This window comes from Rhabdochromatium marinum, from assembly GCF_016583795.1.
Lineage (GTDB): Bacteria > Pseudomonadota > Gammaproteobacteria > Chromatiales > Chromatiaceae > Rhabdochromatium > Rhabdochromatium marinum.
This window is the reverse complement of sequence record NZ_NRRS01000014.1, coordinates 57,672-115,342: the sequence shown is the minus strand read 5'-3', so window position 1 is coordinate 115,342 and position 57,671 is coordinate 57,672. Positions and strand designations below refer to the sequence as shown.

Below are 57,671 nucleotides of genomic sequence, written 5' to 3'. Positions count from 1 at the left end.
CCTGTCCGAGGTATTCCTCCTCAATCACCTCACGTGCCAGCCTTTGGACATCGCGAGGTGCCACGAAGGGCGCGTGCAATGGTTGCAATTCGCCTTGGTCGTTGAGCCGATAGCCATCGAGCAGCTGATCATCCCAATCGAGAATTTCCACCGCGATCAGTCCCTCGCGGGCAAATAACAGCTCAATGCTGGTTTTGATCAACAGGTGATTGACCAGATGCATGGAATCGATGGCAAAGCGGTGGGCGCGCACCTTCAGGCAGGCATAGGCGCGCGTGGGGTCGCTTTGTTCCAAGCAGGTGGTAAATTGCGCGATCACCTCGGATTCGTTGTCCTGATTATCGACGGGAATGGCGCTGACCCGGTTCAGCAGTGGGCCGCGTGCGGCGGTGGCGAGAATGTCGAGCTGATAGCGCAGATCGGCCTGAAACTGCGCTTCAGCGGCGGCGATATCCTGCTGGAAGGTTTCGCGTTGCGCCACAATCTGCGCCTCGCGTTCCTCATCCAGCTGCAACTGGGCAACATGCAGTTGCACGGCATTGCCCAGGGTGAAGATCGCCAGCAACATGGCGATCAACCCCATGATCAGGCGGAAACTCAGGGTGCGCGGCAGGCGCAGGTGCACAAGCGGAAGCCTCATGCCCAGTCCCTGTTACCAAGCGGAGCGCTGGCGAATCTGTTGCAGTTCAGCCTCCAGGGTGGTCAGCGCAGGGGAGACGGCAAGTGCACCGCTGAGGATCTCATGCACCTTGGTGTAAAACTTCTTCGACACCTTGGGGTAAGCGAGGCCGGTGACCTGCGAGGGTCGCGCCACACTGTGCTCCAGCACCTGCTGAAACACCGCCATGTACCCGCGTTCTTCTATCAACACCGGATCCGTATAGAGCGCCTTGAGGGTGGGTGGAAAAGAACGCTCAAGGGCATGGCGGCGCTGGGATGGCGCATCAGTGAGGAACAGCAACAGCGCCACCGCCGCCTCCGGGTGCTCTGAGTAGCGCGACACCGCCAAGCTCATATCACCCAGGGTGGCCGCATGTTGCCCTTCGGCACCTCCTTTGGGCAGAGGCGCTAGGCCGACTCGCCCGCGCACCGGTGAATCGGCTTCTTCCAGATGCGCCCAGTATTCCATCCAGTTGCGCATGAAAATCGCCTCGCCAGCGCGAAAGCGTTGTATGGAGTCCATCTCCGTCTCGTCAAGTACCTCGGGGGGGGAGATGGTGCCGATCCAGGCCCGCGCCCGGTGTAGTGCCTGGCGCGCCTGGGGGTTGTTGATGGTGATCTGACCCTGGCGATCAACAATGGTGCCACCGCCGTGGGAGGCGATCCATTCCAGCGCATTGCAGGTCAGCCCCTCATAGGCGCGTCCCTGCCAAACGAAACCGGCTAGGCGTGGATTTTGTTCACGTTCCAAAATGGCCTCAGCGGTTGCTTCTAGCTCCGCCCAGGTTTTGGGCACCGCAAACCCATAGCGATCCAGCAAATCCTGGCGATAGTAGAGTATCCCGGTATCGGCAAACAGCGGCAGGGCAATCAGCCGCCCCTGAGTGTCGGTGAGGTTGTCAAGGATGGGCTGAAAATACGTCGCGAGCCTTTGCTCATCGACATAGGGGCGCAAATCCAGCAGATGCTTGCCCAGCGCGCCAGGCCAGATGGTGTCGATCAACAACAGATCGAACTCATTGCTGTGGGCGTTGAGCACCTGGCGGTAGAGGCCGAGCAGATTGTCGGCCAGATAACCGACCTCATAGGGCGCCACCCGCTGACCCTTGTCCGCCGCCCACAGCTCGGCACTGCGCTGAAATTCCTTGCAGCCCCACAGCGAGCAGCTAAACTCGATGTCTTCGGCCGGAAGCGGCCCGGACAGCAGTCCCATCAGCAGCAATATCCAGCGTGACAGAGCGGGTAGGCTGGTCGCCATTCGACTCAAACACTCGACCATCTCCTCCCCCCCCCATGCGGCCAATGATTCGACGAATCATAGCTATTGTGATCCGCTGGTTGACGATTTTCAATTCCAAAGCGGGTAGCCGGTCAGTGCGCGGATCATCCCAGTCCAAACAACTTGTCTGACCCCGCGTCGGGCGACAACAGCGGTTGTGAACTCAGTGATCGGCGTTTTGGGGGATTAGCGGGTTGCAAGCGTCCCGAGGATGACACCACGCGCGCGCAAATCAGCCAGCAGGCTGGCGCCGAAGATGATGACCTGCGACGGTTGCTGGTGACCCAGTTCGCTGGCGATACGGGTGAGCGCCTCCCGGCCGCTGAGGCTGGGTTCCTGCTGTAATAGTGTTAGCAGGCGGCTGGTGACGGCGTTGATCTCCATGAAGCGTACCTGCGCAATTGGGCTCTCGACTGGGTGTTCGGCTAGGTCACGATAAACGAGCAGGTGCGTTGGCTGTTGCGGGGCTTTCTGGGGCTGATGGTCGGGGTCAATGTGGTGCACCGGGAAGCGATAGCTGAGCGGCCAGGCAACCGGGGAGATCAGGGGATGTTGTTCCAACAGGTCACCGTCCGGTTGCAAATCGGCGGGCGGCGGCTCGACATCGGTGATTTGCAGCGCCATTTCGATCCACTCGTAGTGAGCCAGTTCAAGCAAAAAGGGTGGATCGTCCGAGTGGTTGCGACGGTGCTGACTCAGAAAATCGAGAAATTCGCGCGGCAGCTGGGGAAACAGTGGCGACAAGGCACGATGGCGGCGCAGAAAGTCCCGCACCAGATCGCGCCAGTGCTCAGGCGCAAGCAAGCGACGCAGCACTGGGAAATTGCCCGCCAGCAGCGAAGAGAGATTGTTGAAGACCAGATCACGATAAATGGCCATGCGCCGCTCTTCAATGTCTGGCGGCGCCGCTGCCTGAGCCGGGTCGCGCAGATGCGCGGTGAAGGCCCGTTGTTGCTGCTGGAATCCTGGTGCGCTGGACATGATTCAGTTCAGTTGTCAGTGATGGGCGGCCAGTGATCAGGTATCTGTCATGCCATTGCCAAGGCTGGCGGCGTGGCCGACTGTGGCTCATGCCGGACGTGGTGATCGTGTTGAATCTGTCTTACTCGATCCACCTCCAACAGCAGTTCGGCCAATGGGGGGATGTTGAAGTCACGTTCGAGCAGCGTCGGGAAGACGCCGAAGGACTGATAAGCGGCATCGAGTAGAGTCCAAACCGGGTCGATAACCTCGGCGCCATGGGTATCAATGCGCAGATCCTCGGCTGCAACATGATGCCCGGCGATGTGACCGTAGCGAATGCGCTCGCCAGGCAGGCTGTGCAGAAAGGCGAGCGGATCGTAGCTGTGGTTGATGGAATTGACGTAGATATTGTTGACGTCGAGCAGCAGGTCACAATCGGCCTCCGTCAGCACGGCGCGGATGAAGTCACTCTCGGACATCTCCGGTCCGGGAGCGGCGTAGTAGGAGGCATTTTCCAGGGCAATGCGGCGTTCGAGCCTGTCCTGCACCTCACGCACGCGTGCGGCAACATAGTGGACGGCTTCCTCGGTGAAGGGGATGGGCAGCAGGTCGTAGAGTTGGCCATCGTCGGCACAGTAGCTGAGGTGCTCGGTATAGTGCGCGATGTCGTGCTGATCAAGAAAACCTTTAAGCTGGTGCAAAAAATTGCCATCTAGCGGTGCTGGACCACCGATCGACAGCGACAAACCATGGCAGACGAATGGAACCTGCTCGGTCAGTGCGCGCAGCCGATGACCTTTGGACCCGCCGACGCCAATCCAGTTCTCGGGCGCAATCTCGTAGAAATCAACCCGCCCCAGCGGTGGTGACTCGACCAGGGCGCTCAAGAAAGAGCGCCGCAGGCCGAGCCCGGCGCCAGCGATGGACTCATGCCAGGGTGTCAGCATTGACCTGGTTCAGCCGCTTAGCTGCTCCCGCCACAGGAGCCTTCGCCACCCTTGTCGTCATCGTCCTTGCTGCCGCACTTGCCCTCTTCGTCCTTACTGCCACATTTGCCTTCGGTGTCGGCCTCGGCGAGCTGCATGTAGCCGGTGCCGAGATCCTGAGCGACGAACGGATTGCCCGCTGCGGCCTGGGTGAGACCGACAGAACCGGCGAGTGCGAGACCAACCAGAGCGGTAGCGGAGTCTTTGGTCATGTTCATGGCGTTTTGTCTCCTGATCTGAAAGCAGAAAATATTGGATGATGCGATAAGTCAGCCGCCGGGCGTAATCCGGCTTTTCCGACCTTCAAGGTCAGGTATGGCATCGAAAGCGCGCGATTCAATGACAAATCGCAATATTTTCTGGCGCAAGCATTCAACGGATAAAAATGCTATTAAACCCCGTCCAGAACGGGATGCGTAATGTTCATGGTGCGCTGCATACTCGCTGGGCATTCTGTAGATCAGCCCGTTCTTCCATACTCATCCAGCGTTGTATTGGTGCTCACACTCGAACGCCGCACATGTGGCCATCTGTGACTTCCCCAGCGCTAACACCAAGCACACCCTCACCGTCTTACGCCATCTGCGTGAGTAGGAGCCGATGCGTGAGCTCATCCTGACCTGAGATGGCGCTTCGTATCATTGCTCCATCGCCGTGCGCGATCTTGCCGAGGAACTCGCCATCACCATGCGGCCATTGCCGGGCGACAGCCCGGACTTCATGCCCGTCGAAGCCCTGTGGCACTGGCTACGCGAGGAGTTCACCTATCATCCCTGTTACGCCACCGCCGAGGAGTTGATCACACGATTGGCGTGTTTCATCTGCGGGATTAATGCCATGCCAATGGCGGTTACTGACCGCCTCTGGACGAAAACAACAGTCGATCCAGAGGAGGAAAAATTACGCATCCCGTGTCTCGCTTTAGTAGACACGCTAAAAGATCAGGCGTTTTTGATTGCCGGTGCCAGCTTCGCGTAAATTTGGGATGCTTTTTAGAAAGCGATCACGCAGCAGTTTTTCTGTGAGTCCCAGTTGATAGAGCGCTTGTCCCACTTCGTTGGGTCGGTAGCCACCGTCGGGGTGCGGCTCGCAGCGCGTGCGGATTTGGTCGAGTATTGTGTTTAGCGTTGATGATGCAGCTGTGGTCTCTGCGGGTTCCGGCGTAGCGGAGCTGCTCAAGCTCGCGTTGACGGCTGGCAACAGTAGCGTAGGCAACACCGTCTGAGCGGGTAGTGCCTCATTGCGGGCATAGGCAACCCATACCCGAGCACCACGCGCATGCACGGCTTCTGCGGCTCGGATCAGCCATTCATCGCGCGACACGATTAGGATTAGATCTGGTGCGGTGCGATGCTGTTCCAGGTTTGCACCCAGTTCCAGAATCAATGCCAGATCGGCGGCGTCAGGTGTTTTCGGCACGCATAAAATCTGCACGCATGGTTCGGGAAGCGTTTCGGTCAGCGCCGTCTGCCAGCGTGGCATGGCTTGGCCATGATTGTTGCTGGCCAGAACTACGCGTGAAACCTCCAGTCCCCAATCCAGGCGAATGCTTGCCAGTAAATCCTCGGCAATCACGGGCGATTGGTTATCCCCGTCGATGTAGAGGGCAACCGAGCAGACCGGCTGGATTGGAGGTGGGGGGGCGCACGCAGGCATGCCATCTGAAGCGGGTAACTTCAATGCGTGATCGTCAAGTTCAGTCATAACAGAGCTTTTCTGTAGGTGTCAGTCTTCAAGGTGCTCGTTCCAACGCTCGCCAGAGTGGCTTTATAGTAGAAGCTATTGGGGCAGGATTGCCACCGTCCGGATGGACGGATCAGGTCATTGACTACCCGGACCCGCTATACTCAAGCCAGCCACCCAGCCTGAGAGTAAACAACAGAATCGGTCATGAATTCCCCGTCCAACGAACAACCCCTGCAAGGCTTTATCGCTGAGTGTGAGCGCGAAGCCTTGCATCGGACGCGCTTCATTCAGCCCTATGGTGTGCTGCTGGCCGGTGAGGCTGGTGATGCGCGCATCCGCCATCTCAGTGCCAATGCAGCGGATTGGTTGGATGGGTTGGACAAGTCGCCAGACGCGCTGCTGGGGCAGGCATTGCCGGTGGCCATCCCGGCATTCATCCAAGCCATTGGCGAGGGGCCCGATGCCGAACATTGGATGTATCCGGGGGCTGACAAGCAACTCTTGTCGGGTGTTTGCTCCGGGCCTCAGGGGCTGCTCAATGGCTGGTTGTCGCGTAGCGAACACCATTGGCTGCTGGAACTGGAGCGCGCGTTGCCGGAGAATCAGCGCCTCAACGCTTATCGGCCGATTCCCCATCGCCTGTTCCGCATGCCGGGCAGCGAATCCGAATGGACGCATTACTGCCAGTTTCTTGCCGATACGGTGCGCGAGGTGACTGGCTTTGAACGGGTGATGATTTACCGCTTTCGTGATGATGAAAGCGGCGAGGTCATCACCGAGAGCCTGATTGATGATGTGGAACCCTATCTTGGTCTGCGCTTCCCGGCCTCGGACATTCCGCAGATCGCGCGCGAGCTGTATCTGGCCAATTCGCATCGGCAGATTCCAGATCGCACCGCCGAGCCGGTGCCTATTTTCAGTCAGGATGAGCGGCTGCTGCTGGATCTGACGCTGTCTGATTTGCGCGCGGTTTCTCCGGTGCATCTTGAATATCTGAAGAACATGGGTGTCACCGCTTCGCTGTCTTATTCAATTGTGGTCGGAGAGCGGCTGTGGGGGCTGATGGCCTGTCATCATCGCCAGCCGCGCGAGCTACCGCTCCCCATTCGCGAACGATGTGTGGCGATGTGCCAGGCGTTCTCCATGGCGATCTCGGGCTATTACAGCACCCAGCGCTTGCTGGAACTCTCCGAGAGTGAGCAGGAAATTACCCAGCTCCATGCCGCCCTGCGCGAGGCCGATGCCGCTCCCGCGTATGGCGATTTCACTCAACCCACGGCCTTGGGTGATCGGCTGTTGCGGTTGGTCAATGCCAGCGGCGCGGCGCTGGTGGACGGAGAGGCACTGATTTGCTTCGGTCAGACGCCCCCGGAAGAGGCGATACGTGCGCAGGTCCATTGGTTAATCACCGAGGGGCGCGAACGGGTGTTTGTGACGGATCATCTGCCGGAGCTGTTTCCGCCGGCGGCACATCACAAAGCCAGTTGCAGTGGCCTGCTGGCGGTGTTGCTGAGCCGCTTTGATGTCAGTGGCGAGCGGGTGTTTCTGTGGTGGCGCCCGGAGCAGCCGCAAAGCGTCACCTGGGCCGGGGATCCACGCAAGAGCGCGCTCAGCGATCAGGGGCACAGCATGCTCTCGCCGCGTTCCTCCTTTGAGCACTGGGTGGAAACCAGCAGTGGGCATTCCGAGCCTTGGTCAAATCGCGATCTGCTGCGGGCGAGTAAGTTTCGCAGCCTGCTGCTGCGCGACATCAACGCCGATCTGCTGTCACTGTGACGCGTGCCTTTGCTTACCGCAATTATTGGAGTCTCTTGCCCATGTCAAGCATCCCGGCGGAAAATCGTCGCGTCAGCCCGCGCAATCAGATTGATTGCCTGATCCAACTGGAGTCTTTGGGAACTCCGGATTCCAGTTCCGCAGCTTCCAATCCCCACAACGGTATTGTGCAGGATGCCAGCGAGAGCGGAGCGCGCATCTGGGCCGACCAACCCTATGCGTGCGATGAAACGCTGCGGATTCACTTTGGCTGCGATAAGGTTGGTCTGCGCGAGGAACGCCACTGCACGGCCACTGTGGTCTGGGCAGCGGCCGAGCCAGTCGAGGGGCGTTGGCAAATTGGTATTCGCTTTCACCCCAGCGAGGCCGCGCACGCCATTGCTCAGGCTCTGGCTCATGGCTGTCCCTGGTGCGAAAAGCTGTGCCCGGACATTGCGGCGTCTGGGGCGGTGTGATCGCCTCGGGGAAAGGACATGTGCCAGAACCTGTGGTGGTAGTCGTTGCTGTGGCGGCGATGGCCTGAATGGCCCTGACTCAGCGTCCTGGTGCGCCAGATCCAGGTCTTGCGCCTTCGCCTGGCCCGCGACCGGCCGGTGGTGCCAAAAATTCCTCCAGCGACAGGGCGCTGTTACCATCGGTATCCAGGCTGGCAAACTGATGCAGCGACGCGCCCTCGGGACCTTGGATGGCGGCCAGTGTCTCGGCACTCAGACCGGTGGCATCGCCAACGGCGAGCGCATAGAGTCTGGCAGCGACATCGACGCCGGTTTCGGGAGCGCCGTTGATGAATTCGTCCTCCGTGACCACGCCGTTCGCGTCAGCATCCAGCCTAGCGAAGGCCTCAGCCTGCCGCGTGGCCCGCTCGGCCTCTTCATAGGTTTGCAGTTCGCTCAGGCTTAGTTGCCCGTCACCATTGGTATCAGCCATATCAAAGGTGTTGGTACGATGGAGGTCCATTTCATCGCGGGTCACATGCCCATCGCCATCCAGGTCGGCTTCAGGCGGAAACTGACCACCACCCGGAGGGCCACCGGGCATCGCCAGTGCCAGGCCGCCGCACAGCGTCAAGGGGCCAACACAAGTAACGAGTGTTAACTTTTTCATGAGATTCGCTTCCATGGTTTTTCAAGAATGGACCAAGTTGCGGGGAATCCCGACAACGACTTTAGTATGGCTGCGAATCGTGGAAGCATTGTGAAGGAATTTGCAAGCTTCTGTGCAGTCGAACCCCACGGCATTTTGCTTGCGCAGCTGCGCGCTCTAAAGTCTTGCGGCGCAGGACTTTGAGACACGAATTTACGCACGGCCCTTAAAGTTTGAGCGGTCCGGCCGTTACGCTGACCATGAGCAGCGTTTATCAGGCCCCCTTGGCAGGCTGCTAGCGGGTCGGTGCTGAGGCGATGTTTTTAGGATATAGGCCAACAGTGCGCCTGGATTTGCGGCCTTTGCAATGGCCCGGACCCAGAAACGCATCAATCTACAGGAGCAAGAACCATGGCACAGGTCATTAACACCAATTTAGAATCGCTCAGGGCTCAGCGGAATTTGATGAGAACCCAGAACGCTTTGAGCACGACGACTGAGCGTCTCTCGACGGGCTTGCGCATCAATGCCGCAAAGGATGATGCTGCGGGTCTGGCGATTAGTGAGCGCATGACCTCGCAGATACGTGGTTCCAACCAGGCTGTTCGTAACTCCAACGATGCTGTCTCTTATGTGCAAACCGCCGAGTCTTCACTGGGGACCATGATCGGTAACTTGCAGCGGATGCGTGAGCTGGCGGTGCAATCCGCCAATGGCAGCAATACGAGGGGGGATCGCCAAGCGCTAAACAACGAAGTGCGCGCCTTGGCGGCTGAAATTAAACGGGTGTCTTTTGAAACTGAGTTCAATGGCATGGCCATCCTCAGTGGTGGCTCTACGAAGAACATGGTCTTTCAGGTTGGTGGTAATCAAGGACAGGTGCTCGAGGTTGGCCCGGTGGATGCGCGCCAGCAGACATTGGGGACCATAGAGGCTTGGCCGGAACCAGGAGATACCACTCGGTTGACGAAGACGCAGATGGAGGACTTGCAGTCAGTAGGGCAGATTACATTGCAAGGTAGTGGCCCCCTTGCTAGCGTAACTATAACTTCGCCAAGCGGAGGCGGGACTAGCCCCAGCCTTGAAGATGCCGTTTCTGATCTGAACAAAGAGATCCAAAAACTGGCGAATAGTGGCACTCCAGAAGGTAATGCTGTCTCGAAACTTGGTTTGAAAGCTTCATTGCGCACTGATGACCAAGGGCGAACCGGTATTGTCGTCAATGCTATGTATGACCCGGATGATCCACAAAATCCTCTATTTCAGGTAAGCGGTGGAAACTATACTCCGGCTTTTGCTCCGGCAACAGGAGCTTTTCCTGCTGCTCCAGGGGAAGCAGCTAATACGGATGACGCCATAACCATCCAAGAAATCAATGTCCGAACTCTTGAGGACGCAAGCAAGGCCATCGCAGTCATCGACGGCGCACTGGATCGAGTCAACTCAATGCGCTCGGAAATGGGTGCTGCCCAGAGCCGTATTGAGGCGAATATTAATAGCCAGTCTATGGTTTCGCAGACTCAGTCGGCGTCCCGCAGCCGCATCAGGGATGCCGATTATGCGGCAGAGACGGCGGAATTGACCCGCGTACAGATTTTGCAGCAATCCGGCATATCGGTTCTTACACAGGCGAACCAGGCACCACAGCAAACCTTGCAGTTGCTGGGAGGTCAGTAAGCCCATCGCTCGCTCAGGTTTCGTAACCTACACTCAGGCCACCAAGCGGCTTGCGCGAACGCTGACCTGAGGCGAAGCCTGACAACTCAAACCCGGATTCCTGCGCGGTTTTATCCACCGCTGCCAGGGTCCGGGTTTTTTCGTTTATGGGGGCTTTGGGGTAGGGAAGAAGTGGCGCCCTCGACAGGATTCGAACCTGTGACCTGCCGCTTAGGAGGCGGCTGCTCTATCCTGCTGAGCTACGAGGGCTGATGGAACGGGGTAGGGCATACGTTGAAAATGGCCCTGAGCTTGAGCACTGGAATGCTAACAAAGACCGGGGCTGGCGTCTTGCGCAAAATGGCTGGTGTCAGCTCTGGGGCATCATCGCTGCGGGCGGTGTAGGCTGGTTTGCACTCACTTCGATCTGGGGCAGGCCTTGCAGCCTTTGCCTGTTTGGTATTTTTTGCAGCACTTGTCCTTGTCCTTGTCCTTGTCCTTGCCCTTCTTGTTTTTGCCTTTTTCTTTGCTTTTGCTCATAGCTTCAAGCCCCCCTGTGGGTTCTTGGATGGCTTGCGTTGCCTTGTTTTGGGGCCGGTCAGCATTTCCTCGGCGTGCGCGCGGGTAGTGGCGGTGATGTCGGTGCCGCCGAGCATGCGGGCAATTTCGTCAATGCGCTCTTTGGGGGTGAGGGTGTGAATGTCGGTGAAGGTTTGGCCGTCCTGAGTGTGCTTGCGAACCCGCAGTTGCTGGTGGGCTTGGGCCGCGACCTGCGGCAAATGGGTTACGCATAGCACTTGGCGCTCCTCACCGAGCTGGCGCAACTGGCGCCCGACAATCTCCGCCACACCGCCGCCGATGCCGACATCCACCTCGTCGAAGACCAGCACCGGGATGCTGATACAGTTGGCGGTGGCGACCTGGATTGCAAGGCTGATGCGCGAGAGTTCGCCGCCGGAGGCGACCTTGGCGAGCGGCTGCATGGGCTGACCGGGGTTGGCGCTGACCAGAAAGCGAATTAGATCCAGCCCGTGGGCGGCAGCAGCGGTGATGTCCTGATCTTGGCATTCGATGGCGAAGGTTCCGCCCTGCATGCCGAGTTCCTGCATGGAAGCGCTGACGGTGGCGGCGAGGCGCTCGGCGGCGCGCTGGCGTGAGGCGCTGAGCTCCTGTGCGGCGACCCGGTAGGCGTCGCGCGCCTGATTGCGTTCGGCAGCCAGGGCGTCGAGATCAGCGTCAGCCTGTTCGAGCGCCTCCTGTTCGCGTTGTAACGCTTGGTGGTGTTTGGGGAGTTGCTCCGGTGGGATGCGATACTTGCGTGCCAGGTCATGGATGCGGCTGAGGCGGGCGTCGATGTCTTGCAGACGTGCCGGATCTAGCTCCAGTGCATCCAGATACTGGCGCAGGCTGGAGGCGGCTTCTTCGATTTGCACGGCGGCGCTGTCGATGAGTTCCACGCTGGGGGCCAGGCGATCGTCAATGGCGCTGAGATCGCTCAGGTCGCGACTGGCGCGGCTGAGCTGGTCATGCAGGGCCTGATCATTGTCGTAGATGAGTTGCAGAATCCGGGCGCTGTTGTCCTGGAGTCGGCTCTGATTGGCCAGGCGACGCTGGTCGATGTCGAGCTGTTCGAGTTCGTCGGCGCCGAGTGCCAGGTCGTCGAGCTCGGCGAGCTGAAAGTGCAACAAGTCCAGGCGCGCGCTGCGTTGCTCGCAGGCCTCAGTGAGCTGCTGCCAGCGGGTGTCGCAGTCGCGATAGTGGCGAAAGGCGCTGGCGACGGCGTCGCGCAGCGGGGCGTGGTCGGCATAGCCATCGAGCAATTCACGCTGGGCTGTGGCACGTAGCAGGGATTGATGGGCGTGCTGCCCGTGGATATCGACTAGCTGTTCCCCCAGCGCCTTGAGCTGGCTGCTGCTGAGGCTGCGGCCGTTGACGAAGGCGCGCGAGCGCCCCTTGGTCTGGAGCACGCGGCGGATGACGCAGTCGCCGTCGTCATCCAGCGCCTGTTCGCTCAGCCAGGCGCGTGCCTGGGGGCAATGGCTGAGATCAAAGCTGGCATTGACCTCGGCCTTGTCGCGACCGGTGCGAATCATGCTTGCATCGGCGCGTTCACCCAGCGCCAGGCCGAGGGCATCAATCAGAATGGATTTGCCGGCGCCGGTTTCGCCGGTCAGAGCGGTCATGCCGGGGCCAAGTTCCAGCTCCAGACGGCTGACAATGACGAGATCCTGCACCAGAATCCGGGTTAACACCTTAAAACATCCTGTGTTTGTCCGCCCCAGCCGAGCTTTGCGCGCAGGAGCTTGAAGTGGTCATGGCCGCGCGGGTGCAGCAGGCGCACTTGCATGGCGCTGCGGCGGATCTGCACGGCGCGGATGTCGGCCAGTGAAAAGGCCACTTGGCCGTCGCAGGTCAGGCGCGCAGTCTCGGCATGCTGGTGGCACAGGCGGATTTCAATGGCGCTGGCGCCGCGCACCACCAGCGGGCGATTGCTGAGGGTGTGAGGGCAGATGGGCACCAACAGCAAGCTATCGAGTCCGGGTTGCAGCAGCGGGCCACCACCGGACAGCGCATAGGCGGTGGAGCCGGTCGGGGTGGCGATAATTAGCCCGTCCGAGCGCTGGATATTGACGAATTGGCCGTCGATGTAGGTTTCCAGCTCAATCATGCGCACCGTATCCCATTTGGCGATCACCGCTTCGTTCAGCGCCCGACCGCTCCAGGCAGGCTGATCGGTTTCAGCCAGGGCGTTGGCGGCCAATGGGGGGCTGGTGGCATCCAGCAGTCGGGTTTCGAGCAGGCTGCGGTATTCGGATTCGAAGTGTCCGTCGAGGATGGCATTAAGGTGCGTATCGATGCAGTCCGGCGACAGATCGACTAGAAATCCCAGGCGTCCGAGATTGATGCCGACGATGGGCGTACCACTGGGGGCAATCTCGCGCGCGGCATGCAGCAGGGTGCCGTCGCCGCCCAGCACAATGATGACATCCGCTTGCGCAGCAAGTTGGGCGTAGCTGTCGGCGGCCGGTTGAACGGCACCGGTGCTGGCATCGGCACCGAGCAGCGCGGCGGTGGCCGGTTCCAGGATGGCGTCGTGGCCGCGCTGCTCAAGATGCGCGAGCAGTCGGTGCAGGGCGTCCGGAACCCGTGGGTCCGGATCCTGTTTGCCAATGATGCCGACGGTCTGAAAAGCCCTCATGGGGTGGTGATGCCTTCAGTGGTGGTTGCTGGCTTGGGTGGCCGGGTCAGGGGCGATTATAGCGGTGCAATAGCCCCAGAGGCTGAAAACGGTATTTTTATCTTGCTGCCCTTTGCAAGCTCGATACGCGTGACGCATTCGGTCGGGTGCTTGACAGTGAGCGCGCAAGTCCCTAAATTGGCACTCCGTTAGCACTCTAGGCTAGTGAGTGCTAAGCATCGCCCCCTGAGCCTTTTCGATTGAATTTCGTGCAACAGGTAAGTGCTACAGGCGGCGGACTGGCGACGATGGGTGCTTGTTCGGTCTCTGAGGAAACAAGGGGTTGTCATGGCTGGGACGCGAGGCAGCAGCGAAGCAAAGGTTAGCGAACGCGCCTCACATTTTCTCAAAACGCTGATTGAACATTATATCCGCGACGGGCAACCGGTGGGGTCGCGTACCCTGGCCAAAGAGACCGGACTCGATCTCAGTCCGGCGACGGTGCGCAATGTGATGGCGGATCTTGAGGATATGGGGCTGGTGTCCTCGCCGCATACCTCGGCGGGACGGGTGCCGACGCTGCTCGGTTATCGACTGTTTGTCGATAGCCTGTTGACCGTCAAGCCGCTGAATGAAATCGATGTGGCAGCGCTGCGCGCGGAGTTCGAGCCCCTGGATGACACCTCGGCGTTGGTCGATACCGCCTCGCGTTTGCTCTCGGGTGTGACGCGCTTGGCCGGAGTGGTGATGCTGCCCCGTCATGAGCGGGATGTGTTTCGCCAGATCGAGCTGCTGCCGCTGTCGGGCAAGAAGGTGCTGGCGATTCTGGTCACCGGCGAAGGAGAGGTGCATAACCGCATCCTCTATACCGAGCGACCCTTTAGCCCGTCGGATTTGGTGCGCGCCTCCAATTATCTGACCGAGCTCTTCACCGGTCAGGACATGGGCAATGTGCGCAAGCGGCTGCTGGATGATCTGCACAGCACCCATCAGCAGATGGATGCACTGATGGCCCAGGCACTGGAAATAGCGCAGCGGGTGATGGAGTCAGCCGAGCACAAGGATCAGCTGCTGGTGTCGGGGCAGACCAATCTGATGCAGTTCGACGAGCTGGCCAGCATGGAGCGGCTCAAGGCACTGTTCGAGGCTTTTACCGAGAAACGCGAGATTCTGTATCTGCTTGATCGCTGCATGCAGGCCGATGGGGTGCAGATTTTCTTCGGTGGCGAGTCCGGCTATGCGGTGCTGGATGATTGCAGCCTGGTGACGACGCCCTATCGGGTAGAGGGTGAGGTGCTTGGCGTGTTGGGGGTGATCGGTCCGACCCGTATGGATTACCAGCGGGTGATACCGATTGTCGATGTGACAGCGCGGCTGTTGGCCGCCGCGCTGAGACAGAATAACTGATTAAGATGTGGTTGACGCGTCTGCGGCGGCTTCTGGCACAGGGGCGCGGCGATGCGTGCACAGCCGTGGAGGTTCAGGATATGACGAAGGATCAATCGGGACAGGAACAGTCGCAGGAGCGCCCCGAGGAATTCGAGGCTCAGGCGGGTGAGGCGGCGGCTGTGGCGCCTGAGTCGGCCGCTGAAACTGTGGAAACCGGCGGTGAGGCCCCTGAAGCATCGCTGTGGCCGGAGGATCCGGCTGACTTGATCGCGATGATTGAGGAAGAGCGCGCCCGCAGCGAGGCGGCGCGTGAGCAACTGCTGCGCGCGCGCGCTGAGGTGGAGAACATCAGCCGCCGCAAGGCGCGGGAACTTGAGAACGCGCACAAGTTTGCCTTGGAGAATTTCGTGCGTGAGCTGTTACAGGTGCGCGACAGCCTGGAACTCGGCCAGACCGCCGCCAGCGAGCCGGATGCGGATCTGGTGAAGCTGCGTGAGGGCACGGACCTGACACTCAAACTGCTCAGCGATGTGATGGGCAAGTTTGGGGTCGAGACCGTGGATCCCCTGCATCAGGCGTTCAATCCGGAATTTCATCAGGCCATGTCCATGCAGCCGCGCACCGATGTTGAGCCCAACACCGTGGTCACCGTGATACAGCGTGGCTACACCCTGAACGGTCGCTTGGTGCGCCCGGCGCTGGTGATGGTGTCGCAGGCCGTTGAGCAGGGCTAGCCTTGAGCGCCTGCGCCAGCCGCGCGGGGCACAGCTAAGGCTTGAATTTTGCAAGGTTTTGCCCCACCTGCCAGAACATCGCGCGCAGCTGACTCTGGAGGCTGGAGAGCCCCAGATCCGCTTCGCATCGACAATGTATTGAAGTCTTTTTAGAAAAGTTAGAAATCGGAGAAGTCACCATGGGAAAGATCATCGGTATCGATCTCGGCACCACGAATTCCTGTGTCGCCGTCATGGAAGGCGACAAGGCGAAGGTGATCGAGAACGCCGAGGGCGATCGCACCACACCGAGTATCGTCGCCTTTTCAAGCGACGCGGAGGTGCTGGTTGGGCAGTCGGCCAAGCGCCAAGCGGTTACCAACCCCAAAAATACCCTCTTTGCGATTAAGCGTCTGATCGGACGACGCTTCGAGGATCATATCGTGTCCAAGGACAAGAATATGGTGCCCTATCAGATCGTAAAGGCCGACAATGGCGATGCCTGGGTTGAGGTCAACGGCAAGAAGATGGCTCCGCCGGAAGTCTCGGCCAAGGTGCTGCAGAAGATGAAAAGCACCGCTGAGGATTACCTTGGCGAGTCAGTCTCAGAGGCGGTGATCACGGTCCCGGCTTACTTTAACGACTCGCAGCGTCAGGCCACCAAGGACGCCGGTCGCATCGCCGGGCTGGATGTCAAGCGCATCATCAACGAGCCCACCGCTGCCGCCCTGGCCTATGGCATGGACAAGCAGCGCGGCGACCAAAAAGTCGTCGTTTATGACCTGGGTGGTGGTACCTTCGACGTGTCCATCATCGAGATCGCCGAGATCGAGGGCGAGCATCAGTTCGAGGTGCTCTCGACCAATGGCGATACCTTCCTCGGCGGTGAGGATTTCGACCTGCGCATCATTGACTTCCTGGCCAGCGAGTTCAAGAAAGAGCAGGGTGTGGATCTGCACAATGATCCGCTGGCGCTGCAACGCCTGAAGGAAGCAGCCGAGAAAGCCAAGATTGAACTCAGCTCCAGTCAGCAGACCGACATCAATTTGCCCTATATCACTGCCGATCAGAACGGCCCCAAGCATCTGAACGTCAAGCTGACCCGCGCCAAGCTGGAGTCGCTGGTTGAGGATCTGGTCGATCGCACCATCGGTCCTTGCCGTACCGCGCTCAAGGACGCTGGCGTAACCGCCAGCGATATTGATGAAGTCATCCTGGTCGGCGGTCAGACCCGCATGCCTAAGGTGCAGAGCAAGGTGCAGGAGTTCTTCGGCAAGGCGCCGCGCAAGGATGTGAACCCGGACGAGGCGGTGGCCATCGGCGCAGCCATTCAGGGTGGCGTGCTGGGCGGTGATGTCAAAGACGTGCTGCTGCTTGATGTTACCCCGCTGTCGCTGGGTATCGAGACCCTCGGTGGCGTCATGACCAAGCTGATCGAGAAGAACACCACCATCCCGACTTCGGCTGAGCAGGTGTTCTCCACCGCTGATGACAACCAGACGGCGGTTACCGTGCATGTGCTGCAGGGCGAGCGTCAGCGCGCAGCCGATAACAAGTCGCTGGGCCGTTTCGATCTATCTGACATTCCGCCGGCACCGCGTGGTGTACCGCAGATCGAGGTCAAGTTCGACATTGATGCCAACGGCATTTTGAATGTTTCCGCCAAGGACAAGGCCACCGGCAAGGAACAGTCGATCGTTATTAAGGCCTCCTCCGGTCTGTCGGATGATGAAATTGATCGTATGGTCAAGGATGCTGAGGCGCATGCCGAGGATGACCGTCGCTTCCAGGAACTGGTCGGCGTGCGTAATCAGGCGGACAGCATGATTCATGCGACCCGTAAGTCCATGGAGCAGATTGGCGAGGATAAGCTCGAATCCGGTGAGAAGGAGCGCATTGACGCGGCCATCAAGGATCTCGAAGAGGCCATGAAGAGCGAGGACAAGGATCGCATCGAGTCGCTGACCAAGGCGCTCGGCGAGGCCTCGGCCAAGCTGGCTGAGCGGCTGTATGCCAATCAGCCGGGTGGGGCTGAGGCGGGTGGAGACGCCGCCGGTGGCGAGGCGACCGCCGATGATGTGGTCGATGCCGAGTTTGAAGAGGTCAAGGACGACAAAAAGTAACCGATCCGCGCGGGTATTTTCCCCGCGAGGGGGCGTTGCGGATTGCAGGCGCGATGCCGTGGCGGCAACGCCTTTGCGGAGGCGGGCACAGGTCCAGACCAGCCCGCCTTTTTCACTTGTGCGACGCTGTCAACCGGCGCCGCGCATGCCATTCATTTACCGTAGTCACTGAACTTTCACCATGGCCAAACGCGACTACTACGAGATTTTAAGCCTGAGCCGCAATGCGAGCGAGCAGGACATCAAAAAGGCGTTCCGACGCCTGGCGATGAAGTATCACCCGGATCGCAATCCGGATGATACCGAGGCGCTTGCCAAGTTCAAGGAAGCCAAAGAGGCCCATGATGTATTAACGGATCCGCGCAAGCGTTCAGCTTACGATCAGTTCGGACATGCCGGCGTCAGCGGTGCTCAGGGTGGTTTTGGCGGCGCGGGGCCGGGTGACTTCGGTGCGGGCAACTTCTCGGATATTTTCGGTGAGGTGTTCGGCGACATCTTCGGTGGCGGTCGCGGCGGTGGGCGACGTGCGCATCGTGGCACCGACTTGCGCTATGACCTGAGCCTCACACTGGAGGAGGCCGTTGCGGGCAAGGATGTCAAGATCCGCATTCCCACCTCGGTGGAGTGTCACCACTGTGGCGGCAGTGGTGCCAAGCCCGGCACCCAGCCCAAGACCTGCCCGACCTGTCAGGGGCTGGGGCAGGTGCGCATGCAGCAGGGCTTTTTCTCCATCCAGCAGGCCTGTCCCCAATGTCGTGGTACCGGGCACATTATCGAAGAAGCGTGCAGTCAGTGTCGCGGGAGCGGGCGGCTGCGCGAAGAGAAAACCCTGTCGGTTAAGGTGCCGGCCGGGGTTGATACCGGAGACCGCATCCGTCTCGCTGGTGAGGGTGAAGTCGGCGAGCAGGGAGGGACTCCCGGGGATCTCTATGTGCAGGTGCAGGTGCAGGAGCACCCTATCTTCAAGCGCGATGACAATAATCTGTTCTGCGAAGTGCCGATCAGCTTTACTACCGCTGCCTTGGGTGGTGAGTTCCAAGTGCCCACGCTGAACGGCAAGGTCATGCTCAAGGTGCCGCAGGGCACCCAGAGTGGCAAGATGTTTCGCATGCGTGGCAAGGGTATCAAGCCGGTCCGGGGTGGTCCGGTCGGGGATCTGATCTGCCGGGTGATGGTGGAAACCCCGATCAATCTGACCGATCGGCAGAAGGAGTTGCTGCAGGAACTGGAAGCCAGTTTCACCGCAGGTGGTGATCGCCACAGTCCGCATTCCACCTCATGGCTGGATCGGGCCAAGAGCTTTTTCGAAAAAATGGGGCTCTAGCCGCTGCTGAGCGATCAGCGATGATCCGCTGCTGTCTCGCAGTTGCTGGCCGACGGCCGACGGAAAGGTTTAGTATGGCGGCATGCCCCCTGACGTTTGCCTGGGTTTTTTCGGGCCGGCGGGGCGGCGATTCGAGATAGTTCGCGGTCGTAATCCAGTCGCTATCGCGGCTTCGCACCGCCCCCTTGAGGAGAGATTACTAGAATGTCGGAGTCAAAAATCTACGAGGTCCCGGCGGAGATTGCCGCACGCACCCATATCGGGCATGACCAATACCAGAGCCTCTATCAGCGTTCGGTCGATGATCCGCAAGGCTTCTGGGCCGAGCAGGCGGATCGCTTCGTTACCTGGTTCAAAAAATGGGACAAGGTGATGGATTATAGCTATGGCCCGGACGAGGTGTTTATCCGCTGGTTTGATGGCGGCACCTTGAATGTGGCCTATAACTGCCTGGATCGTCATCTGGATACCCGGGGCGATCAAGTCGCCATTGTTTGGGAAGGGGATGATCCCGGCGTTGATCGCGCCCTGACCTATCGCGAGCTGCATGCGGAGGTGTGCAAGCTTGGCAATGTGCTGAAATCCCGGGGGGTGAAGAAGGGTGACCGGGTCTGCATCTATATGCCCATGGTGCCGGAAGCGGCGGTGGCGATGCTGGCCTGCGCGCGCATCGGCGCTGTGCATTCGGTGGTCTTCGGTGGTTTCTCGCCCGATTCGCTGCGTGATCGGATTCTCGACTCCGATTGCCGGGTGCTGATCACGGCGGATGAGAGTCTGCGTGGTGGGCGTCAGGTGCCGTTGAAGAAGAACGCGGACAAGGCGCTGGAGGAATGTCCAGATGTCAGCACCTGTCTGGTGGTACAGCGTACTGGCGGCGATGTCGCCTGGAGCGAGGGGCGCGATCTCTGGTATCACCAGGCGATGGCCGAGGCTTCGGTGGACTGTGCAGCTGAGCCCATGGAGGCCGAGGATCCACTGTTTATCCTCTACACCTCCGGCTCCACCGGCAAGCCCAAGGGTGTGCTGCACACCACTGGCGGCTATCTGGTGTTTGCCGCCATGACCCATCTCTACGCCTTCGACTACCAGGAGGGTGAGATGTACTGGTGCACCGCCGATGTCGGCTGGGTCACCGGGCATACCTACATCGTCTATGGACCGCTCGCCAATGGTGCTAAGACGCTGATGTTCGAAGGGGTGCCGAATTACCCCGACAACTCGCGCTTCTGGCAGGTGGTGGACAAGCATCAGGTCAATATTTTCTACACCGCCCCCACCGCCATTCGTGCCTTGATGCGCGCCGGGACCGATCCGGTCAAATCTACCTCACGCACCTCACTGCGCATTCTTGGCACTGTGGGCGAGCCGATCAATCCCGAGGCCTGGGAGTGGTACTACCAGGTGGTAGGCGACAGCCGCTGCCCGGTGGTGGATACCTGGTGGCAGACCGAAACCGGCGGGCATCTGATCACCCCGTTGCCGGGTGCGACGCCGCTGAAACCCGGTTCCGCCACGCGGCCCTTCTTTGGCGTGGTGCCAGCGCTGGTCGATGCCGCTGAGGGCACCATGATTGAAGGCGCCGGTGAGGGGGCTCTGGTCATTACCCGACCCTGGCCAGGGCAGATGCGCAGCGTCTATGGCGATCATCAGCGGTTCATTGACACCTATTTCAAACAGTATCCCGGCTATTACTTCTCTGGTGATGGCGCACGGCGCGATGCCGATGGCTATTACTGGATTACGGGCCGCATTGATGATGTGCTCAATGTGTCAGGCCATCGTTTGGGCACCGCCGAGATTGAATCCGCGCTGGTGTTGCATGACGCCGTAGCTGAAGCAGCGGTGGTCGGTTATCCGCATGACATCAAAGGCCAAGGCATCTATGCCTATGTGACGCCCATGAGTGGTGTGCAACCCAGTGACGAACTCAAACAGGAATTGATCAAGCTGGTGCGGACTGAAATTGGCCCCATTGCTACAGTGGATATTATTCAATGGGCACCGGGTTTGCCCAAGACCCGTTCGGGTAAAATCATGCGGCGCATTTTGCGCAAAATTGCTGCCAATGAGATCGCCGCGCTGGGTGATACCTCGACCCTGGCCGATCCGACTGTGGTGGATGATTTGATCGATCATCGCGCTAATAATTAAATGGTCGTTTGGTCTCCTCAGCGACTTGGCAGTGGCTGTTCAGTCGTTGCCAGGTCGTTTCGTATGACGATAACGGATTAAAATCGAACTTGAATCAACACGCCGCCCCCAGGGCGGCGTTTCTGTTTTTGCTTAGAGGACGCTATCTTTGTATTCTTCTCAACGTGTCGGCGTATTTGTGGACGCTGAAAATGTACGTTACAACGGCGGTTATCAGATGCGCTATGACGTATTGCGCCGTTTTGCCGGGCGTGGCAATGGTCCCTTGCAGCGCCTGAATACCTATCTGGCCTTCGACAGTGAACGCGCGCGCGAAGATTATGACTATGCCAAGAAATCGCGTGCTTATCAGCAAATGGTGCGGGATTACGGCTGGAAAATCACCGTTAAGCATGTGCGCCGCTATACTGATGAGAATGGCATTGTGTCCACCAAGGCCAATGCCGATCTGGATATGGCTGTGGATGCCATGTTGCAGGCTGGCAAGCTGGAGCAGGTGATTCTGGTCACGGGTGACGGGGATTTTCTGCAAGTAGTCTCGGCCTTGCAGAACGCCGGTTGTCGGGTGGAACTGATTGGCTTTAAAAACGTGTCACGCCAATTGCAGCGGCAGGTCGATGCCTTTTGGTCCGGCTATCTGATCCCGGATCTGTTGCCAGTCAACTATGAGCCCCGCAATGATTGGGGCAAGCCCGGCTCCTGCGTGCGCGGGGTCTGCACCAAATGGTTCCCAGACAAAGGTTATGGCTTTTTGCGCTTCATGGATCACATTTCCCCCAATTTATGGGTGACTGACCCGCGCGAACCGGACTCGCCTTATACCAGTGTTTTCTGCCATGCCAACGAGGTGGCTGAGGATGTGGGGGAGGAAATGCTGCTGAACCGTGAGACGATTTTTGAGTTTTATCTGAATGAAAGCGACCAGAAGGACAACGGACTGGTGGCCAATAACGTGCGTCTGGCCTTTGGCGTCAACCGTTAGGCCTGCTTTGTTCTTGACTGTGGTCTCATTTTGGGGTGCGGCCGAGGCAGGTTTGCGTTTGGATCCTCAGTATGGCGAATTTCTCATGATCGGTTAGACTAATAGGGAGCAGGATGCAGTGATCGGCGCTGGCCAGCCGATTCGCGCCTGGAGCACTTAAACAGTAAGAGCACCCGATGCCGCCTAAATCGTCGGAAATTAATCTCTCAGGTCTTGCGCGCCGACTGATTCGCGATGAACTGCTGACGGAGGAATCGGCGCGCAAGGTGCAGGAAGAGGCGCAGCGCCGCCGTGAGCCCTTCGTGCAGTGTTTGGTCAAGCAAAAGCTGCTGGACAGCCGCAGCATCGCGCTGGTCGCATCGCAAGAGTTTGGTGTTCCGCTGCTTGATCTGAACGCGATGGATCTTGCCTCGCTGCCGCTGTCCCTGGTCGACGAACGGCTGATTACCAAGCATCGGGCCCTGCCCCTGTTTCGCCGTGGCAGCCGATTGTTTCTGGCCATCTCTGATCCCACTAATGATCAGGCATTGGATGAGATCCGCTTCAATACCGGGCTGGCCACCGACTCAGTGTTGGTGGAAGAAGACAAACTCGCCACCGCGCTCATTAAGGCCCTGGAGGGAACCTCCTCCACGGGTGGGGTTGATGTGACGGATGCTGATCTGGAAAACATTGATGTCCAGAACCCGGATAGCGAAAGTCACGATGAAAGCGATGCCAATGTTGATGATGCGCCTATTGTGCGCTATGTGAACAAGGTTCTGATTGACGCGATTTCGAGTGGCACCTCAGATATCCATTTTGAACCCTACGAGAAGAGTTTTCGGGTGCGCTTCCGCCAGGATGGCATGTTGCGCGAAGTGGCCAATCCGCCGCTGAACATCGCCGGGCGGCTGGTGTCGCGGCTCAAGGTCATGTCGCGGATGAATATTGCCGAGCGGCGTGTTCCCCAGGATGGACGCATTAAGCTCAAGTTGTCACGGTCGCGCGATATTGATTTTCGTGTCAATACCCTGCCGACGCTCTATGGCGAGAAGGTGGTGCTGCGGATTCTGGATTCCTCCGCAGCCACGGTTGGCATCGAAAGTCTTGGTATGGATGAAAAACAACGCAAAGACTTTCTCGATGGCATCTCCAAGCCGTATGGCATGATCCTGGTCACCGGCCCAACGGGTTCAGGGAAAACAGTCACCCTGTATACAGCACTCAATATCCTCAACCAGCCGGACATCAATATCTCTACAGTCGAGGATCCGGTTGAGATTCAGGTCGCCGGCATTAATCAGGTCAATCTCAACCCCAAGGGCGGCCTGACCTTTGCCGAAGCGTTGCGTGCCTTCCTGCGCCAGGATCCGGATATCGTCATGGTGGGCGAGATTCGCGACCTGGAAACCGCCGAAATTGCGGTTAAGGCGGCCCAAACCGGCCATTTGGTGCTCTCCACCCTGCATACCAATGACGCCCCCCAGTCGTTGACCCGTCTGGCTAACATGGGGGTGCCGCCGTTTAACATCGCTTCTTCGGTGCTGTTGATTCTGGCGCAGCGACTCGCGCGCAAGCTCTGTCCGGTGTGTCGCCAAGCCGAGCAGATTCCGGCCGAGGCCCTGCTTGAGGAAGGCTTCACTCAGGAAGAAGTAGATGAAGGGATCACAATTTATCGTCCGGTTGGTTGTGATCAATGCAACAATGGTTACAAGGGGCGGGTGGGAATTTTCCAAATCATCAAGGTCTCCGAGGAAATGGGTCGGCTGATCATGGAAGGTGGCAACTCCATTCAACTCGCCAAACAGGCGCATCAGGAAGGCTATGCGGATTTGCGCCTCTCGGGTCTGCGCAAAGTCAAGGCCGGCGTGACCAGCCTTGAAGAACTCAACCGGGTTACCAAGGATTAATCACCATGGCCGTTGCCGCCGTAAAAAAATCGCCAAAAGTAGAAAAAAGCTACAATTTTGCCTGGGAAGGGGTCGACAAGCGGGGCACCAAGATTAAGGGGGAGACGCGCGGTGCCAATATGGCGCTGATCCGCGCCGATTTGCGCCGCCAAGGGGTGAATCCCACCAAGGTGCGCAAAAAGGCTGAACCCCTGCTAGGAAGTGGCAAGAAGAAAATTACGGCCGCGGATATCTCGGTTTTCAGCCGCCAACTCGCGACCATGATGGCCGCTGGTGTGCCATTGGTACAGTCTTTTGAAATCGTTGGTCGTGGCCACGAAAATGCCTCAATGCAGGAGCTGATCCTGACCATTAAGGGCGATATTGAAAGTGGTACCACCATGGCCTCCGCCTTGGCCAAACATCCGAAGTATTTCGACGATCTGGTGTGCAACCTGGTTGCTGCTGGCGAGCAGGCCGGTGTGCTCGATGATCTGCTCGATAAAATTGCCACCTATAAAGAGAAGACCGAATCTATCAAGGGTAAGATCAAAAAGGCACTCTTTTATCCTGCCTCCGTTATCATTGTCGCTGTGGTAGTGACAACAGTCATTATGCTGTTCGTGATCCCCGCCTTTAAGGATTTGTTTACGAGTTTTGGTGCCGATCTGCCGGCTTTCACCCTGTTGGTGATTGGAATTTCTGATTTCATGCGCCAATGGTGGTGGGCAGTGGGCATGGGGGTGGGACTATTTGGCTTCGCCGTGGGTAAACTGCATGAAAAATCGCGCAAATTTCGCGAATTAATTGACCGCGCCTCACTCAAAATAGCGATCATCGGCCCGATTCTCAATAAGGCCGCCATTGCGCGCTTTGCTCGCACGCTCTCGACCATGTTTGCCGCTGGCGTGCCGTTGGTCGAAGCGCTAAGTTCCGTCTCCGGCGCCACAGGAAACATCGTGTATTCCGATGCAGTGCTCAAGATGCGTGAAGAGGTGGCCACCGGACAGAGCCTGCAATTGGCCATGCGTCAGCGCAATCTTTTTCCACACATGGTGATTCAAATGACTGCCATCGGTGAGGAATCCGGCTCGTTGGATGCCATGCTGGGCAAGGTGGCAGACTTCTATGAGGAAGAAGTCGATAACGCCGTGGATGCGCTGAGCAGTCTGCTCGAACCCCTGATCATGGTAGTCATCGGTGGCTTGGTAGGCAGTCTGATTATTGCCATGTATTTGCCAATCTTCAAGCTAGCGGCGGTTGTTTAAGTCCGTGGTGGTCACCTGTCATCCAATGGCGGTTGCATGAGCGAACTGATGCGCCTATTAGCCGAAAGTCCCTGGCTGCTTTACACGGTGACCGGACTCTTCGGCCTTCTAATCGGCAGTTTTCTCAATGTCGTTATCCTGCGTTTGCCGCGCATCATGGAACTTGAGTGGCGCCGCGATTGCGCGGAACTGCAGGCTTCGGCCGCTTCGATGGCCGATGATCAGCCGCAACGCGCGGCTCAGGCCCCCGCACCAAGTGCCGATGACGACCAACCTTTAAGTCTGTCCCGTCCAGCCTCGCATTGTCCGGCTTGCGGGCATGCGATTCGCGCCTGGGAAAATATTCCCGTGCTGAGTTATCTGCTGCTGCGCGGGCGCTGCTCCGCCTGTCACGCACCCATTGCTCTGCGTTACCCGCTGATTGAAAGCCTCACTGCAGTGCTGAGTCTGATGGTGGTGTGGCAGTTTGGTTTTAGCATGCAGGCTGCTGCCGCACTAGTCTTTACCTGGTCAATGATCGCGCTGGCTGTGATTGATTTTGACACTCAATTGCTGCCCGACTCGATTACGCTGCCGGTGCTCTGGCTGGGGCTGCTGCTCAGTCTTTTCGGCGTGTTTGTCGAGGCTGAGACAGCGATCATTGGCGCGCTTGCCGGCTATCTCAGCTTGTGGTCGGTGTTTCAGGTCTTTCGTCTGCTCACGGGGCGCGAGGGCATGGGACGGGGGGATTTCAAGCTGCTGGCTCTGTTTGGCGCTTGGATGGGCTGGCAGGCGCTGCCGCAGATCATTCTGCTTTCAGCGCTGCCCGGCGCTTTGGTAGGAATCGCACTTATTGCTCTGGGCCGCCAACAACAGCGTACTCCCATGCCCTTCGGCCCCTTTCTGGCCATTGCCGGTTGGATCAGTCTGCTGTGGGGAGCGACAATCACCGACGCCTACCTGCGCTGGAGCGGTCTCGGTTAAATGTCGGGCATGCGTGTGGCGCTGACCGGCGGCATCGGCAGTGGCAAGTCAACCGTAGCCGAACAGTTCGCGCGGCTCGGGGCTCCTGTCATTGACGCCGATGTGATTTCCCATCGCTTAACAGCTGCCAATGGAGCGGCGATGCCGGCCATTGTTGCCGCCTTTGGCGCTGCGGCGCGCAATGTCGAGGGTGCTCTGGATCGTGCCTGGATGCGTGCGCGGGTGTTTGGTGATAGTGCCGCCCGTCGACAGCTGGAAGCGATTTTGCACCCGCTGATTCGCGCCGAAATGCTGGCGCGCAGCAATCAGGCTGAAGGTCCCTACAGTCTGCTGGTCATTCCGCTGCTGTTTGAGACTGGTCAGCAGGCGCTGGTTGATCGGGTGCTGGTGGTGGATGTGCCGGAGTCTCAGCAGATCGCGCGCGTACGCGCGCGCGATGGGCTCAGCGATGACGCCATTGGTGCCGTGTTGGCCAGTCAGGTGGATCGCGCGCGCCGGCTCCAGGGAGCCGATGATGTGATCGATAATTCAGGCGCGCCCGAGCAGCTCGCAGCACGGGTGGCGGAACTGGATCAGCGCTATCGCCAGTACAGTCAGGGCGCCGACGCGCTTTGAATCTCAGCTATACAGCAGGGCTTGGCGTCGCCTCAGCCATGGCATCGAGAAAAAATTGCGGAGCGGCCAGTGCCGCTTGATGCACAGCCGCGTTGTAGTAACGGGTGGTGAAACGGGCAGCTTCAGCGTCTTCCCGACGCCAAGCGTCCAGAGAGCGGTCCTTGGCGGCCATGGTGGCGCTCCACCAGCCAGAAGGATAAATGCTCTGGGGGAAAAACAGCGTGCGCCGGTCGGCGAAGCCGGCACTGGCAAGATCGGCGTACATGCTGCGGATGATGTCCATGTGATAGAGCGGCGATTCGCTTTGCTGTACCAGCAGTCCACCGGGAGCCAGGGCGTTCAAGCAGTCGCGGTAGAAGTCGGCGGTGAACAGGCCTTCGGCCGGGCCGACCGGGTCGGTGCTGTCGATAATGATCACATCCAGATGGTTGTTGGCTGCCTGGCGAATCCAGGCGATGCCGTCCTCGAACAGCAGCTGGGCGCGCGGGTCCTGATTGCTGGCCGTCAGCTCCGGAAAGAATTGTTCGGCGACCCGGGTGACGCGCTCGTCAATGTCGATCTGAGTGGCGGTTTCGACTTCCTGATGTTTCAGCACTTCGCGTAGGGTGCCGCAGTCACCGCCGCCGATGATGGCCACCCGGCGCGGTGCCGGATGGGTAAAGAGCACCGGGTGGGACAGCATATCGTGATAAAGGAAATTGTCGCGACTGCTGAGCATGGTAAAGCCGTCGATCACCATCAGATGACCGAAGGTCTCGGTGTCGTAGACCTCAATGCTTTGATAGGGCGTCTGCTCTTCGTGCAGCTTGCCCTTGATGCGCAAGGAAAAGGCGCTGCCGGCATCCTCGGCGATCTCAGTGAACCATTCGTTTGGATTTAGCATGATGTGTTCGGTAAGCGGGCCTGTTTGAGTCTTTTACTGTGGATAGCGGTCATCGAGATTGGCCGGGCAAAGTACGTCGCGCATGATTCCGATCAGATCCAACAGCTGGTCGTTGCGAATACGGTAAAAAATCCGATTGGCATCCTTGCGCGCCACCACGATGTTCTTGTTGCGCAGTTGTTCCAGATGCTGTGAGATGTTGCTTTGCGAGGTGCCGGTGCGCTGGACAATCTCGCCCACCGAGAGTTCGCGATCTCCGAGTGAACAGAGAATTTTCCATCGCAGGGGATGTGCCATGGCCTTGAGCGCATTGGCGGTCAAAGTGGCGTGTTCTGCGCTGTGGCGTGGTGCCGGCTCGGGCATAGAGTCATTCATGTCTTCAGTCATGGGCCCGCTCTCATTCTCAGTGCTCGTCTCCATCGTTTAATCCGGTAGCCGAATATACCCGCTCATGTTCTTGGCGATACAGATAATGTCGCTGATTTGGCCGTCGGGGTCCAGTAGTGCCGTGCGTGAAAATAAGATGGGAACGCGTGAACCATCGCGGGCGATAAAGCGAGCATCGATTTTGTTCAGGGCCCCGGTGCGGATCAGGGCTTCCAGCCAGGTGCCCATGAAGGCGCCGGCTTCTTCGTCGGCCTCCTCCTCGAAGACATCGCCAATGGCCATGCCGATTAAATCATCCGCCCTGTAGTCAAGCATTTCGCAGGCCGCAGGATTGGCAAATTTGATCTCACCTTTAGGATTCAGCACCAGCAGCGCCTCGCCCATGTAGGTGATGATACGCTCGCTGTAGCGCTTTTCGCGTTCCAACTCGGCGGTGCGCTCGGCGACCTTTTGCTCCAGGATGCGGTTGAGGTTGCGCTCTTTTTCGATCAGGCGGAAATAGGTGCTGATTTTGTTAATCAGCAGCAGATCATCAATGGGTTTGAGCAAATAATCCACCGCACCGACGGCAAAGCCGCGTTGCTGAAATTCCTCAGACTTGAACGCGGCGGTGAGGAAGATAATCGGAATATCGCGGGTGCGCTTGCGCAGCTTCAGCAGTGAGGCGGTCTGAAAGCCATCCATCTCCGGCATTTGTACATCGAGAATAATCAGGTCAATGTCGCGCTGATCCAGGGTGATGTCGATGGCTGCGCGCCCGCAGGTCGCCTCCAGGACCTCCGCATCCAGATGTTTTTCAATCAGGGTGCGCAGTGTATAGAGATTGTGATGATGGTCATCAACAATCAGAACCTTGTAACCGGGTGATGCGGGCATAGTGGCGGTGCTCAATGCGGGTGCCGGTGCTCAATGCGGGTGCTGCAATCGGGGGCTAATCACTGATGCCAGATGGCTGATGACGCTAGGGGGCGGTGGTGTTGGGTTCCAGCTCAAACAGACTGTCAAGCAGCCGAATGAACTCCTGGGCACCCAGCGGCTTGCTAAAAAAGGCTGTGGCGCCAACATCCAGATACTCTTGCAGGGCGGTGTCCTCCGGTTGACCCATGATCGCCAGCGGCACTTGAGCGCCTAGCGGATCTGCACGCAGGCGGGTGATGCTATCACAGGTGCGTGCCGGGGTTGCCAGGGCGCCGAACATCACCAAAGCGCAATCGGGCTCTTCGTACAGGGCTTCGAGCGCTTCATCAACATCGGCGGCGGTTTGCACCCGCAGCCCCAGATCCTTGAGGCAGGCGGTTAGCTCCAGCAGACTTTGGACATCGCGCTCCAGCAACAGAATCCAGTGCCTGGCCCAGTAGTCGCCCCAGTGGTCGCCCCAGTGATGCCCCGAGGATTGACTGTCTTGAGGGGAGGAATCGGCTGGGGGGCGCGCGCTGCTGCGTGCGGTGTCAGTGTCACCGCTGCCATCGGGCCGAGTGTTGTCAACCGGCGCCAGATGGGTGCTGACCGGCGCCTCACGGCTTTGGAGGATTTCGACTGAATCAAACTCATTGGGGTTAAGCGACAAGGGCAGAGTGAGGGTAAAGCGGCTGCCCTGGCCCAAGGCACTGTCAACCGTGATCTTGCCATTGAGCAGGCCGGCGAGTTCGCGGCTGATCGACAGGCCCAGGCCGGTGCCGCCATAGCGCCGTCGGGTCGAACCGTCGGCCTGTTGAAAGGCGTCGAAAATAATTCCTTCCTTGCCTGGCGGAATGCCGATGCCGGTATCGCTGACACTGAGTGCCACCGGATAATGCGGATCGCTGTGCGCCTCGCCGGTGATCAGCACCCGCCCCTGATGAGTGAACTTGGCCGCGTTGGATAAAAAATTCTTGATGATCTGGCGGATTTTATCCCGGTCACTATAGATGTGGCGGGGCATGTTGGCGGCGACTTCAAGCTCAAATTGCAGCTCTTTGGCGGTAAAAATTGGTTCGGTCAGCAGCAGAAGTTCCTCTAGCATGGCTTGCAAGTCCACCCATTCCAGACTCACGGTGACCTGACCGGCTTCGATGCGGGAAATATCCAAAATATTGTCGATCATACCGCGCAGATCGCGGCTGGCTTCATGAATCACCTGGGCCTGACGACGCGCTTCGCCCTCCAGGCCGGATTCTTGCTCGGCAAGCATCTTCGACAGCAGCAGAATGGCATTCAGTGGTGTGCGCAGCTCATGACTGACATTGGCAAGAAATTCCGACTTATAGCGATTGGACTGTTCGAGGTCGCGCATGTGCTGGCGCTCGGACTCAATGTGCTCGGCATGCGCGCGTGACAGGGCACCGAGCTGTTCGCCGAGTTCGCGCACCTCATAGGGTCCGCGCCAGTGGAACTGCATGGGCTGACCGGCGCGCAGAATATGCTGCACACCAGCGGTCAGCTCGCGTCCAAAGCGCTCGGTGCGCTGCGCCAGGGCGCGCGCCATCACCATGACCACCAATACCAACACCAAAATAATGGACAGCACCCGCACAATCAGGGTGTTGCGGAAATCGGCGATTGGTGAGGAATCCACCGGCCGACCGACCCACAGGGGTACGGCCTCTTCGGTTAAAAACATTGGCACCCACAGATAGGGCACACCAGTGACAGATTTTGTCAGCGCCAGCTTGCCCTCGGCAAACAGCTGTTCCAGTCCCGGGAAGTCGGCAAAGGCCTGGGGTTGGTCGCTGAGCGGCTGGCCGGGATGCAGGTAGCTGCCGCTGTGCAGAACCCACAGGGTGTCGCGGTAGTATTGCGCCAGGCCGCCGACATCGACGGTCAGCAACAGCAGTCCCAGCGCCGAAGCACCGGGCTGGGTGGATGCGCCAATTGGACTGGCCAGTTGCAGGGTGAGCAATTGGCGCGGGTCATGCTGGGCGGCATAGGGATTGACGCGAATCCGGCTGACCATGACTTCGCCGGGTGCCAGCTTGGCGGCGGCCTTGATAAAGCCCTGATTCGGTGGCGTGGGCGGGGTATCGTTTGGTCGCCATTGCTGGGTCTTGGCCTGGCGTTCGAGCCAGAAACGCTCCTGGCCCTGAGTGTCAAGAAACAGAATCTGGATGATGTCACCCTGATCAGACACCATTTGGTTGATCCAGCTGGTGTAGCGCGCGCGCACAAAATCGACTTCCCGCTCGCTGTTTTGAGTGCCCAACAGCACGCCCTGATCAGGCAGTTTGGCCAACAGGCGGATGATTTCATCGCGACTGGCGAGATGCTGGTCGAGATCGCGAAAATCCGCACGCAAGTTTTGCAGATAGGCTTTCTGAAAAAACATTGCGGTGCGCTCGACCACCAGCGGCAGATTGATGACCACCGCCAGCATCAGCGGTACCAGGCCAAACAGCAGCAGGAGCGCGAGGATGTAGTAGCGCAGTCGCAGTCCGGATGCAGGGAACGCGAGCATCGTCGGTGCCGAATTACAGCCGCTGGCGGATGTCCTCCAGCAGACCGGCGCTGGCCGCCTCAATTAGATCCAGCACCCGGTCAAAGCCGCGCGGGCCGCCGTAGTAGGGATCGGGTACCTCGCGCACTGACAGCTGCGGAGCAAAATCCATGAACAGCTTGAGGCGATGCGTGAGCGCTGGTGGGCAGAGTTCGCGCAGATTGCGGAAGTTGTCTTGATCCATGGCCAGGACATAGTCGAAGGCCTCGAAGTCTTCCACCTTGGCGCGCCGCGCGCGCAGGTCGCTGAGATCAATGCCACGCTGGTGGGCGGTTGCGGTGGCGCGCTGATCCGGCGGTTCGCCGATATGGTAGGCGTGGGTGCCGGCCGAGTCGATGTCGATACGATCCGCCAGCCCGGCCTGGGCGACGAGTTGGCGAAACACCCCCTGGGCCGTTGGGGAGCGGCAGATATTTCCCATGCAGACGAAGAGCACTCTGACTTTTTGCATACTGACAATCCGGCAAGTGGCGTGAATGAAACCCGGGTGGCTGCACCAGACAGCGGCGCTGAGTCCAGGCTGCACGATCATGGTGCGATGAGGCGGCGGGCGTCAAGGCAGAACCGGGTGGCTTGTGCACGGCAAAACCTGCGATGGGTTCCCGATGCCGCTGGAGCTGTGCTGCTTAAGCCTATAACTCCATGAAATTCTGGCAAAGATTGATTGTGTTGATGTTCTTAGGGTTTGGGGGTTGCGTGGCGCAAAAAACTGGCATCTGCTTTGCTTGGAGTTAAAGCGTTGTGAGTGGACATGCGTCTTGGTTGCCGAGCGCCCTCTCCGAAACCTCCTCAGTGGTGAAATGGCCCCGGGTCTTGGCCCGGGGCATTTTTTTGCTTGCAAGTCCCAGCCATTGTCGCACACCGGCTAGGTCGGCTTGGGTATCAACCCCGGGGCCAATGGCGGTGCAGGCCTCCTCGACCTGAATGCGCTCGCCATGCCAGAGCACCCGCAGTTGCTCCAGGGCTTCGATCTGCTCCAGCGGCGCTGGCGGCCAGGCGAGAAAGCGCGCTAGCAGGCCAACGCGATAGGCATAAATCCCAATATGGCGCTGTAGCATTGGGGACAGGGGCGGGGGTGCTGACGCCGTCTGCGTATGATCAGCCGCAAAAGCCTCACGATGCCAGGGGATGGGCGCGCGCGAGAAATACAGCGCCGCACCTCGGGCATCGGTGACCACTTTGACCAGATGCGGATCATGCCGCGCGCTGGCCGCGTCGATGGGCACCGACAGCGTTGCCATGCCAACCTCCGGGTGGCGTACCAGCAGCCTAGCCACCTGATCAATGAGCGCCGCCGGCATGCAGGGTTCATCGCCTTGCAGGTTGACCACCAGGGTATCTTCGGGCCAGCCGCGCTGGCGCATCACCTCGCCGATGCGATCCGAGCCGCTCAGGTGCTGCGCTGAGGTCATCACGGCCTCAGCCCCGAAGCCCTCACAGGCCGCCGCAATGCGCGCATCCTCGGTGGCAATCAATACCTCCTCGGCCTGACTGGCACAGGCACTGGCCCAGACATGAGCGATCAGTGGCCGACCGCCGATATCAATCAGTGGTTTGCCTGGCAGGCGGGTGGCGCCAAAGCGCGCGGGAATCACTACCTTAAAGGGCGGCAGGGGCGGCTCTGAGGGAGTGGTGGCGTTGTTGTTGAAGGTCACGCAGCTGGCTCCGGTTTGAGGGGTGAGGAGATGGTGCAGCGTTTGGCTTCCAGCCTGGCCAGATGTGGCTCCAGGGCACGCCGGAAGGCCTCATTGGGGACGGCCGTGACGGGTAGATACCAATGCGATCGGTCGGCAAAGGGGCGCCATTTGACGGCGTCCTTTTCTGTCATCAGCACCGGCCCGGCGGGCCAGTCGCGGCTGTCCTGTTGGCTGAACGCATGATGATCAGGGTAGGGACGGCGCACAATGTGCAATCCCTGTTGTTCCAGACCGGCGAAAAACTGCTCGGGATGCCCAATACCGGCCACTGCGGTTACCGGAGTGCCAACAAATTGGGCCAGTGCCCGGGTGTGACGTGGATCGCGCAGATTGATCGCGCGCAGGGGATGCAGTTCCATGCCCGGGCGGTTGGTTTGGGAGCCGCCGTTGTGCAGAATAATATCTGCCTGCTGTGCGCGGGCGGGCGGTTCACGCAAGGGACCGGCGGGCAGACAGCGCCGATTGCCGAAACCACGCCGGCCATCGACCAGCAGAATCTCCAGCGTGCGCCGCAGCCGATAATGCTGCAAGCCATCATCAGCCAGCAACAGATCGCAGTTGCATTCCGCCACCAGGCGCTGCGCCGCCGCGACCCGGTCCGCACCGGCCATCACCGGACAGCCAGAGCGCGCCGCCAGCAGCACGGCCTCATCACCTTGTTCGCGCGGATCGCTATCGGCTGGCACCAAGCGTGGCGCGCCCTGGGCACGTCCGCCATAGCCGCGCGTGACAATCCCCGGCTGCCAGCCGCGCGTGCGCAGATGCTCGGCCAGCCATAGCACCAGCGGCGTCTTACCGGTGCCGCCGACGGTCAGATTGCCCACCACAATCACCGGCACTGTGAGCTGCGCTCCAGCTTCCGGCGGCCGTTGCCAGCGCCGTCGCCAGTAGTGAGCCCGCAGCCTGGCCAGCGCGCAATACAGCCAGCCGAGTGGCGCCAGCAACCCGGCGAGCGGATGCCCGGGGCGGTACCAAACCGCTTGCAACAGTGCGGAGACCGGCTCAGAAAGCTTCATGGTGCATGGTGCATGGTGCATGGTGCATGGTGCAGCGGCGGTTGGGGCAAGGAGGGTTGTTATGCGGCCGTGGCGGGCGTCTGATTGAACTGCAACTGCCGCAGATGCGCATAATAGCCGCCCTGGGCCAGCAATTCGGCATGGGAGCCCTGCTCGATCACTCGCCCCTGATCCAACACCACCACCCGATCCACCTGTTCTATGGTGGAGAGCCGATGGGCGATCACCAGGGTGGTGCGTGCTCGCATCAGCGTCTGCAGGGCGGCTTGAATATGGCGCTCGGCTTCGGTATCCAGGGCCGAGGTGGCTTCATCCAGAATCAGAATAGGCGCATCCTTTAGCATCGCGCGGGCGATGGCCAGGCGCTGGCGCTGGCCACCCGAGAGCAGTACGCCGCGATCGCCGATAGGGGTATCAAAGCCCTGGGGCAAGGCACGAATAAATGCCAGCGCATGCGCTCCGGCCGCCGCCGCTTCGATCTCCGCACGAGTCACAGCGCGCGGGTGACCATAGGCGATGTTGTTGGCAATGGTGTCGTTAAATAGCACCACATCCTGAGTCACCAGCGACAGTTGCTCGCGCAGACACGCCAGGCGCAGCTCGCGAATGTCGATGCCGTCAAGCAGAATGCACCCCGCACAGGGCTCATAAAAGCGCGGCAGCAAATTGGCCAGGGTCGATTTTCCGCTGCCCGAACGTCCCACCAGCGCCAGGCTTTCGCCGGCCGCAATGGACAGATTCAGCCCCTCAATGACCAGCCCCTTGTCAGCGGCATAGCTGTGACTGATGTCAACATAGTCAATGCGGCCCTGGGCGCGGGTCAGGGTGCGGGTGCCGGTATCGGGTTCCGTTGGCGAGTCAAGCAGCTCAAACAGACTCTCGGCGGCGATAATGCCGCGCTGCAAGTGGCTGTTGATGGACGTCAGGCGCTTGACCGGCGGCAGCAGCAATCCCATGGCCACCACAAAGGACATGAAGCTGCCGACGGTAATGTCTGAGCGTAATCCCTGCATGGTTGAGAGATACACTACGATGCCGATGGCAATGGCCGAAATCAGCTGCACCAGCGGCACGCTTACCGCTTCGGTGGCGACCATTTTCATTTGCAGCGCACGGGTTTTCTCATTCACGGCGCGAAACTGTTCGCGTTCCTGCGCCTGGCCGCCAAAGGCCTTGATCACCCGGTGGGCGTCTATGGCCTCTTGGGCGACATGAGTCAGGGAGCCGACCCGCTCTTGAATGCGCTTGCTGTAGCGGCGGAATTTCTTGGTGGCATATTTGATGGCGAAGGCGGTGGTGGGACCAATAAACAGGAAAATCGCCGCCAGCTTGGCATCGAGATACAGCATGTAGATCAGCAGGGCCAGGGCGGTAAAGCCATCGCGCACAATGGTGGTGAGTGCTGAGGTGCTGGCATTGGCGACGTTCTCGACGTTATAGGTGAGCTTGGCCAGAATCTGCCCCGAGCCATGGGTGTCGAAATAGCGCGTCGGTGCGTGCAGCAGATGGTCGAACATTTGCTGGCGCAGATCGGTCACCACGCGGCGACCGACCCATTTCAGGCAATAGGTATTGATAAAACCGGCGATGCCGCGCACCACAAAAAGACCGACCAGCAGGAAGGGCATCAGCCGCACGGTTTCCAGATCGCGCTCGACAAAGCTGCCATCCAGCAGCGGCTTGATCAGAGCCGCAAACAACGGCTCAGTCACCGCGAACACCAGCATGCCGGCAATCGAGAGCGCAAACATGCGCCAGTAGGGCCGCGCATAGCCGAGCAGACGTGCGTACAGATCCCGCGCGCTGATGCTGGACTCAGGCTGAGGCTGAGACTGCGTTGGTATCATGGCTCCGGTGTGCTATTCATTTGATGTGTCTGATGTGTCGCGGCAAAGGCCAGCCGGGTTAGTCCCAGCTGCTGGGCGACATCCAGCACCCGCATTACCGCCTGATGTGGCGTTTGGGCATCTGCTTCGATGAGCAGGGATGGAAGCGGCGGCGCTGGCGTTGCGGAAGAGGGTGAACTTGGAGATGCCGGCATGGTCGCCTGCACCGCCTGCTGGAGCACCTGCGTCAACGCATCCCGAGTGCTCTGCCCAGCATCAATCTCCAGTGGCTGCTCGGCAACCCGATACTGGCTGTTGCGATCAATTGCGATCACTAGCACTGGCGTCTCTGCTGTTGGCACTGGCTGCCCTTCCGCCTCCGGCAGAGTCAGCGGCAGTTCGCGCGGTTGCTCAAAGGTGGTCGAAACCATAAAAAACAGCAGCAGCAGAAAGACGACATCGACCAAGGGGGTGAGATTCAGCTCCGGCAGTGGCGGTGGGTGCGGGCGCAGATTCATTGCGCGTGGCCTGCGATTTCATTGGGTTCCGGTTCGCGCTCACCCTTGATGACTTCTACCAGATGCAGGGATTGCTCCTCCATGCCAATTGCTAGGCGCGTCACCCGGCTGTTGAAATAGCGATGAAACAGCAGCGCCGGAATCGCCACAGACAGGCCGGCGGCTGTGGTGAGCAGTGCCTTGGAAATACCCCCGGCCAGCACTTGAGGATCGCCAACACCAGCGTCAGTAATGACGCTGAAGACATCAATCATGCCAATCACCGTGCCCAGCAATCCCAGCAACGGTGCCACCGAGGCAATGGTGCCCAGCATATCTAGATAGCGCTCCATCTCCGCCACCACCTGACGGCCGGTGTCCTGAATGCTCTCTTTCATGATCTCGCGCGAATGCTCGCGATTCACCAAGCCCGCCGCCAGCATCCGCCCCAGTCCCGAATTGGCTCGTAGCTCAGCAATTCGTGTCTCGGTCAGTTGCTTGGCCTGATGCAATTGCCGGATCTGCTCAACCAGATTCTCCGGCATGACTGCCGGCTGCCGCAGCGCCCAGAAGCGCTCCAGCACAATCGCCACCGTCGCCACTGAGCACAAAGAAATCGGCAGCAGCAGCCAGCCGGCGGCACGAAAAATATCGAAGATGGGCGTCAGTGCGAACATGAGCGTGGGGTTGCTGGTCGAGTTTGACTTGAGTGTTGGTTAGGACAGGACTGGTGAGGGCTGGTGTGAGTGCTGGGGGCAGTGTAACCCAAGCCAGGGCTATAGCAGCAGTCCAGCGATGGTGGCAGTCATCAGGGTGGCCAGGGTACCGGCGATGATGGATTTGAAACCCAGGGCAACGATGTCCGGGCGGCGTTCCGGGGCGAGCGTGCCAAGACCGCCGATCAGGATGCCGAGACTACCGAAGTTGGCAAAGCCGCATAGGGCGTAGAGCATGATCAGCCGGCTGCGTTCGCTGAACGCTTCAGGCGGGAGCTGAGATAGTTGTACATAGGCGATAAGTTCGTTGAGCACGGTTTTGCTGCCCATCAGCGCGCCGGCGCTGTGGGCTTCTGACCAGGGGATGCCGATGAGCCAGACGATGGGCGCGAACACCCAGCCCAGCACGCGTTCCAGACTCAGGGGCGTGCCGGCGATGTCGGGCAGGAGTTCCAGTCCCGCATTGGCGAGGTGGACCAGCGCCAGCATCACAATCAGCATGGCCACGATATTGAGCAGCAGCGGGATGCCCGCGAGCGTGCCCCGGGTCACGGCATCCATGGCGCTGCTGGATTCGATCTCGATATGTGCATCGGGTGCCGCCTTTCAATGATGTCAATCATGAGCCATGCTTAGCCCATCATCCAAACGCAGAAAGAGGGCTTGGCCATAACAGCGCAACTCATTAACATCGACGGTCATCAGGCGACTTTTCAAGTCACGATCGATCTCAGCGGAACCATGCTTGAAGCTGAAGCGCGCATCCAAGCCGCCTGCAACAGCATCGGAAGGCTTGCCAGTGCCGAGACGCTCAAGCGCTTCGACACCGACGGCTCCCCGATCACCATGGGGGCGATCAAATGGACCAAGCGCGGCGTCTCACCGAAGACCTACCAAACCCCCTATGGGGCCATTGAAGTGGAGCGCAACGTCTACCAAACCTCCCAGGGCGGTCGTATCTACTGCCCCCTGGAAGCCAGCGCACGCCTCATTCGTCAGGCCACCCCGCTGTTCGCCCAGCAGCTCTCGCACAAGTATTCCCAGATGAACGTCAACGCCGTCTGCGAAGACCTGCGCGCCAATCATGGTCGCCAAATTGCCGCCTCCTATGTGCAGAATACCGCCGACTGGGTCGGCAGCATCGCCTGCGCCAAAGAGGAGCTATGGGACTATGCTCCGCCTGAACTCGACGCCCCCATCACCACGATCGCCATCAGCCTCGACGGAGCCANCCCCACCTCGCCACGGGCGCTTATCCTGGCAAAGCCAGCCAGGCCAAACGCGACCAATGGCTCCAAGAGCAGCGCCACCGACTCAAGCACGAACCCGGCGCCGTTGACGCCCTCATCGAAGAAGGCAAACGCCTGATGGACAAGCGCTCCTTGGGCAAAACCGTCAAAGCCAATCTTCAAGCGGCCCTGACCTACTTCAGCAATCAACGTGAACGCATGAACTACCCCGCGCACCTAGCCGAGAACTTGCCGATTGGCTCCGGGGTCATCGAAGCGGCCTGTAAAACCCTGGTCAAGCAGCGCCTGTGCGGAGCGGGCATGCGCTGGAAACATCAGGGCGCCAAGATTGTTTTGAGCTTACGTGCATTGGTTCAGTCGACCGGACGCTGGGCGCAATTCTGGGACAAGATCGATCAGTTCGGTGCTCAGCCTTGCTAAGGACATTATTGAAAGGTAGCACCCCCTGGGTCAGTGATTTCGAGACCAAGATTATTCGCGCAGAGGCTTGTTTTCGTACCCTGTTGCAACTGCGTGACCGAGGCATCACTCCTGATCTAATCCTGGCCCATCCGGGCTGGGGCGAGAGTCTGTTCGTCAAGGATGTGTGGCCACAAGTGCGCCTGGGGATTTATTGCGAGTTTTTTTATCATCCACAAGGAGCTGATGTTGGCTTTGATGCGGAATTTCCCGCTCAGGACGCCGGTGATCGCTGCCGCTTGCGCTTGAAGAATGCCAACAACCTGCTACATTTCGAGATCGCCGATGCCGGGCTTGCACCAACCCACTGGCAGGCCAGCACCTTTCCTGAGCGTTTTCGCGAGCAGATTCGCGTTATCCATGATGGCATCGACACCCAGGCGGTGACGCCCGATCCAGCTGTGGCGCTGACGCTGAATGGACAGGTGCAACTCAGTCGCAATGACGAAATCATCACCTTCGTCAATCGCAATCTTGAACCCTATCGGGGCTATCATATTTTTATGCGCGCGTTGCCGGAAATTTTGCGCCAGCGGCCGCGCGCGCGGGTTTTGATTGTTGGTGGCGATGGTGTCAGCTACGGGACCCGCCCACCAGCAGGGCAGAGCTGGAAAAGCCTATTCGTGCAGGAAGTGCGCCCCAAGATTCAGGATGCCGATTGGAGCCGGGTGCATTTTCTTGGCCATCTGCCATATCCGCAATTTCTCGCTGTGCTCCGGCTGTCCAGGGTGCATGTCTATCTGACTTATCCCTTTGTGCTGAGCTGGAGTCTGCTTGAAGCCATGAGTCTGGGATGTACTATCCTGGCCAGCGATACAGCGCCGCTACATGAAGCCATTATCCCGAATGAAACCGGCCGCCTGATCGATTTCTTCGACGTTCAGGCGCTGACGGAACAGCTCTGCGATTTGCTCGATGATGCAGCGACCCGGAAGCGTTTAGGGACTCATGCGCGTGAGTTTGCTCAGACACATTATGACTTGCAAAGCGTCTGCCTACCGCGCCAACTCGACTGGGTGGAGTCGCGATTTGAGTGTTAACCGCAAGGTGCTTCAGCTCTTCGGTGGCACATACCCCTCTGGTATGTCGGCGCCCTCGCCAAAGAAGTAGTTTTCCATCTGGGCTTCAAGAAACTTACGTGCTTTGGGGTCCATGGGACTCAAGCGATTTTCGTTAATGAGCATGGTCTGATGCTTCAGCCAATCGCTCCAAGCCGGTTTGGAAACCTGCTCGAAGATGCGCTGACCGAGCGGACCAGGATAGGGCGGGCGTTGCAGCCCTTCGGCTTCGTGGCCGAGCTTAATGCATTGCACGCGACGGGAAGGGGACTGAGCGTCAGCTGGCGACATAGGGTAGCTCCATTGCGATGTGTTGATCCTAGCCCGGATGATGGTGCGCCACAACGACTTGCAACAAACGCTTCAGCGGCGCGGGGATGGCCATCTTCAGCGCCTCATCCAGGGTGATCCAAAGGCGATGTTCGTCATCAGCAATCTGTGTCGGATGTTGCTCCAACACCAGAAGCTCGGGAAAAATTTCCAGTTCGAAGTGAGAGAAGGAATGCTGTCGGTCGGCCAGCTTTTCAACCCGTTGTGGCGCACGGCCAAGCTGCTGCTGGCACCAGTGTGCGCCGGTTTGATCCGGGGCAATCTCCGGTAGCGTCCAGAGCCCACCCCAGAGACCGCTGGTGACCCGCTGCTCAAGCAGAATTTTGCCGTCCGGATCCTGGATCAGCAGCCAGCGGGTGCCGCGTTTGGGCTTGATGCGCGCGGGTTTTGGCTCGGGATACTGTTGCACGCTGTCGCTGAGGTGCGCGATACAGCGACTCGCCAGCGGGCAAGAATCACAGGCGGCTGAGTGTCTGCTGCACAGGGTGGCGCCTAGATCCATCATCGCCTGGTTATAGGCCGCAATCAGTGATGGCTTGGACGCGTTGTCTGCAAACTCAGCCGTTGCCGCCATCAGCTGTTCCGAAACGGCCCACAAACGTTTTTGCACCGCGTGTTGACCTGGCCAGCCCGGTATGGCAAAGCAGCGCGCCAGTACGCGCTTCACATTGCCATCCAGAATCGCCTGCGGCTGGCCCAGAGCGAGTGAGAGAATGGCACCGGCGGTTGAGCGCCCAATGCCCGGCAGCTGCATGAGCTGCTGCGGATCGGCCGGGAGTTTTCCCTGATAGTCCCTAACCAAAATACCAGCGGCACGATGCAGATTGCGTGCGCGGGCGTAGTAACCGAGTCCGGCCCAATGGCGCAGGACGTCATCCTGATCCGCCGCCGCCAGCTGCGACAGGGTGGGAAACCGCGCCATGAAGCGCTCGAAATAGGGAATGACCACGGCGACCTGCGTCTGCTGAAGCATGATCTCCGAGATCCACACCCGATAGGGCGTGGGCTCAAGCTGCCATGGCAGATCCTTGCGGCCATGGCTGCTGAACCAGTCGAGCACCGCAGCGACGAATTCGGCTGGAGGCCAAGCCGCTTGCCCGTCCGGTCCGGCGGCAGGAGTGTTTGCACAACTGTTAATGGCTCTGTACGCTCAATCCGTGCCCAGCAGTTGTCGCAAGCCCTGCTCCAGCCCCTTGATACCGGTGCGTTCTTCAAGCCGACCCAGGTCGCTGCCGTGCTGACGTAGTTGTGCATCAAGTGCGCGCGCCGCCGCCTTGCGCACAGCCGGGCCCGGGTCGAAGTCAATGTCCGGTGCCTGCCAGTCGCCCTTGATCCGCAGCGGCATTGGCAGATCATTCAGCTCTTGAATGCCACGGCCATCCGGGGTGTCGTGCAGGACGGCGGTGAGATCGAAATCCAGCTGTTGTTGCGGCACTTCCACCAGGCCAGTGCCGGAAATGTCCATTGCTGGTGCGCGGGCGACGCAATCGCTACTGTGAAACCGACCTTGCTCACCCTTGAAGCTGGCGCTGATTTCACTAAAAGCGTCGAACGCTGGTAAGTTGATACCGATTTGGGTCGGGATACGGCTGGCTGCAAGCAGTTCTGTCAATGGCAGGTGCTCAAAGCGAACCTCTTTCAGTAGCACAGCCAGATCACCGCTGAGACTTTGAGCGATTGCGGGCCAGTCTTGGCCCTGAGCGTTCAGCTCCAAGCCCAACGCGGCTGTGCCGCTGAGGATCATCGCGGTCTGAAGATCCTTGAATAATGGCGCCAGTTGTATCGCCTCAGCTTTGGTAAGCAGAGTCAGGTGGCGGCTTGAAGTGGCCGCAGTGGCGACAGGTGTCAACTCAAAATAGCCGCTGAGATGACCGGCGTAAAAATTCGGTGCGGAAAAATTGGCTGTCAGGCGTCCGTCGCTGAGCGTGGGTTCGATGGTGACGGCACCGGCGTTGAGTTTGAACAGGCTGAGCTGTTGGATGTTGAGATCGCCGGTGGCATTTAGCGTCGTCCACCAGGGATTCGTGATGACGGCGGCCTGATTGGGCACGGGTTTGGGGGGTGATGTTGGGTCGCTGGGGAGCGCTGTCAATTGGCCAATAAAAGGTGGCCTTTCTGCCGCCGGTATGGCTTTGGATGTGTTTGTCGTTGCATCAGAGTTGTCCGGCGGCGCGTTTGGTTGAACGAGATGTCCCGCCGGTAAATAGCGCTCAAGCGGCAATTGGTCGATGGACAAATGAAACTGGGCACTGGGGTACTCACCGAGATGCAGCGAGGCTTGTCCCCAGGCTTCGGAGTCGTCGAGTTTCACCCATAATGATTGGGCATGCAGGTCGCTGGCGCTGGCCTGGAAATCGAAGCCAGCGGCGAGGCTGCGCAAGTTTTGCTCCGTCGCGTCTGGCAGCGGTGCTTCAAGTTTAGTAGTGAGGAGGCCTAGGCTGTGCAGCCAGGCGCGCGGATCGAAAGGCTCCACAGTCACGCGACCGGATGCGCCGGGAGCATCATGCGCGAAGCTCGCCTTGAGATGACCGCCGAGCGTCAACGCCTGCATACGCAGCTGCATTTGATTGAGCGCCAGGCTGCGGGCATCTTGATTAAAGCGAAGATTGGCGCTGAACTCGATTTCAGGCCAGTCAATCCCGGGCCAGACCGCTGGTCCGGCGGCAGTCTGCCAGCGGATATCAGCGAGTCTGAGTTGAGCGGCCGTGAGTTCGAGGATGCCAGGCTTGGTCATGGGCGCCAGATCTGCTTGCAACTGCATCTGCGTGGTTCCCTGCGCATTCAAAGCCGCAAAATCTCCGCTCACAAGCCCCTGAGCGCGTAGTCGGCCCGCACCCGCAGGGCTCAGTGGTCCGGCGCTGAGGGTGAAATTCGTGAGGCTGATTTCCTGACTTTGGCGCTGAAGGTGATTCTGATCCGGAGCCTGGTTCGGCATCTGCGCCGTCCAAGTCAGCTCGTCACCCTGGATGTGCAGCTCGCGGGGCAGGGGATATGAATTCGTCGCGGCGGTGGCTTCTTGCAACAGCAGTTGCACTTCCGCCAGATCGAACTGGAGCTGGGGTTGGTGTTGTCCAGCGATGGACTGATCCACCGCTGCCCCAGGAAGTTCGCCAGTGATCCGCCGTGCCTGAATACTGGCAGGTTGGGGATGGGGGCCGAGCAATGACTTCCAGCGCGGTGCTATGCGCAGCTGTTCGGCATGCCAGCGCAGTGGCCCGAGTTGATTTGAGTGCTGGGGAATGAGGAACTCGACCTGTTCCAAACTGATTTGCGGGCTAAGCTGGGGCCAGGGTTGCCAGCGAATGTGCGGACCTGAGCCGATGTGGACTGACCAGCCGGTCGCCTCTTCAGCCTGTTGGATCAGAAAGTCACGGACCGTCGGGCGGTCAAGCAGAACATCACTGGCGAGGAAGGTGCCAAGCCCCAGCACGCTGATGAACAACAGCAAGCCGGCCAACCAAGCAGCGAGCTTTGACATCATGGCTGACTCACCTTCGCTGCCAAGGCACAAGCGCAGGGTGAAACCTGATCAGGGTGTTAGCATCAGGCTTTGAGAATGGAGCGGGCGATGGGAATCGAACCCACATTGGAGGCTTGGGAAGCCCCTGTTCTACCATTGAACTACGCCCGCTTGAGGATCGCTTGAAGACTGAAACAGCTGCAAACCAGAGGCGATTGTAGGGGCCTGCGCCCGGATCGGCAAGTGCTCTGCGCCATTGGCCTCAGTCCTCCAGGGCATACATCTGTTCAATCGCGGTGCGGTGACGCTCAAGCACCTGATGTCGCTTGATTTTCAGGGTTGGGGTCAGCAGGCCATTGTCAATCGACCAGGGTTCGAGTGCCAGGGTGACGCGGCGAATTTTGGCATAGCCTGGAAAGTCCTTCAGGGCCTCGCGCAAGCGTGCCAGCATCGCCTTGATCAGGTGCTGGTTCTGCAAGCTGGCCGGGTCATGCGGATCCAGTGTGAACTCGCGCGCCAGGGTGACCCAGAGCGTAGCATTCAGCACCAGTAATGCGCTCAGGTAGGCTTTGCCTTCGCCGATCACCATCACTTGATCGAACAGCGGATCCTGGCCGATGGCCATTTCCATGTCCGCCGGGGGCACCTTCTCACCATTGGACAGTACCAGAATATCCTTCAGTCGTCCGGTGATCTGAAGATGGCGGCCAATCAAGCGCACCTGATCACCCGTATGCAGCCAGCCATCGGCGTCGATTATTGCTGCGGTGGCGGCAGGATTATTCCAATAACCGTGCATCACACTTGGCCCCTTGACTAGCAGCTCATCATAGGGGCCAATGCGCACCTGCACATTGTGCAAGGGTGTGCCGACGGTGTCAGGTCGGTTATTCTCAAGCGAGTTGGCGCTAATGACAGGACTGGTTTCAGTCAGGCCATAGCCCTGAATCAGCGGCAGGCCAAGCCCCACAAACAGCTGGGCGACATTGGTTGGCAGCGGCGCTCCGCCACTGACAGCAACACGAATCTTTCCCCCAAGCCGGTCGAGCACTTTGCGCGCCACCAGATGTCTGAGCCAGGGCCATAGCAGCAGCTGTGGATGCCAGCGGCGGCGACCCTGGGTATGCTCGAAGCTGACCCAGCCCACTTCCGTGGCCCGCTTAAACAGCCAGCGCGCCATAGCCGGGCGGGTGCGGATTTGTTCGTTGAGGCGCTGATAAACACGCTCGAACACTCGCGGCACGGCAATCAGAATGGTTGGGCGAATGGTGTTTAGATCCTCGGCTAGCTGCCCGATGGAACGCGCGTAAGCCACAGTGGAACCCGACATCATTGGCAGATAGTAGCTGGCCATGCGCTCCAGCATGTGCGACAGTGGCAGAAAGGACAGAAAGATGTCCTGCTGATAAACATCCAGCACGTTCAGAGAGGCGCGCGTATTGCTGAGAATATTGTGATGGGTCAGCATCACCCCCTTGGCCTTGCCAGTGGTGCCTGAGGTGTAGACGATGGTCGCTAGTGCATCAGGATCGGCGGAACGCTGCGACCAGCTGACGCCTGCTTGTGGCAGCCACTGGCTGGCAACCACCAGACGCGCATCGGTGGCGGCCAGAGCCTGTGCGTCCTCGGAGGACTCCAGCAACACCACCCGCGTCAGCGGATGTGTAGCGTCGAGGACGTCTGCCAGCCGCTTCCAGCGGTGCAGATCCTGCACTAGCAGAATCCGCACGGCGGCATCGCGCAGCACAAAAGCCGCGTTCTCGGCGCGGTCATCGGTATAGAGCGGAACCGTCACCAGCCCCAATGACAAGGCCGCTTGATCACAGATCACCCAATCCGGACAATTGCGCAGCAGGATCGCGACTCGCTCGCCGGGCTCCAGTGCCTCGCTCAGCAGTGCAGCGCGCCAGCGTGCAACCTGCGCGGCGGTTTCACTCCAGGTCAGACTGTGCCAGGTACTGCTACCGCGATCGAACCAGCGATAGGCCTCGTGCTGGGGTGAGCGACTGACCCGCTGCCAAAAGAGGCCATCGAGTGTCAGCGCCTGTTCGACTGGAATCAGATCTTTTGACCATCGCATCATGATCGGCTTCATGTGTTTGCAGTGACCGGTTCGAAACCACAAGTGACAGCCCGGGATACAACGGAGTCTCCCATGCAGATTCTTCTCAATGGCGCAAGCCACGAACTCAAGCAGAGCGCGACTGTACAGGCGCTAATTGAGCAACAGCAACTTACGGACCGGCGCTTGGCGGTGGAGGTTAATCAGACCCTGGTGCCCCGCAGCCAATTTGCCGAGCATCGGCTCGCCGAGGGCGACAGCGTCGAGATTATCCATGCGGTTGGCGGTGGCTGAGCGCGACGAATTCTTCAAGCGTTAATTCGCGCTACCCTCGATCATGATTTCGGCCAGTTCGTCATAAACGCGGCTCCAAGCACGGCGGGTTTCAGTCGTGAAGCCATCGCCGAGCTGTTCGGCCAGGGTTGCGAGCAGTGCCTCACGCATTTTCGGATAATCTTCGTCCTCAATGCCATAGCCGCTGTGGCGCGCACCCATCATCTTGATCACCCGATCCAGGGATTCCAGATCCTCCAGGGTGGCGACGGCACGGCTGAACATGCGCATCAGCTTCTGCGCCTGCTCGTCCATCTCCCCTTTGAACAGATGGCGCAGCTCCGGGTGATCGCTAAACATGCGCTGATACAGTGCTGCTCCCACCTGCTCAGCCTGCGGTTGCAGTTGCGCCCAGGAGGCGCGCACAAGGGCTTGGTCGTCTGATGTCATAATGAGTCTGTCTCCTGTCGGTTTCGCTCGGCGCACAGCCGGGTCAAGTCCGGCAGTTTACACCCGACTTGGCGCTGCAAGGCTCTGGCTGGTATCCGGTGGGTATTTTTGCGCGTTCGAGTGGTGCGGGTCATCTGGTTTTTTGGCTGATAGGGAATAACGCGGTGCAGGTCCATGGGTTGGGTTGGTAAAGTGGTCGGCAGCATTGCCGGGCTGGTCGTGGCGGATGCGCCCGGTGCCCTGATTGGCGCCGCTTTGGGGCATGGGGTTGACTACGGCCTGCTGTGGCTTGAGCATGGCGCTTTGCTGTCGCGCCGCGAACGCGAACAGGTGCAGGCCGCCTTTCGCACCGCCACCTTCAGCACCATGGGGCATGTGGCCAAGGCCGATGGGCGGGTTTCAGAAGCCGAAATCGCCATGGCTGAAGCAGCCATGACGCGCATGCGGTTTTCGCCGGAAAAACGCCGGCAGGCCATTGCTGATTTCAAGCGTGGTAAGGCCGCCGATTTTGTGCTGGCAGATGCCCTGGCGACCTTCTGGCGCGCCTGCCGTGGCAATGCCAGCCTGCTGGAGATGTTTCTGCGCTTTCAGCTCCAGGCGGCTTATGCCGATGGCTTACCCTCGGCGGCGCAACGCCAGCTATTGCATCAGGTGCGCCGCGCGCTCAGGATCCCAGAACCCGAGTTCCGCCAGCTCGAACAACTGACGCGCGCTGAACGCGCCGGTGCTTCCAGCCGCAATACTGGTCGGGGAAGGAAGAAATCCCGTTCCCAGTCCCAGCCGGACTCCGCAAGCTTGACGCTGGCCCAAGCTTACCGGCTGTTGGGGGTGAAACCCAGTGATACGGATGCGGTTATCAAGCGCGCGTATCGGCAGTTGCGCAGTAAGCATCATCCCGACAAGCTCATTGCCCGTGGCTTGCCGGAAGAAATGCTTAAACTGGCCACCGAGAAAACCCAGCAGATTCGCCAAGCCTATGAGTTGATTCGTCGCGAGCGTGCCACCTGAGGCTAGCGAAGCATGAAATAGCGCACGCGGCCGATGTGCGAGTTGACAGCCGCCGCCGGCCCGACTAAGATGCGCGCTTCCGCTGCACAGCTGTCCTGGCTGTGCAACGTCCTCTCGCCGAGGTGGCGGAATTGGTAGACGCGCATGGTTCAGGTCCATGTGGGCGAAAGCTCGTGGAGGTTCAAGTCCTCTCCTCGGCACCATTTCTCTGCATTGTCACGCATTCCCGTCGCACTTGAAAGTTTCCCCCCTGTATCTAAAAAAAGATCAGGAGCGGCGTCTGTTGGCTGGACATTGCTGGGTTTACAGCAATGAAGTCGATACCGCCCGCTCACCGCTGAAAGGTCTGGAACCGGGCGCGCCGGTCGAGCTGATCGCCCATGGCGGGCGTTGGATCGGCCATGCCTATGCCAACCCCAACTCCTTAATCTGCGCACGCCTGCTGAGCCGTGAGCGGACGCAGCCGCTCAGTCCGGCCTTGCTGCTCAAGCGGTTGCATCAGGCACTGAGCTTGCGCGAGCGATTGTTCCCCCAGCCCTTTTATCGACTGGTCTATGGCGAGAGCGACGGCCTGCCGGGTCTGATCGTTGATCGCTATGGTGACCTGTTGGTGGTACAGATCACCACCGCTGGCATGGAGCGTGAGCGCGGCGAAATTCTCTCTGCACTGGCGCAAGTGCTGCGCCCGCAGCGCATTCTGCTGCGCCACGACACCCCGATGCGCGCGCTGGAAGGCCTATCCCAGTCCGTTGAATGGGCGCTGGGCGAGGATACCGGCGAGGTTACGCTGCGCGAAGGCGAAATCAGCTACCAGATCGATCCCGTGCGCGGCCAAAAAACCGGCTGGTTTTACGATCAGGCGGACAACCGCCTGGGTCTGGCGCGCTTTGGTGTCGGTGCCCGGGTGCTGGATGTGTGCTGCTATCTGGGCGCCTGGGGATTGGCTGCCGCCAGCGCCGGTGCGCAACAATTAAGCTTTGTCGACAGCTCGGCCCAAGCGCTAGAACGCGTCGGTGCTACAGCCGAACGTCATGGGCTGGAATCGCGCATCGTCGATCTATTGCAAGGGGATGCCTTCGATGTGCTGCGGGCCTTGCGCACCGAGCGGCGCGAATTCGATCTGATTATCCTCGATCCTCCGGCCTTTATTAAGCGGCGCAAGGATCAGAAGGAGGGCGAACAGGCCTATCGAAGACTCAACCGACTCGGGCTTGAGCTGTTGGCGCCCGATGGCCTGCTGGTTACCTCATCCTGTTCCCATCATCTCAGTCGCGAACAGTTCCAACGCAGTATCCAGCAGGCGGCGCGCGCGAGTGGCCGGGAGTTGCAGCGGCTGCGCGACAGTGGCCAGGGACCGGATCATCCGATTCACCCGGCCATTGCCGAAACCGCTTACCTTAAAACTGCCGTGCTGCGCGCCCGGCCCAGTGAGCAGCCGAGCCCTGACGACGACAAGGAGTCGGACACCGCTGACTGAGGTTCAGCCGCCACGACCGGCGCGCTTGCGCTCGTGCTCCTTCAGGAAGCGCTTGCGAATGCGAATAGCCGTGGGGGTGATTTCAACCAGCTCATCGTCTTCGATAAACTCAAGCGCCTGCTCCAGTGAGAAGCGCACCGCTGGGGTGAGGAGAATATTCTCGTCCGAGCCGGCGGCGCGGATGTTGGTCAACTGCTTGGCTTTGAGCGGGTTCACAACCAGGTCATTGTCACGGGAGTGAATGCCCACCACCTGGCCTTCATAGACCTCCTCGCCGGGGGCGACCAAAAGCCGGCCGCGATCCTGCAAGTTAAACAGTGCATAGCCGAGCACCTTGCCCTGGCTGTTGGAGATCATGGCGCCATTGCGACGCGGAGCAATGCCACCCTGATTGGCCGGGCCATAGTGATCGAACACATGATGCTTTAAGCCGGTGCCCGAGGTCAGCGACATGAAGGCGGTCTGGAAGCCGATCAGCCCGCGCGAGGGGATTTCATAGTCCAGGCGCACCCGCCCTTTGCCGTCGGGCACCATGTCCTTCAGATCCCCTTTGCGCTCGCCAAGCGCCTGCATAATGGCGCCCTGATTGACTTCATCGACATCGACCGTGAGCTGCTCATAAGGCTCGCAAATCACGCCATCGATCTCGCGAAAGATGACTTCCGGGCGCGACACGGCCATCTCGTAGCCCTCGCGGCGCATGTTCTCCAGCAGAATCGACAGGTGCAATTCGCCCCGTCCAGACACCCGGAATTTTTCCGGATCTGTTCCCTCTTCCACGCGCAAGGCGACATTATGGATGAGTTCGCGCTCCAGACGCTCCTTGAGCTGGCGACTGGTCAGATACTTGCCATCGCGCCCGGCGAAGGGCGAGGTGTTGACCTGAAAGGTCATGGTCACCGTCGGCTCATCGACGGTGAGCGGCGGTAGGGCTTCGACAGCGTCGGGGTCGCACAGGGTGTCGGAGACATTGGGGGCATTCATGCCGGTTAGAGCCACGATGTCTCCGGCCTGGGCCCGCTCCACCTCACTGCGCTCCAGCCCCAGATAGCCATACACCAGTCCCACCTTGGCTCGCTGGCGATCCCCATCGCGCTTGACTACCACTACCTGTTGATTGGGTCGCACATAGCCACGCTGAATACGTCCAACGGCAATGGCGCCGACAAAGCTGGAATAATCGAGCGTTGAAATCTGCATCTGAAAGGGGCCATGCGGATCGACTTTGGGTGCCGGGCAATGCTCGACAATGGCTTCGAACAGAGGCGTCATGTCCCCGTCACGCACATCTTCACTGAGGCCCGCATAGCCATGGATGGCTGATGCATAGACGATGGGGAAGTCAAGCTGTTCGTCGGTCGCGCCCAGGCGATCAAACAGATCAAACACCTGATCAACCACCCAGTTCGGCCGGGCGCCAGGCTTGTCGATCTTGTTGACCACTACGATGGGACGCAAGCCGTGCTGAAACGCCTTGGTGGTAACAAAGCGCGTCTGTGGCATCGGGCCTTCCTGGGCATCGACCAGCAACAGCACCGAATCCACCATGGACAGCACACGCTCAACCTCACCGCCGAAGTCGGCATGTCCGGGAGTATCGACGATATTGATGCGGTAATCCTGACCGTTCAGTGACAGCCGCAGTGCGGTGTTCTTGGACAGAATGGTAATGCCGCGTTCCTTCTCCAGGTCATTCGAGTCCATCACTCGCTCGACCGGGCCAAAGCGTTCCCCCAGGGTGCCGGACTGTTGCAGCAATTTATCGACCAGAGTCGTTTTGCCATGGTCGACATGGGCGATAATCGCAATGTTGCGCAAGCCTTCAATCACTGAACAGTCACTCCAAAAAAATTATTAAAACCGGCACGGCTCGCGGCGCCAGGACGCCGGTAAGAACGTAGGCCAATGTGGGAAAGAACGCCGGGAGCGATGGCGAGTATAGCCGAGTCCATCGATGCCCGTGCGACCGCGTCATCGCGGCTGGCGCGCTAGCGCGCCAGCTTGGGCTCCGGCGTTGGATTCCAGGGGGGCGCCAACCGAAAGCTCTGGCTTGGCGCAAAGCATTCGAACACTTTCTCGAAAAATTGTCTTAACCCCTGCATCTGCCAGTGAAAAGATCGAGTTTCCACAATGCCTGTGGATAACTTTGTGGGTAACAGCTGGTTAAAACCCTGCAAGCCGCAGTGGGACAAGCGGCAAAGCACCTTGGCCGATGCTTGAATGGTAGCTTAAGTTTTTGTTTTAATAAAATTATTGACAAATCAAAAATGATCGGCCTGATCGGTCCTGGCTTGCCGGCAGTGCCTCTTGCCTTGCGCAAAGCCTGTGAATAAGCGCTGGATAACCTGGCAAACGATAGCCACCAACGCTGGGCTGGGATCGCCGCCGCCGGGCACAGGATTCTGCTGAGCGGTGGCGCTGGCTGAAATTATTAGGCGCAATAGTTGACCCTATTGGCCGGAATATTGTAATTTTCCCCGTTCACCGGAGCATGCTGGCGCCGCCTGGATCGCGCGACCGTCGGTTCCACTGATGACTTCATTACTTTGATCGTGTGCCGCCGGCGGCATCTCGGTTCGAGGCGTTGCCCGTTTTCACGCTGGGCAACAGCGGCTCGGAGCACGAGTATGCAGCGGTTGGTGCGGAGGTAGACTCGTGCAGCAAAGGCCCGCGCCTGACTCATCGTCCGAGCAGGCCCCCCCCTCAGATCAGCCCCTGGAGCTGTCTGGTGCGGAAATCGTGATTCAGTCCCTGATCGATCAGGGTGTGGAAACCGTGTTTGGCTACCCTGGCGGCGCGGTGCTGCATATCTACGATGCTCTGTTTCAGCGCAGCGATCAGATTCAGCATATCCTGGTGCGCCATGAGCAGGGCGCCACCCATGCCGCTGACGGCTATGCGCGCGCCAGCGGTCGCTGCGGTGTCTGTCTGGTGACCTCCGGGCCGGGGGCGACCAATGCCGTGACGGGCATTGCCACCGCTTATATGGATTCCATCCCGTTGGTGGTAATCACCGGCCAGGTGCCCACGCCGGTGATTGGCAGTGACGCCTTTCAGGAAGTCGATACCGTCGGCATCACCCGCCCCTGTGTAAAGCACAATTTTCTGGTGAAGCGGCGCGAGGATCTTGCCGCGACCATTGCCAAGGCGTTCTACATCGCCCAGTCCGGGCGCCCGGGCCCGGTGGTGGTGGATGTTCCCAAGGATGTCACCGATCCGGGCATCAAGATTCCCTATCAGTTCCAGCCTGAACTCAAGCTGCGTTCCTATCAGCCGGCCCGCAAAGGCCATCTTGGTCAGATTCGCAAGGCATTGGAGGCCATGCAGGCCGCTGAGCGTCCGGTGTTCTATACCGGCGGTGGCGTCATTCTGGGTAATGCCGCTGCTGCCTTGACCGAGCTGGTACAGGCACTGGGGTACCCGATTACCAGCACCCTGATGGGCTTGGGCGCCTACCCGATGTCCGATGCGCAGTTTATCGGGATGCTCGGCATGCATGGCACCTATGAGGCCAACATGGCGATGCATGAGACGGATTGTCTGATTGCCGTCGGTGCGCGCTTTGATGATCGGGTCACGGGTAAGATTGAACATTTCTGCCCGCATGCCACCATCATCCATATCGACGTAGATCCCTCGTCCATCTCCAAAAATGTGCGGGTGGATATCCCCATTGTCGGCCCGGTCGAGACGGTGTTGGCGGATCTGCTGGGCTTGTTGCGTGAAACTGGCACCCCGGCTGATCGGCCACCCGCCCTCAAGGCTTGGTGGGAGCAGATTGATGCCTGGCGCAAACTTGACTGCATGGGCTATGACCGCGCCAGTGAGTTGATCAAGCCGCAGTTCGCTGTCGAAACACTGCACCGGGTGACCAAGGGTGATCTGTATCTGACCTCCGATGTGGGCCAGCATCAGATGTTTGCCGCGCAGTTCTATCCCTTCGACAAGCCGCGCCGCTGGATCAACTCCGGCGGGCTTGGCACCATGGGCTTCGGTTTACCGGCCGCCGTTGGCGTACAGCTGGCCTATCCGGACGCCCAGGTGGCCTGCATTTCCGGTGAGGCCAGTATTCTGATGTGCATTCAGGAGTTGGCCACCTGCAAGCAGTACGCGCTGCCGATTAAGGTGATCCTGCTGAACAACGGCTACATGGGCATGGTGCGCCAGTGGCAGGAATTTTTCTACGAGAGCCGCTATGCCCACTCCTATGTGGATGCGCTACCGGATTTCGTCGCCCTGGCGGAGAGCTTTGGTCATGTTGGCCTGCGCGTAGAAAAACCGGGCGAGCTGGAGGCTGCCATGCAGGAGGCCTTTGCCATGCGTGATCGCTTTGTTTTCCTCGATGTGGTGGTGGATCCGACCGAAAATGTTTACCCGATGATTGCCGCTGGCAAGGGTCAGCATGAAATGCACCTGCCGCCGACCATGTCGCAGCGTGAACTGGCCTGATTTTTTGAATAGCCCCCTGTCCTGGAAACCGCGATGAGACATATTCTTTCAATGCTGGTCGAGAACGAATCCGGAGCCCTGTCGCGTATTGCCGGCCTGTTCTCCGCCCGCGGGTACAACATCGAGTCGCTGACTGTGGCGCCGACCGATGACCCCTCCCTGTCGCGTATGACATTGGTCACCTCGGGCAACGATGACATTGTCGAGCAGATCAAAAAACAGCTCAACAAACTGATTGATGTGGTTAAGCTGCTTGATCTGTCGGAAGGGCCGCACATTGAGCGCGAGCTGATGATGATCAAGCTGCGCGCACAAGGCACCAATCGCGAGGAGCTGAAACGCCTGACCGACATTTTCCGCGCCAAAATCATTGATGTGACCGAGGCCAGCTATGTGGTGGAGCTGACCGGCACCTCCAGCAAGCTTGACGCCTTCATGCAGGCTGTGCCCGAAGGGCTCATCACCGAGGTGGTGCGTTCCGGTCCCAGTGGCATTGGCCGTGGCGAGAAAGCTTTGTCCTTATAACTCACCCGAATTTCACCCTTCCGCTTCCGAATAGAGAATTCTGACATGGCAATTAATGTGTATTATGACAAAGACGCCGATCTGTCGCTGATTCAGCGCAAATCGGTCGCCATCATCGGCTATGGCTCCCAGGGCCATGCCCACGCCAATAACCTGAAAGAGTCTGGCGTCTCGGTGACCGTGGGTCTGCGCGCCGGCTCAGCCTCAGCTGCCAAGGCGACCAATGCCGGGCTGGAGGTCAAGGAGATTCCCGAAGCCGTTGCCGGTGCCGATGTGGTCATGATCCTGGCGCCCGATGAGCATCAGGCCAAGCTATATCGCGACCAGGTCGCGCCCAACATCAAGCAGGGCGCGGCGCTGGCGTTTGCACACGGATTCAACATTCATTTTGGTCAGATCGAGCCGCGTGCCGATCTCGACGTCATCATGATTGCTCCCAAGGGACCGGGTCACTTGGTGCGCTCCACTTATACTCAGGGCGGCGGTGTGCCCAGCCTGATTGCAGTGCAGCAGGACGCCAGTGGCCAAGCGCGTGCCATTGCCATGGCCTATGCCTCAGCCAATGGTGGCGGGCGTGCCGGCATCATCGAAACCACCTTCCGCGAGGAATGTGAGACTGACCTGTTCGGCGAACAGGTGGTGCTGTGCGGCGGTCTGACGGCGCTGATTCAAAACGGCTTCGAGACGCTAGTTGAAGCCGGCTATGCGCCTGAAATGGCCTACTTCGAGTGTCTGCATGAGGTGAAGCTGATCGTGGATCTGATCTACGAAGGTGGCATCGCCAATATGCGCTATTCGATCTCCAATACTGCCGAGTATGGGGACTTGACACGCGGCCCGCGCATCATTACCGAAGAGACCAAGGCGGAAATGAAGCGCGTGCTTGGTGAAATTCAGAATGGCTCTTTCGCTCGTGAGTTTATCCTGGAAAATCAGGCTGGCGCCTCAGGCATGAAAGCCATGCGACGTCTGAGCCAGGAGCATCAAATCGAAACAGTGGGTGCTCGCCTGCGCGGTATGATGCCCTGGATTCGCGAGAAGCAATTGGTCGATAAGTCCAAGAACTGATCCTCTCAGGCTCAGTGGCAGTCACTGTTTGACTGCCCTGGCCCTGTTCAGGTGCTGACGGGTATCCCCCCGGGCATGCGCTGGCTGGATCTGGCCAGGTTAAAGATTCAGGGTCAAAGATTCAGATCAGTGTCCGGTTCCTGACCCTGGGCAAAATAAGTGGCTAAAAACTCATCCAGACTGAGTCGGTCCTCCGCCTCAATCTGTTTCTGTTTAGCCAGTGATTGCTCGCTTAAGGCTTCCAAGTCTTGCCGGGTTGCCTCCGGCAGCGGCTGATCGCGAAATGCCTGGCGGTGCGTCTCGGTAAGTCGCCGGGCAAAGACGGCAAAACTCTCCCCCTGAGCGCGCATGTCGGCCAGCATGCGGGCCGATGGTGTGCTGTCCGGCTCCCGCACTTTTTCCTGCTGCGCCTGTACGCTCGCCTGATGGGGCCCGCTGGAGACACCATCCAGCAGCGCGGCGACATCCTGCATCTCATGCAGCACTCGCTCGGCCCAGACGCTCAGGCGCACAGGACGATTCTGGTGCTCCAGTTCCAGCCCCGGCTGGCGTCCGCGGTGAGCGGCTACGACTTCATTGGTGTCAATAGCGCGCCGCTCGCGTGCATCAATGCGCGGACTTGAGCGCAACAAGCTGTAAAGCATCAGGGTGGCGAGAAAATGCAGCTGTTCCTGATCGACGCCCAGCGGATGGAAGGCGTTGACATCAACCGAGCGCAGTTCAACATAGCGGATGCCGCGCTGTCTTAAAGCCAGCGTCGGACGCTCCAGGCCGTCGGTGAGCTGTTTGGGGCGTACTGTGCTGTAGTATTCGTTTTCGATCTGCAGAACGTGATCGTTCAGTTGTTCATAACGCCCGGCCACTTTAACCCCGATGGCCTCGTATTGCGGACAGGGGGTTTCAATGCCCCAGGTCAGGCTGCGAACATAGGCATCCAGGCTGTCGTAGCTGGCCTTCATGCCGGTGCCCTCTTCCTGACGGTTCTGATACCCGATATCACCCATGCGTAACGAGGTGCCATAGGGGTAAAAGTAAGTGTTAGCGTCGAAGGATTCGAGATCTCCAGGGTCGCCTTGGATGAAGCTTTTGCACACTGCTGGTGAAGCACCAAACAAATAGGGCACCATCCAGCCAAAGCGCTGTAAATTGCGTACCATGCCCATGTAAGATGCATCGCGAAAGGCGCGCGCATCCCCGGTATCACCCAAGGCCTCTTGAAACCTTGGCCACAGAGGTTCGTGCAAGGACCAGTTAAAGTGCACACCGGCGATGATTTGCATCACCCGTCCATAGCGGTTGCCCAGCCCGCGCCGGTAGATGGTTTTCATCTGCCCGGCGTTGGAGGGACCGTAGTTAGCCAGCGGGATGTTGGCGTTGCCACCCAGCACGCAGGGCATACTTGTCGCCCACAGGCGCTCCGCTCCAATATGGTGATAAACGAACAGATGTAGGGCGTGCAAAAAATCGAGTGCCGCCGCCGGCGTGGCGACAGCCGGGGTGACGAACTCCAACAGTGCTTCGGAAAAGTCCGTGGTGATATAGGGATGGGTGAGCGCCGAACCTAAGGCGGGTGGATGCGGGCTGGCGGCGACGGCGCCATCGGGGGTGACGCGCAAGCCTTCTTTTTCGAGTCCAATCCGGTAGGCATCACGCAGCATCGCAGCGGGCAGGCGCGCGAGTGCCGCGAGCCGCTGCTCGAACAAGGGATCTGGGGTCATTGGCTGTGGCTGTAGTCGATTAATCGCGCATCACCGAGCGTCGCTGCTCCGCGCCACCCTGGCGCTTGATGACATCGGCCAGAATGCGGGCGGCTTCATCGACCTGAATGGCATCAATGACTTCCTGCTGTTTTTCCAGCGCTTCCTCGTCGATGGGATCGGCCTTTTCATCAACAGGCTCAACGCCACGGGTGCGCAGAAAGGCGTTGCGCTCATCTTTCAGTGCCTTGTCGCGGCGTTCAGACTCAAAGCGACGCTCATCTTCGCGCAGTGATACCTTGTTTTGTTTTTCTATTTCGGTCAGCATCCGACCTTGATGGGTCAGCATCTGGAAGCCCGGATCCTTGGCCGTGCGTGCCGCCGAACGCGATCTGAGCCAGTTGAGATCGACGCCGGTGAAGGTTTGATAATCCGCCGGTCGGATGGTACCCCAGGGCAGCGCATTATCGAGCGAACGCTCACCATGGTCATCGCTATCGTAGCCAAGATCGAAGGCAATATCTGGCTCAACTCCCTTGAGTTGGGTACTGCCGCCGCTGATGCGGAAGAATTCCGCCATGGTCAGGCGCAGGCGTCCAAGATCGATGTTGTCGCCTGGCACATAGCGATTCAGATCGATCAGGGTTTGCACGGTTCCCTTACCAAAGGTCGGTTCACCAATCACGATACCGCGGCCATAATCCTGAATGGCGCCGGCAAAAATTTCCGAGGCCGAGGCGCTGTTGCGATCTACAATCACCGCAAGCGGTCCCGAATAGAGCGCATCGGGGTCAGGGTCGGTTTCCACCTCAATCTTGCCGAAAGAGTCCTTGACCTGCACCACCGGGCCTTCCTTGATGAACAGACCGGTCAGAGAGGTGGCTTCGGTCAAGGAGCCGCCACCATTGCCGCGCAGGTCGATCACAATCCCATCAACTCCCTGCTGTT

47 protein-coding genes, 3 tRNA genes and 4 pseudogenes (2 of these 54 cut by a window edge) are annotated in these 57,671 nt (G+C 59.3%); 24 read left to right on the top strand and 30 right to left on the bottom strand.

From position 1 onward, the window contains the following. The 5 genes from CKO36_RS06675 to CKO36_RS06655 form a co-directional block, all read right to left on the bottom strand. A protein-coding gene (locus tag CKO36_RS06675; protein ID WP_200282277.1) for a GGDEF domain-containing protein crosses the window boundary here: on the bottom strand, window positions 1–640 show its 5' end (the start). 947 nt of this gene lie to the left of the window's left edge; 640 of the gene's 1,587 nt are visible here — the first part of the coding sequence; it begins with the start codon at window positions 638–640; the stop codon falls past the left edge of the window. A gap of 12 nt (window positions 641–652) precedes the next feature. Next, complete coding sequence (locus tag CKO36_RS06670) at window positions 653–1,918, bottom strand: ABC transporter substrate-binding protein (RefSeq protein ID WP_207161401.1); 1,266 nt, start codon at window positions 1,916–1,918, stop codon at window positions 653–655. Between the two features lie 207 nt (window positions 1,919–2,125). Continuing rightward, entirely contained in the window at window positions 2,126–2,920 is a 795-nt protein-coding gene (locus CKO36_RS06665; protein WP_200282263.1) for an HvfC family RiPP maturation protein, read from the bottom strand. A 47-nt stretch (window positions 2,921–2,967) separates the two neighbouring features. Then, on the bottom strand, window positions 2,968–3,849 hold the full coding sequence (locus CKO36_RS06660) for an HvfB family MNIO-type RiPP peptide maturase (protein WP_200282253.1): 882 nt from the start codon (window positions 3,847–3,849) through the stop codon (window positions 2,968–2,970). 17 nt (window positions 3,850–3,866) lie between these two features. After that, entirely contained in the window at window positions 3,867–4,106 is a 240-nt protein-coding gene (locus CKO36_RS06655) for a low-complexity protein (protein WP_242469430.1), read from the bottom strand. Window positions 4,107–4,524: 418 nt separating this feature from the next. On the opposite strand from CKO36_RS06655, the pseudogene CKO36_RS06650 reads away from it, so the two are divergent. Then, window positions 4,525–4,866, top strand: a pseudogene (locus CKO36_RS06650) (hypothetical protein); the annotation flags it as partial. Here the strand turns inward: CKO36_RS06650 and CKO36_RS06645 are convergent. Further along, entirely contained in the window at window positions 4,822–5,592 is a 771-nt protein-coding gene (locus tag CKO36_RS06645; RefSeq protein WP_200282247.1) for an NYN domain-containing protein, read from the bottom strand. The pseudogene CKO36_RS06650 and the gene CKO36_RS06645 overlap by 45 nt on opposite strands. 186 nt (window positions 5,593–5,778) lie before the next feature. Here CKO36_RS06645 and CKO36_RS06640 point away from each other — a divergent pair, with 186 nt between their 5' ends. Beyond that, window positions 5,779–7,350, top strand: a complete 1,572-nt coding sequence (locus CKO36_RS06640; protein WP_200282244.1) for a GAF domain-containing protein — start codon at window positions 5,779–5,781, stop codon at window positions 7,348–7,350. Window positions 7,351–7,391: 41 nt separating this feature from the next. After that, window positions 7,392–7,805 carry a PilZ domain-containing protein gene (locus CKO36_RS06635; protein ID WP_200282231.1) on the top strand — a complete coding sequence of 138 codons (414 nt, stop codon included), beginning with the start codon at window positions 7,392–7,394 and terminating at the stop codon, window positions 7,803–7,805. A 79-nt stretch (window positions 7,806–7,884) separates the two neighbouring features. Here the strand turns inward: CKO36_RS06635 and CKO36_RS06630 are convergent, their stop codons facing one another. Next, window positions 7,885–8,454, bottom strand: a complete 570-nt coding sequence (locus tag CKO36_RS06630; RefSeq protein ID WP_200282230.1) for an EF-hand domain-containing protein — start codon at window positions 8,452–8,454, stop codon at window positions 7,885–7,887. 390 nt (window positions 8,455–8,844) lie between these two features. On the opposite strand from CKO36_RS06630, the gene CKO36_RS06625 reads away from it, so the two are divergent. After that, a complete protein-coding gene (locus CKO36_RS06625) occupies window positions 8,845–10,110 on the top strand; it encodes a flagellin N-terminal helical domain-containing protein (protein WP_200282229.1) in 1,266 nt (421 codons plus the stop codon). A 172-nt stretch (window positions 10,111–10,282) separates the two neighbouring features. On the opposite strand, the gene CKO36_RS06620 is transcribed toward CKO36_RS06625, so the two are convergent. From CKO36_RS06620 to CKO36_RS06610, 3 genes are all read right to left on the bottom strand, one after another. Then, window positions 10,283–10,359 (bottom strand) — tRNA-Arg (locus CKO36_RS06620). Window positions 10,360–10,625: 266 nt separating this feature from the next. Next, complete coding sequence (gene recN, locus CKO36_RS06615; RefSeq protein WP_200282228.1) at window positions 10,626–12,341, bottom strand: DNA repair protein RecN; 1,716 nt, start codon at window positions 12,339–12,341, stop codon at window positions 10,626–10,628. Beyond that, window positions 12,335–13,288: an NAD(+) kinase gene (locus CKO36_RS06610; RefSeq protein WP_200282227.1), complete on the bottom strand. Its 954-nt coding sequence runs from the start codon at window positions 13,286–13,288 to the stop codon at window positions 12,335–12,337. Before CKO36_RS06610 ends, recN begins: the two co-directional genes overlap by 7 nt. A gap of 327 nt (window positions 13,289–13,615) precedes the next feature. Between CKO36_RS06610 and hrcA the strand changes: the two genes are divergently transcribed. The 10 genes from hrcA to coaE all read left to right on the top strand — a co-directional run bounded on the left by hrcA (window position 13,616) and on the right by coaE (window position 26,666). Further along, window positions 13,616–14,674 carry a heat-inducible transcriptional repressor HrcA gene (hrcA, locus tag CKO36_RS06605; RefSeq protein ID WP_200282225.1) on the top strand — a complete coding sequence of 353 codons (1,059 nt, stop codon included), beginning with the start codon at window positions 13,616–13,618 and terminating at the stop codon, window positions 14,672–14,674. Window positions 14,675–14,754: 80 nt separating this feature from the next. Further along, on the top strand, window positions 14,755–15,390 hold the full coding sequence (gene grpE, locus CKO36_RS06600) for a nucleotide exchange factor GrpE (RefSeq protein WP_200282222.1): 636 nt from the start codon (window positions 14,755–14,757) through the stop codon (window positions 15,388–15,390). A gap of 179 nt (window positions 15,391–15,569) precedes the next feature. After that, a complete protein-coding gene (gene dnaK, locus CKO36_RS06595; RefSeq protein WP_200282218.1) occupies window positions 15,570–17,492 on the top strand; it encodes a molecular chaperone DnaK in 1,923 nt (640 codons plus the stop codon). A gap of 181 nt (window positions 17,493–17,673) precedes the next feature. Further along, window positions 17,674–18,816, top strand: a complete 1,143-nt coding sequence (gene dnaJ, locus CKO36_RS06590; RefSeq protein ID WP_200282203.1) for a molecular chaperone DnaJ — start codon at window positions 17,674–17,676, stop codon at window positions 18,814–18,816. Between the two features lie 204 nt (window positions 18,817–19,020). Beyond that, window positions 19,021–20,967 carry an acetate--CoA ligase gene (gene acs / locus CKO36_RS06585; RefSeq protein WP_200282200.1) on the top strand — a complete coding sequence of 649 codons (1,947 nt, stop codon included), beginning with the start codon at window positions 19,021–19,023 and terminating at the stop codon, window positions 20,965–20,967. Window positions 20,968–21,115: 148 nt separating this feature from the next. Beyond that, the gene (locus tag CKO36_RS06580; RefSeq protein WP_200282197.1) at window positions 21,116–21,949 is read left to right on the top strand and encodes a LabA-like NYN domain-containing protein; all 834 of its coding nucleotides are present in this window, start codon (window positions 21,116–21,118) and stop codon (window positions 21,947–21,949) included. Between the two features lie 176 nt (window positions 21,950–22,125). Further along, on the top strand, window positions 22,126–23,841 hold the full coding sequence (gene pilB / locus CKO36_RS06575; RefSeq protein WP_200282194.1) for a type IV-A pilus assembly ATPase PilB: 1,716 nt from the start codon (window positions 22,126–22,128) through the stop codon (window positions 23,839–23,841). Between the two features lie 5 nt (window positions 23,842–23,846). Beyond that, window positions 23,847–25,088, top strand: a complete 1,242-nt coding sequence (locus CKO36_RS06570; RefSeq protein WP_200282191.1) for a type II secretion system F family protein — start codon at window positions 23,847–23,849, stop codon at window positions 25,086–25,088. Window positions 25,089–25,136: 48 nt separating this feature from the next. Next, complete coding sequence (locus CKO36_RS06565; protein WP_275957828.1) at window positions 25,137–26,051, top strand: prepilin peptidase; 915 nt, start codon at window positions 25,137–25,139, stop codon at window positions 26,049–26,051. Continuing rightward, a complete protein-coding gene (gene coaE, locus CKO36_RS06560) occupies window positions 26,052–26,666 on the top strand; it encodes a dephospho-CoA kinase (protein WP_200282185.1) in 615 nt (204 codons plus the stop codon). A gap of 7 nt (window positions 26,667–26,673) precedes the next feature. On the opposite strand, the gene speE is transcribed toward coaE, so the two are convergent. The 11 genes and pseudogenes from speE to CKO36_RS06505 form a co-directional block, all read right to left on the bottom strand. Beyond that, window positions 26,674–27,549, bottom strand: a complete 876-nt coding sequence (gene speE / locus CKO36_RS06555) for a polyamine aminopropyltransferase (RefSeq protein ID WP_200282182.1) — start codon at window positions 27,547–27,549, stop codon at window positions 26,674–26,676. A 33-nt stretch (window positions 27,550–27,582) separates the two neighbouring features. After that, window positions 27,583–27,912, bottom strand: a complete 330-nt coding sequence (locus tag CKO36_RS06550) for an ArsR/SmtB family transcription factor (protein WP_200282334.1) — start codon at window positions 27,910–27,912, stop codon at window positions 27,583–27,585. Window positions 27,913–27,972: 60 nt separating this feature from the next. Next, window positions 27,973–28,812 carry a response regulator gene (locus tag CKO36_RS06545; RefSeq protein WP_200282179.1) on the bottom strand — a complete coding sequence of 280 codons (840 nt, stop codon included), beginning with the start codon at window positions 28,810–28,812 and terminating at the stop codon, window positions 27,973–27,975. An 85-nt stretch (window positions 28,813–28,897) separates the two neighbouring features. Further along, on the bottom strand, window positions 28,898–31,366 hold the full coding sequence (locus CKO36_RS06540; RefSeq protein ID WP_242469429.1) for an ATP-binding response regulator: 2,469 nt from the start codon (window positions 31,364–31,366) through the stop codon (window positions 28,898–28,900). Between the two features lie 13 nt (window positions 31,367–31,379). Beyond that, window positions 31,380–31,856: a low molecular weight protein-tyrosine-phosphatase gene (locus CKO36_RS06535; RefSeq protein WP_242469428.1), complete on the bottom strand. Its 477-nt coding sequence runs from the start codon at window positions 31,854–31,856 to the stop codon at window positions 31,380–31,382. Window positions 31,857–32,136: 280 nt separating this feature from the next. Beyond that, window positions 32,137–33,060, bottom strand: a complete 924-nt coding sequence (gene kdsB, locus CKO36_RS06530) for a 3-deoxy-manno-octulosonate cytidylyltransferase (RefSeq protein WP_338053432.1) — start codon at window positions 33,058–33,060, stop codon at window positions 32,137–32,139. Next, window positions 33,057–34,118 (bottom strand): tetraacyldisaccharide 4'-kinase, encoded by a 1,062-nt coding sequence (gene lpxK, locus CKO36_RS06525; RefSeq protein WP_200282177.1) that lies wholly within the window; start codon window positions 34,116–34,118, stop codon window positions 33,057–33,059. Before lpxK ends, kdsB begins: the two co-directional genes overlap by 4 nt. Before the next feature lie 59 nt (window positions 34,119–34,177). Continuing rightward, window positions 34,178–35,965 carry a lipid A export permease/ATP-binding protein MsbA gene (msbA, locus tag CKO36_RS06520; RefSeq protein WP_200282175.1) on the bottom strand — a complete coding sequence of 596 codons (1,788 nt, stop codon included), beginning with the start codon at window positions 35,963–35,965 and terminating at the stop codon, window positions 34,178–34,180. Beyond that, window positions 35,962–36,462, bottom strand: coding sequence for an ExbD/TolR family protein (locus CKO36_RS06515; protein WP_200282173.1), 501 nt, complete (start codon window positions 36,460–36,462; stop codon window positions 35,962–35,964). The genes msbA and CKO36_RS06515 overlap by 4 nt, the downstream gene beginning before the upstream one ends. Further along, entirely contained in the window at window positions 36,459–37,118 is a 660-nt protein-coding gene (locus CKO36_RS06510) for a MotA/TolQ/ExbB proton channel family protein (RefSeq protein WP_207161400.1), read from the bottom strand. The genes CKO36_RS06515 and CKO36_RS06510 overlap by 4 nt, the downstream gene beginning before the upstream one ends. A gap of 99 nt (window positions 37,119–37,217) precedes the next feature. After that, window positions 37,218–37,730, bottom strand: a pseudogene (locus CKO36_RS06505) (nucleoside transporter C-terminal domain-containing protein); the annotation flags it as partial. A gap of 96 nt (window positions 37,731–37,826) precedes the next feature. Here CKO36_RS06505 and CKO36_RS19620 point away from each other — a divergent pair. The 3 genes and pseudogenes from CKO36_RS19620 to CKO36_RS06495 form a co-directional block, all read left to right on the top strand. Then, window positions 37,827–38,388, top strand: a pseudogene (locus CKO36_RS19620) (ISKra4 family transposase); the annotation flags it as partial. 1 nt (window position 38,389) lies between these two features. After that, window positions 38,390–38,827 (top strand): annotated as a pseudogene (locus CKO36_RS19615) (ISKra4 family transposase); the annotation flags it as partial. Between the two features lie 8 nt (window positions 38,828–38,835). Further along, window positions 38,836–39,906, top strand: a complete 1,071-nt coding sequence (locus CKO36_RS06495; RefSeq protein ID WP_200282344.1) for a glycosyltransferase — start codon at window positions 38,836–38,838, stop codon at window positions 39,904–39,906. 12 nt (window positions 39,907–39,918) lie between these two features. On the opposite strand, the gene CKO36_RS06490 is transcribed toward CKO36_RS06495, so the two are convergent. From CKO36_RS06490 to CKO36_RS06470, 5 genes are all read right to left on the bottom strand, one after another. Beyond that, on the bottom strand, window positions 39,919–40,215 hold the full coding sequence (locus CKO36_RS06490) for an oxidative damage protection protein (protein ID WP_200282171.1): 297 nt from the start codon (window positions 40,213–40,215) through the stop codon (window positions 39,919–39,921). Between the two features lie 28 nt (window positions 40,216–40,243). After that, window positions 40,244–41,314, bottom strand: a complete 1,071-nt coding sequence (gene mutY, locus CKO36_RS06485) for an A/G-specific adenine glycosylase (protein ID WP_338053431.1) — start codon at window positions 41,312–41,314, stop codon at window positions 40,244–40,246. A 90-nt stretch (window positions 41,315–41,404) separates the two neighbouring features. Further along, window positions 41,405–43,735 (bottom strand): AsmA family protein, encoded by a 2,331-nt coding sequence (locus tag CKO36_RS06480; protein WP_200282169.1) that lies wholly within the window; start codon window positions 43,733–43,735, stop codon window positions 41,405–41,407. Window positions 43,736–43,811: 76 nt separating this feature from the next. Then, a tRNA-Gly gene (locus CKO36_RS06475) sits at window positions 43,812–43,885 on the bottom strand. Window positions 43,886–43,976: 91 nt separating this feature from the next. Beyond that, window positions 43,977–45,797, bottom strand: a complete 1,821-nt coding sequence (locus CKO36_RS06470; RefSeq protein WP_200282167.1) for an AMP-dependent synthetase/ligase — start codon at window positions 45,795–45,797, stop codon at window positions 43,977–43,979. A gap of 72 nt (window positions 45,798–45,869) precedes the next feature. Between CKO36_RS06470 and thiS the strand changes: the two genes are divergently transcribed. After that, window positions 45,870–46,070: a sulfur carrier protein ThiS gene (thiS, locus tag CKO36_RS06465; RefSeq protein WP_200282165.1), complete on the top strand. Its 201-nt coding sequence runs from the start codon at window positions 45,870–45,872 to the stop codon at window positions 46,068–46,070. 21 nt (window positions 46,071–46,091) lie between these two features. Here the strand turns inward: thiS and CKO36_RS06460 are convergent, their stop codons facing one another. Next, window positions 46,092–46,499: a globin domain-containing protein gene (locus CKO36_RS06460; protein ID WP_200282162.1), complete on the bottom strand. Its 408-nt coding sequence runs from the start codon at window positions 46,497–46,499 to the stop codon at window positions 46,092–46,094. A gap of 174 nt (window positions 46,500–46,673) precedes the next feature. On the opposite strand from CKO36_RS06460, the gene djlA reads away from it, so the two are divergent. From djlA to CKO36_RS06445, 3 genes are all read left to right on the top strand, one after another. Further along, window positions 46,674–47,507 carry a co-chaperone DjlA gene (gene djlA / locus CKO36_RS06455; RefSeq protein WP_200282159.1) on the top strand — a complete coding sequence of 278 codons (834 nt, stop codon included), beginning with the start codon at window positions 46,674–46,676 and terminating at the stop codon, window positions 47,505–47,507. A 116-nt stretch (window positions 47,508–47,623) separates the two neighbouring features. Then, window positions 47,624–47,710: transfer RNA gene (locus CKO36_RS06450), tRNA-Leu, on the top strand. 32 nt (window positions 47,711–47,742) lie between these two features. Next, on the top strand, window positions 47,743–48,984 hold the full coding sequence (locus CKO36_RS06445) for a class I SAM-dependent rRNA methyltransferase (protein WP_200282145.1): 1,242 nt from the start codon (window positions 47,743–47,745) through the stop codon (window positions 48,982–48,984). Window positions 48,985–48,987: 3 nt separating this feature from the next. Here the strand turns inward: CKO36_RS06445 and typA are convergent, their stop codons facing one another. Beyond that, window positions 48,988–50,814 (bottom strand): translational GTPase TypA, encoded by a 1,827-nt coding sequence (typA, locus tag CKO36_RS06440; RefSeq protein ID WP_200282142.1) that lies wholly within the window; start codon window positions 50,812–50,814, stop codon window positions 48,988–48,990. A gap of 885 nt (window positions 50,815–51,699) precedes the next feature. Between typA and ilvB the strand changes: the two genes are divergently transcribed. The 3 genes from ilvB to ilvC are packed head-to-tail and all read left to right on the top strand — an operon-like array spanning window position 51,700 to window position 55,026. Continuing rightward, window positions 51,700–53,433, top strand: coding sequence for a biosynthetic-type acetolactate synthase large subunit (gene ilvB / locus CKO36_RS06435; RefSeq protein WP_200282319.1), 1,734 nt, complete (start codon window positions 51,700–51,702; stop codon window positions 53,431–53,433). Window positions 53,434–53,466: 33 nt separating this feature from the next. Continuing rightward, window positions 53,467–53,958: an acetolactate synthase small subunit gene (ilvN, locus tag CKO36_RS06430; protein WP_200282139.1), complete on the top strand. Its 492-nt coding sequence runs from the start codon at window positions 53,467–53,469 to the stop codon at window positions 53,956–53,958. A 51-nt stretch (window positions 53,959–54,009) separates the two neighbouring features. Next, the gene (ilvC, locus tag CKO36_RS06425; protein WP_200282317.1) at window positions 54,010–55,026 is read left to right on the top strand and encodes a ketol-acid reductoisomerase; all 1,017 of its coding nucleotides are present in this window, start codon (window positions 54,010–54,012) and stop codon (window positions 55,024–55,026) included. Window positions 55,027–55,139: 113 nt separating this feature from the next. Here ilvC and gshA read toward each other — a convergent pair whose 3' ends face one another. After that, window positions 55,140–56,744 (bottom strand): glutamate--cysteine ligase, encoded by a 1,605-nt coding sequence (gene gshA, locus CKO36_RS06420; RefSeq protein WP_200282123.1) that lies wholly within the window; start codon window positions 56,742–56,744, stop codon window positions 55,140–55,142. 19 nt (window positions 56,745–56,763) lie between these two features. Continuing rightward, window positions 56,764–57,671, bottom strand: partial view of a carboxy terminal-processing peptidase gene (locus CKO36_RS06415; protein WP_200282120.1) — the 3' end only. 1,264 nt of this gene lie beyond the right edge of the window; the window shows 908 of its 2,172 coding nt (coding positions 1,265–2,172); its start codon lies beyond the right edge, outside the window; it ends in the stop codon at window positions 56,764–56,766.

What these genes read in the sequence shown, in the direction of transcription:
- CKO36_RS06480 (WP_200282169.1), bottom strand. Translation starts at nt 43,735, where the DNA reads ATGATGTCAAAGCTCGCTGCTTGGTTGGCCGGCTTGCTGTTGTTCATC.
- dnaK (WP_200282218.1), top strand. Translation starts at nt 15,570, where the DNA reads ATGGGAAAGATCATCGGTATCGATCTCGGCACCACGAATTCCTGTGTC.
- CKO36_RS06535 (WP_242469428.1), bottom strand. Translation starts at nt 31,856, where the DNA reads ATGCAAAAAGTCAGAGTGCTCTTCGTCTGCATGGGAAATATCTGCCGC.
- coaE (WP_200282185.1), top strand. Translation starts at nt 26,052, where the DNA reads ATGTCGGGCATGCGTGTGGCGCTGACCGGCGGCATCGGCAGTGGCAAG.
- CKO36_RS06635 (WP_200282231.1), top strand. Translation starts at nt 7,392, where the DNA reads ATGTCAAGCATCCCGGCGGAAAATCGTCGCGTCAGCCCGCGCAATCAG.
- msbA (WP_200282175.1), bottom strand. Translation starts at nt 35,965, where the DNA reads ATGATACCAACGCAGTCTCAGCCTCAGCCTGAGTCCAGCATCAGCGCG.
- CKO36_RS06490 (WP_200282171.1), bottom strand. Translation starts at nt 40,215, where the DNA reads ATGTCGCCAGCTGACGCTCAGTCCCCTTCCCGTCGCGTGCAATGCATT.
- djlA (WP_200282159.1), top strand. Translation starts at nt 46,674, where the DNA reads ATGGGTTGGGTTGGTAAAGTGGTCGGCAGCATTGCCGGGCTGGTCGTG.
- ilvN (WP_200282139.1), top strand. Translation starts at nt 53,467, where the DNA reads ATGAGACATATTCTTTCAATGCTGGTCGAGAACGAATCCGGAGCCCTG.
- CKO36_RS06670 (WP_207161401.1), bottom strand. Translation starts at nt 1,918, where the DNA reads ATGGCGACCAGCCTACCCGCTCTGTCACGCTGGATATTGCTGCTGATG.
- CKO36_RS06625 (WP_200282229.1), top strand. Translation starts at nt 8,845, where the DNA reads ATGGCACAGGTCATTAACACCAATTTAGAATCGCTCAGGGCTCAGCGG.
- CKO36_RS06655 (WP_242469430.1), bottom strand. Translation starts at nt 4,106, where the DNA reads ATGAACATGACCAAAGACTCCGCTACCGCTCTGGTTGGTCTCGCACTC.
- hrcA (WP_200282225.1), top strand. Translation starts at nt 13,616, where the DNA reads ATGGCTGGGACGCGAGGCAGCAGCGAAGCAAAGGTTAGCGAACGCGCC.
- CKO36_RS06510 (WP_207161400.1), bottom strand. Translation starts at nt 37,118, where the DNA reads ATGTTCGCACTGACGCCCATCTTCGATATTTTTCGTGCCGCCGGCTGG.
- CKO36_RS06545 (WP_200282179.1), bottom strand. Translation starts at nt 28,812, where the DNA reads ATGCCCGCATCACCCGGTTACAAGGTTCTGATTGTTGATGACCATCAT.
- dnaJ (WP_200282203.1), top strand. Translation starts at nt 17,674, where the DNA reads ATGGCCAAACGCGACTACTACGAGATTTTAAGCCTGAGCCGCAATGCG.
- acs (WP_200282200.1), top strand. Translation starts at nt 19,021, where the DNA reads ATGTCGGAGTCAAAAATCTACGAGGTCCCGGCGGAGATTGCCGCACGC.
- lpxK (WP_200282177.1), bottom strand. Translation starts at nt 34,118, where the DNA reads ATGAAGCTTTCTGAGCCGGTCTCCGCACTGTTGCAAGCGGTTTGGTAC.
- CKO36_RS06550 (WP_200282334.1), bottom strand. Translation starts at nt 27,912, where the DNA reads ATGCCCGAGCCGGCACCACGCCACAGCGCAGAACACGCCACTTTGACC.
- CKO36_RS06570 (WP_200282191.1), top strand. Translation starts at nt 23,847, where the DNA reads ATGGCCGTTGCCGCCGTAAAAAAATCGCCAAAAGTAGAAAAAAGCTAC.
- CKO36_RS06645 (WP_200282247.1), bottom strand. Translation starts at nt 5,592, where the DNA reads ATGACTGAACTTGACGATCACGCATTGAAGTTACCCGCTTCAGATGGC.
- speE (WP_200282182.1), bottom strand. Translation starts at nt 27,549, where the DNA reads ATGCTAAATCCAAACGAATGGTTCACTGAGATCGCCGAGGATGCCGGC.
- CKO36_RS06630 (WP_200282230.1), bottom strand. Translation starts at nt 8,454, where the DNA reads ATGAAAAAGTTAACACTCGTTACTTGTGTTGGCCCCTTGACGCTGTGC.
- CKO36_RS06660 (WP_200282253.1), bottom strand. Translation starts at nt 3,849, where the DNA reads ATGCTGACACCCTGGCATGAGTCCATCGCTGGCGCCGGGCTCGGCCTG.
- CKO36_RS06640 (WP_200282244.1), top strand. Translation starts at nt 5,779, where the DNA reads ATGAATTCCCCGTCCAACGAACAACCCCTGCAAGGCTTTATCGCTGAG.
- thiS (WP_200282165.1), top strand. Translation starts at nt 45,870, where the DNA reads ATGCAGATTCTTCTCAATGGCGCAAGCCACGAACTCAAGCAGAGCGCG.
- pilB (WP_200282194.1), top strand. Translation starts at nt 22,126, where the DNA reads ATGCCGCCTAAATCGTCGGAAATTAATCTCTCAGGTCTTGCGCGCCGA.
- CKO36_RS06565 (WP_275957828.1), top strand. Translation starts at nt 25,137, where the DNA reads ATGCGCCTATTAGCCGAAAGTCCCTGGCTGCTTTACACGGTGACCGGA.
- grpE (WP_200282222.1), top strand. Translation starts at nt 14,755, where the DNA reads ATGACGAAGGATCAATCGGGACAGGAACAGTCGCAGGAGCGCCCCGAG.
- CKO36_RS06515 (WP_200282173.1), bottom strand. Translation starts at nt 36,462, where the DNA reads ATGAATCTGCGCCCGCACCCACCGCCACTGCCGGAGCTGAATCTCACC.
- CKO36_RS06460 (WP_200282162.1), bottom strand. Translation starts at nt 46,499, where the DNA reads ATGACATCAGACGACCAAGCCCTTGTGCGCGCCTCCTGGGCGCAACTG.
- CKO36_RS06610 (WP_200282227.1), bottom strand. Translation starts at nt 13,288, where the DNA reads ATGAGGGCTTTTCAGACCGTCGGCATCATTGGCAAACAGGATCCGGAC.
- CKO36_RS06540 (WP_242469429.1), bottom strand. Translation starts at nt 31,366, where the DNA reads ATGCTCGCGTTCCCTGCATCCGGACTGCGACTGCGCTACTACATCCTC.
- CKO36_RS06470 (WP_200282167.1), bottom strand. Translation starts at nt 45,797, where the DNA reads ATGATGCGATGGTCAAAAGATCTGATTCCAGTCGAACAGGCGCTGACA.
- gshA (WP_200282123.1), bottom strand. Translation starts at nt 56,744, where the DNA reads ATGACCCCAGATCCCTTGTTCGAGCAGCGGCTCGCGGCACTCGCGCGC.
- CKO36_RS06665 (WP_200282263.1), bottom strand. Translation starts at nt 2,920, where the DNA reads ATGTCCAGCGCACCAGGATTCCAGCAGCAACAACGGGCCTTCACCGCG.